Genomic DNA, 56875 nt, shown 5'->3' on the forward strand with positions numbered 1-56875 from the left:
GGGGGGGGACGCAGCGATTCTCCTCTTCTTTTTTGTTTTTGTTGTGGTTTTTTTTTCCTGCGAGAAGGTCAGCCCTGTTCTCCGGGGTTCATCCCCCCCCCCCCCCCCCCCCCCCCCCCCTTGCCGCTGACCGCAGACAGGGAACACGAGTGAATCCTTCGCGCACTCGCACCACGTCCGTGCTTTCCGTTCTCGGAGCAGGTGGAGGGATCGGCACGCTCGGTGCGCTCGCGGGCACGTTCGACGGCCCGGTTCCGCACGTCGTGAACCTCGTGTTCTCCGCGGGATGGTCGTGGGCGTGCTTCGCCTTCCTGATCGGATACACCCGACCGTCGAAGACGGAGGCGGCCTGGCTGGCCTCTACGGCCCTGGCCGTCGGCGTGGTCGTCTACTACCTGCTCAAGTCCCTGAGCCCCGCCGCCCCGATCGGAATGACATCCGACGGAATGAGCAGCGAAGGCATATCCTCGGGAATTCTGATCTGGGGATTGTGCGCTTTTGTTTTCGGAGCCCCGATGGGACTCTTCGGGAATCTGGCACGGATTCCCGGCATCGGCGGACTTCCGTTCCGTCTTCTCGTTCCGCTCATCGTCTTCGTCGAGACCTCCGCCCGCCTGAAGGCGGAGGCGGACGCCGCGGGGCACTTCGTCGAAGTCACCTGGAGCACGATGCGTGTGATCGCCGTCGTGACCGCCGTGGCTCTCGTAGCGCACACGGTGTGGCGGTGGGCGCGCTCGGCGCGAAAGTCCGAGAGCCGGGCCTGACTCAGGTGCGCAGGGCCTGGATGAGCCAGGGGTACACCGGGAGCAGGTTCGGTACGACCTGCCAGCCGTTGACGATCCACACCAGCCGCCAGTACCGGTCCACTCGGGGATCGTGCGCTTCTTCGAACTGCTCGGCCATCCACTCCCGGAAGTCCCTGTCCGGGGTGCGTGCGAACACCTCGGCGAAACGGTGCACCAGGTCGTCGATGACGGGCACGCCCCGGTCGCTCCGCGGGTCGATGCCCGACTCCATCGCCTCGGAGACCTTCCGGCGGGTGAACTCCATCAGTTCGTCGCCGGCCGCGCTCTCGATGTCGAGCGGGCGCCCGGCGGCCTGCCGGCCCGCCGTCCGGCGCATCCGGGCCCGGAAGTCCTCGTCGCCCACCAGCTCGGCGAGTTCCACCCACGCGGCGACCTGCTCGCCGGACGGATCGTCGGGGAGGTCGGGAAGGGCCGCGCGGACCATGGCCGCCGCGGCGGGGTCGGCGTCCGCCGTGCCGAAGGTCCCCGGTGTCGTGGGGGTCCCGAAGGTGCCCTCGACGAAGTCGTCGGTCAACCGTCGGCGTTCCTCGCCGGACAACCGCGTGAGCCTGTGCATGAGCGTGATCTCCTCAGGGCTGGACCCGCCTGCGGCCACGGCTCGCAGAACGCTCCGGCGCCGTTGCAGCACCCGGATCTGGACGTCCGTGGCGTCGGCGTGCGCCGCGGCCACGTCCGCCACCGAGAGCTCCCGGTCCAGCACCCGCTGGACCGTGGCCAGGTCGATGCCCAGCTCGCGCAGGGTGCGCAGGAGTTCCAGACGAAGCAGTGCGTCGAGGTCGTAGAGCCGGTAGCCGGCGGGGGTTCGAGTGGTCGGCGCCACCACCCCGGCATCGGAGTAGAACCGGATGGTCCTCACGGGCAGTCCCGTCCGCCGGGAGAGCTCGCCGATCGAGAAGAGGGTCGTGGCGTCCATGTCCCCCACTCTGCTGTCTCCAGTCACTGGAGACTCAAGACGTTTCCCGTCCCGGCGGCAGTCAGGACTGCTTCGGCCTCATCTCGCGTACCGCCCGGTACAAGTTTCAATCTTCTATACGCTCGCGGAGCCCCTCACGTACCGTACCGCCCGAAGGACTCCACGTGACCTACGCTCCGTCGTACCCGCACCCGCCAGCGCCCGTACGGCGCTGGTGGCAGCACCCGGCACTGATCATCACCCTGCTGGTCCTCATACCGCCCGCCGGCATAGCCCTCGCCTGGCTCAGTCCGTGGAGCCAGGTGAAGAAGGTCGTCGCGACGGTCCTGGCGGGTCTCTGGTTCCTGACCCCGTTCCTGGGCGGTTCGCCGCAGAAGTCCGCCGCCGATGCCAAGCCGCAGCCGGCCGCCACCCAGCCGGTCGCCGCCGCGGCCACGCCGCCGAGCGCCCCGCCTGCGGCCACCGCCTCGACGGCGCCCGCCTCGACGGCGCCCGCGCCGACGAAGAGCGCGGACCCGGTGATGCCCGCCGTCGTGGGCAAGCCCTTCGGGGAGGCGGAGAAGGCCGTCGAGGACCTGATCGACAAGGAACTCGCCGCGTTCAGCGCGTACAACGACGTGGAGCTTCCCGCCGCCCACGCGGACTGGATCGCCTGCTTCCAGAGCCCCGAGGAGGGCACGCAGCTCCTTCCGCGGTACGCGGACACGAGCGTGCACCTCGTCGCGCCCGGCACGCGGTGTCCGGCCGAGCAGAACACCGACCTCCACCCGAAGCCCACGCCCACGCCCCCCACGGACGACGATGACGACACCTCGTCCGGCGGTACGGGCGGCGGGAGCGCCGGTACCGTCACCCCGGGCGCCTACTGCTCGACGTCCGGAGCGACCGGGATCGGCAAGACGAACGGCAAGCTCTACACCTGCAAGGGTCCGGGCCAGAAGCGCTGGCGTCTCTGACCCCGGGCCCGGCTACAGGGCGCCCCGCACGGTTCCTGCCGGGCGGGGCCGGAGGAGCGTGAGGCCGGCGGGCTGGTCGCGCGACGCGTTGGGGTCGGGCCGGGCTTCGCCATCACCTCGCCGTTCGCGCGTGCGTCGCGCACCGCGTGCTGCTCGCCTCGTGGACCGCCCGAGGCCCGGCAGGGCACGTCGGTATTCGGCCTGATGGGGCGGAACTCCTGGTCATACGTGTCGGGGGACCGGCAGAATCGGGCCTCCGGTACCGGATGAGGGAGCGGGCATGGCAGCTGGTGCGAACGCGGGGGCCGGTGCGGGGGCGGGGGTTCCCGAACTCGTCGGGGTTCCGCTGCTCGGGTCGCTCTTCGACCTGAAGTCGGACTCCCTCGGCACCTATCTGCGGGCGCAGCACCGGCACGGAGACCTCGTACGGGTCACCGCCGGTCCGCCCGGGATGCGGGCCGAGCTGTACTGCGTCTTCTCACCCGAGGGCGCCCAGCAGGTGCTCGCCTCCGACTCGGCCAACTTCCGCAAGGACAACGCCTTCTACCAGGAGGTCCGGGACTCCTTCGGGCAACGGGCTGCTGACCAGCCAGGACGAGGACTACCTGCGTCAGCGCCGGCTGGTGCAGCCCCTCTTCACCCGGCGCCGGGTCGACGGCTACGCCGGGGCCGTCGCCGCGGAGACCACCTCGGTCATCGCCGCGTGGGAGGAGGCCCCGGACGGCGTCGTCGACGTCTCCGACGAGATGACGCACCTTGCTCTGCGCGCCGTGGCCCGGATCCTCTTCGGTACCGACGTCGAGGCCACCGCCGACGTCGTGGCCCGGTGCTTCCCGGTCATCACGGACTACGTGCTGCGCCGCGGCTACTCCCCCGCCAACCTCCCGCGGCACTGGCCCACCCCGGGCAACAGGCGGGCGGCCGCCGCGATGGACGAGCTCTACGGGGTGTGCGACAAGATCATCGCCGAGCGGCGGGGCGGCCCCGGCCAGGACGCCGCCGGCCACGACGGTGGCGGCGACGACCTGCTGACGCTGCTCGCCACGGCCAGGAGCTCGGACGACGGGGAGTTCGACGCCGCCGAGCTGCGCGACCAGGTGCTGATCTTCCTGCTCGCCGGGCACGAGACGACCGCCACCTCCCTCTGTTTCGCCCTGCACCTGCTGGCGCGCCATCCCGGGGAACAGGACCGGGCCCGCGAGGAGATCTCCCGCGTGCTGGGTGACCGTACGCCCGAGGCCGCCGACCTGGACCGGCTCCCGTACCTCACCCGGGTGCTCAAGGAGGCCATGCGCCTGTACCCGGCCGCGCCGGTCATCGGCCGCAAGGCCGTCGTCGACACGAGGATCGGGGAGCACACCGTCCCCGCGGGCGCGGACGTGATCGTGGCGCCCTGGGTGACGCACCGCCATCCGGAGCACTGGCCGGACCCGGACCGCTTCGACCCCGAGCGGTTCACGCCGGAGGCGGAGGCGGCGCGGCCGCGCTACGCGTGGTTCCCCTTCGGCGGCGGTCCGCGCGCCTGCATCGGTCAGCACTTCTCCATGCTGGAGTCGGTGGTCGCGCTGGCGATGATCCTGCGGGCGTACGCGTTCGAGGCCGTGGACACCGAGATCCCGGTCGGGGCCGGAATCACCCTGCGCGCGGACGGCCCGGCACGCTGCCGGGTCCGTCGCGTGGCCGGGTAGCGGCGCCCGCGCAGAAGCGCCGGGCACCGGATCCGGCGCCGTACGGCACGGGATATCGAGGTGCGGGCGGTCAGAACGGGCCATAAGGTCGATGCCCGTGGAACCACTCAGTGAGAAACAGATCCGTGCGTCCTTCGTGAACTGCACCAAGGGCGAGGCCGCGCGGCTGCGCCTGCCGCTCGACTTCGCCGAACTGCCCTGGGAAGACCTGGACTTCCTCGGATGGGTGGATCCGGGTGCGCCGCTGCGGGCCCACCTCGTGCTGCCGCGGGAGGCGGGACCGCTGGGGATCTCCCTGCGCGTACCGTCCGTGGGCCGTACCAGCGCGGTGAAGTCCAGCCTGTGCCAGATCTGCCTGACGGGTCACGCGTCCTCGGGGGTCACCCTGCTCGCCGCGCCCCTGGCGGGCGCCCGCGGCCGCGAGGGCAACACGGTCGGCACCTACATCTGCGCCGACCTCGCCTGCTCCCTGTACGTACGCGGCAAGCGGCAGCCGAAGCTGCGGACCGGGGGCCACGAGGAGTCCCTGACCCTGGACGAGCGCCTCGCCCGCATGTCGGGCAACCTGGACGCCTTCGCGGCCCGCGTCACCGGCGCCGGGGTCACCGCGAGCTGACCCCGGCGGTCCCGCCGCGGTCCGGCCGCGGTCCCGAAGGAGACGGCCTCCCTAGGTGCGGTCCGCGGCCGGGACGTGGTTGCCCTGGAGGCGTTCGAGGTCCGAGGGGCGGACCTGGATGGCGAACAGCGCGATCGCCGCGCCGACCAGCGTGAACACCGCCGCCACGACGAAGGCCGCGCTGATGCCGGACGTGAGGATCTGGTCGCTCCACGGCTTCGGGACCTGGCCGGTCCGCTGGAAGGCCGCCCGCTGGGCCGGGGTGGCCGTGCCGAGGAAGCCGGCCACCTGGTCCTTCGCCTCGTTGCGGCTCGCCGTGCCGAAGACCGTCACCAGGATCGACAGGCCGAGGGAGCCGCCCACCTGCTGCATCGTGTTGAGCAGTCCGGACGCGGCTCCCGACTCCCGGTCGGCGACGTTGGACAGGGCCATCAGGGTCAGCGACACGAACTGCAGGCCCATGCCGAGGGCGAAGAGCAGCATCGGCCCCAGGATGCTGCCCAGGTACGTCGAGTGGACGTCCGTCTGCGTCAGCCAGCCGAGCCCGGCCGCCGAGGACAGGGCGCCGCCGACCATGAAGGGTTTGGGCCCGAACCTCGGGAGGAGTTGCGAAGTGAGCCCGGCGCCCAACGCGACCATCACGCTGACCGGGAGGAAGGCGAGGCCGGCCTGGATCGGGCTGAAGCCGAGCACGATCTGCACGAAGAGGGTCAGGAAGAAGAACATGCCGAAGATCGCGCAGGCGAGCATGAGCATGATCCCGTAGGTCCCGGCTCGGTTGCGGTCGGCGAACATGTGCAGCGGGGTGATGGGCTGGGGCGAGCGCCGCTCGTTCAGGATGAACAGGGTCAGCAGGACCACGGCGGCGCCGAAGGAGCCGAGGGTCACCGGGTCGCGCCAGCCCTCCTGGGAGGCCCGGATGAAGCCGTAGACCAGGGCGACCATGCCCAGGGTGGACAGCAGTGCGCCGGCGAAGTCGAAGTGTCCGGGATGGCGTTCGGACTCGTGCAGGACCTTCGTGGCCAGGACCGCGATCAGGATGGCGATGGGGACGTTGACGAAGAGCACCCAGCGCCAGTCGAGCCATTCGACGAGGATGCCGCCCGCGAGCAGGCCGATCGCGCCGCCGGCCGCCGAGACGCCGGCGAACACGCCGAAGGCCCGGTTGCGTGCGGGGCCTTCGCGGAAGGTGGTGGTGATCAGCGCGAGGGAGGTGGGGGAGGCGATGGCGCCGCCGACGCCCTGGAGGGCGCGGGCCGCCATCAACTGCCCTTCGTTCTGGGCGAGTCCGCCCAGGAAGGAGGCCAGGCCGAACAGCAGGACACCGAAGATGAAGACCCGTTTGCGGCCGAGGATGTCGCCGGTGCGGCCGCCGAGGAGCAACAGGCCGCCGAAGGCGAGCGTGTAGGCGTTGACGACCCAGGAAAGGCTTTCGGTGGAGAAGCCGAGCGCGGTCTGGATGTGTGGCAGCGCGATGTTCACGATCGTGATGTCGAGCACCACCATGAGCTGACAGGAGGCGATGACGAACAGGGCGAGTCCGTTGCCGCTCCCTCGGACCTTGCCATCGGTCCCGTTGCTGCTGGGCGTTGCGTTCGGGTCCACCCTTTCGACGCTAAGCCCGCGCTCCGGGGGTCACCACTCGAACAGCCTAGTGGTAGTGACATTGCACATGTCACACTACGATCATGGATGACTTCCTCAGGCTCTCCGCGAGCACGGCCCGCTTCTCCTACGGAGCCCCGCGCGCGTTCTCCTTCGGGGACGACGGCCGGCTCCTCTGGTTCCTCCGCTCCACCGGCCCCACCGACGCCTTCGACAGCCTCTGGGTGCTCGACACCGCCACCGGCGCCGAGACCCGGCTTGCCGATCCGCGCGAGCTGTGCCCCGAGCCGGGGGCCCTCCCGGACGCCGAGCGCCGGCTGCGCGAGCGGACCCGGCTCGTCGCCGCGGCGATCGGCTCGTACGCCCTCTCCGGGGACGGCCGGCACGCCGTCTTCGCACTGTACGGGCGGCTCTACGGGGTCACCGCCGCCGGAGACGGCAAGCCCGAGGAGATCCCGGCGGCCGGACCGGTCGTCGACCCGCGGCCCAACACCGACGGCTCGCGCACCGCGTACGTGGCCGACGACGCCCTGTACGTCACCCCGGGCGGCCGGGTCAGCCCGGACGACGGGGCCCGCTGGGGCCTCGCCGAGTTCGCCGCCGCCGAGGAGCTGGGCCGCTCCCGGGGCCACTGGTGGTCCCCGGACGGGGTCACCCTGCTGGCCGCCCGGGTCGACGAATCCGCCCTCCAGCGGCGGTACTTCGCCGACCCGGCGCGCCCCGAGCTGCCGGCCGAGGACTTCGCCTACCCCGAGGCGGGCGGGCCCAACGCCGACGTCCAGCTGTGGGTGCTGCGCGAGGGCTCGGGCGAGGGCGAGGGCTCGGGCGAGGCCCCGGCCCGGATCCGGCTCGACTGGGACGCCGAGACCTACCCCTACGTCTCCGACGCGGACTGGGAGTCCGCCGGGGAGATCCTGCTGACCGTCCAGGACCGGCTCCAGCAGAACGTGCTGCTGCTCTCCGCCGACCCGGCCACCGGCCGCACCACCGAACTGTCCCGCACCACGCACCCGCGGTGGGTGGACCCGGATCTCCCCGGCACCCCGGCCCGGCTGGCCGACGGGCGGATGCTGACCGCCGCCGACACCGAGGGCGGCGCCGCCCGGGCCCTCTCGGTGGACGGCCGGCTGCTCACCGGGGACGGGATCCAGGTCCGCCGCGTGGCCGGGGTCCACCAGGACCGGCTGCTGATCGAGGCCGGCCTGCGCGACCCCGCCGAGCAGCAGGTGCTGCTGCTGGACCCGGCCACCGGCGAACTGACCCCGGTGGCCGACGGGCCCGGCGTGCACAGTGTCCAGGCCTCGGCCGGGACCCTGCTGCTGACCTCGGCCGATGCCGACGGGGTCCGGCGCACCCTGCGCACCCCCGACGGGCGGGAGTTCACCCCGGCCGACCTGTCCCAGCCGCTGCCCTACCGGACCGCGCCCCTCCTGGAGCGGGTCACCGAGCACGGCGTCCCCACCGCCCTCGTGCTGCCCCGCGACCACGCGCCCGGCCGGAAGCTGCCCGTCCTGATGGACAGCTACGGCGGCCCCGGCATGCAGGACATCACCGCCGACCCGCGCCGCTGGCAGCTCCGCCAGTGGTGGGCCGACCAGGGCTTCGCGGTGGTGACCGTCGACAACCGCGGGACCCCGCACGTCTCCCCCGCCTACGCCCAGGCGATGTACCGCGGCTTCTCCGAGGTCACCCTGGACGACCAGGTCGCGGCCCTCCACGCGCTCGCGGCGCGCCACGGCGACCTCGACCTCGGCCGGGTGGGAGTGCGCGGCTGGTCCTACGGCGGCTACCTCGCGGCCATGGCGGTGCTGCGCCGCCCTGACGTCTTCCACGCGGCGGCGGCCGGCGCCGCGCCGACGGACTTCCGGCACTACGACACCGCGTACACGGAGCGGTACCTCGGCCTCCCGCAGGAGCACCCGGACGTCTACGAGCGTGACTCGCTCATCCCCGACGCCCCCGGCCTCTCCCGCCCGCTGCTGCTGATCACGGGCCTGGCCGACGACAACGTCCACCCCTCGCACACCCTGCGCCTCTCGCAGGCCCTGACCGACGCGGGCCGCCCCCACCAGCTGCTGGCCCTGCCGGGCGTCACCCACATGACCCCGGACGGCACCCGCGAGAAGCTGATGGCCCTGGAACTGGAGTTCTTCCGCCGCGAACTGGGCTGACGCGAACGGGCCGAGTACGGCCGCGGACAGCGGGAGGGGCCCCGGAGACGCCATTGTCTCCGGGGCCCCTCCCCTTCCCCGGGTCCCCGTCAGTCGCCGGGGAAGTGGCAGGCCACCTCGCGGGCGGCGGTGGGGCGGAGCAGGGGGCGTTCGGTGCGGCAGATCGGCTGTGCCTTGGGGCAGCGGGGGTGGAAGGTGCAGCCGGGGGGTGGAGCGGCCGGGCTCGGCGGGTCGCCGAGCAGCACGATCCGCTCCCGCCGCCGTTCCGCCGCCGGGTCGGGCAGCGGGACGGCGGACAGCAGCGCCCGGGTGTACGGGTGCTGCGGGTTCTCGTAGAGGGACTTCTTGTCCCCGATCTCGACGATCCGGCCGAGGTACATGACGGCGACTCTGTCGCTGACGCGTTTGACCACCGACAGGTCGTGGGCGATGAACACGTAGGCCAGGCCCAGTTCGGCGCGCAGCCGCTCCATCAGGTTGACGATCTGGGCCTGCACGGAGACGTCCAGCGCGGAGACCGGCTCGTCGGCGACGATCAGCCGGGGGCTGGTGGACAGTGAGCGGGCGATGCCGATGCGCTGGGCCTGGCCGCCGGAGAACTCGTGCGGGTAGCGGTCGATGTGCTCGGGGATCAGCCCGACGAGCTCCATCAGCTCGGCGGCGCGGCGGCGGGCGTCCGCCACGCTCCAGCCCTGTACCAGCAACGGGTCGGAGATGATCCGGGCAACGGTCTGGCGCGGGTTCAGCGAGGAGTGCGGGTCCTGGAAGACCATCTGGATGTGCTTGCGCAGCGGCCGCATGCCGGACGGGGAGAGGCGGCTGATGTCCTCGCCCTCGAAGGCGATCCGGCCCGAGGTGGGTTCCAGCAGCCGCACCAGCATCCGCCCGGTGGTGGACTTCCCGCAGCCCGACTCCCCGACCAGACCGAGGGTCTCGCCGACCGCCAGGTCGAAGGAGATCCCGTCGACCGCGCGCACGGGCGCCCCCCGGCGCCCGGTCACGGATCGTCGGCCGGGGAAGGTCATGGTGAGGTCCCGCACGGACAGCAGCGGGGTGGCGGTGCCTCGTCCCGGGTTCCCGGGTGCGGCCGTGGCGGGCGGGCTCGGCGTCGTCGTCTCGGTCATCGGGCCGCCTCCTCGACGGTACGGGCCGGGGCCCCGGCGAAGTGGCAGGCGACCGTCCGCTCCGGTCCGTCCCCGTACGCCGCCGGCTCGGGCCGTACGTCGGTGCAGCGCGCGGCCGCCCGGGGACAGCGCGGGGCGAAGGCGCAGCCGGGGGCCGGTGCGAGCAGGGACGGCGGGGAGCCGGGGATGAAGGGCAGCGGCTCGTCGTCCGCGGTGTCGAGGCGGGGCAGCGAGTCGAGCAGGCCCCGGGTGTAGGGGTGGGCGGGGTCGGCGAACAGTGCGTCGGCCGGCGCCTGTTCGGCGGCCCGGCCGCCGTACATGACCAGTACGTCGTGGGCGACGCGGGCGACGACGCCCAGGTCGTGGGTGATCAGCACGACGCCGAGTCCGCGCTCCTGCTGGATCCGGGCGATGAGTTCGAGGATCTGCGCCTGCACGGTGACGTCCAGGGCGGTGGTCGGTTCGTCGGCGATCAGCAGGTCGGGCTCGCAGGCCAGGGCCATGGCGATCATCGCCCGCTGCCGCATGCCGCCGGAGAACTGGTGCGGGTACTCCCGTGCGCGCCGGGCCGGTTCCGGGATGCCGACCTCGCCGAGCATGTCGACGGCGCGTTTGCGGGCGGCGGCCCGGCCGGCCTTGAAGTGCACCCGGAAGTGCTCGGCGATCTGCTCGCCGACCGTGTAGTAGGGGTGCAGGCTGGACAGCGGGTCCTGGAAGATCATGGCGATCCGGCGGCCGCGGACGCGGGAGAGCTCCCGCTCGGACAGGGTGGTCAGTTCCCGTCCGGACAGCCGCACGGAGCCGCCCACCTCGACCGTGCCCCGGTGCAGGCCCATGACGGCGAGCGAGGTGACGGACTTGCCCGAGCCCGACTCGCCGACGATGCCGAGGGTGCGTCCCGCCTCGACGGTGAACCCGATCGAGTCGACGGCCCGTACGGTCCCGCGCTCGGTGGTGAACGTGACGCGCAGGTCGCGCACTGCGAGGAGCGGAGCGGCGGTGTCGGCTGCCATCAGTACCTCACTCTCGGGTCGATGACGGCGTACAGGACGTCGACCAGGAGGTTGGCGACGACGATGAAGAAGGCGGCGAGCAGGGTGACCCCGAGGACCACGGGCTGGTCGGAGCTGACGAGGGCGCCGTAGAACAGCCGCCCGATGCCGGGGAGTCCGAAGATGGACTCGGTGATGACGGCTCCGGCGAGCAGGCCGCCGAGGTCCATGCCGAAGATGGTGAGGATCGGGGTCATCCCGGAGCGCAGACCGTGTTTGACGACGACGGTCCGTTCGGGCATGCCCTTGGCGCGGGCGGTGCGGATGTAGGGCTCGGCCATCGCCTCGATCATCGAGCCGCGGCTCTGGCGCGCGTACATGGCGGCGTACAGCAGGGCGAGCGCGGTCCAGGGCAGGAGCAGGTTCGAGGCCCAGGCGAGCGGGTCGTCGGTGAAGGCCTGGTAGGTGGGGTAGGGCAGGAGGCCGGCGATGCGGATGACCCCGTAGATGAGCATCACCGAGGTGAAGTACACGGGCAGCGAGGCGGCGGCGACCGCCCCGACCATCAGGGCCCGGTCGGTGGCGGTGTCCTTGCGCAGGGCGGCGGTCACCCCGGCGCCCAGCCCCAGGACCAGCCACAGGACGGCGGCGCCGACGGCGAGGGAGGCGGAGACCGGGAGGCGGTCCATGAGCAGGTCCCAGACGGGCAGGGAGTTCTCGTACGAGTAGCCGAGGCACGGGAAGTCGCAGGCGACGGCGTACTGTCCGGTGCCGAGGGTGCGGCCGGTGAAGATGCCGGTCAGGAAGTCGGCGAACTGCCGCCACAGGGGCTGGTCGAGGCCCAGGTACGTCCGTACGTCGGCCAGGCGCTCGGCGCTGCAGGTCTTGCCGCAGGCGGCCGCGGCCGGGTCGGCGGGCAGGACGTAGAAGATGAGGAAGGTGACGGCGGCGATGGCGAGGAGCACCCCGGCGAGGGCGAGCAGCCGGCGGGCGAGGTAGGCGATCACGTGCGGCCGCCCCTCGGGTCGAGGATGTCGCGCAGGGCGTCGCCGAGCAGGGTGAAGGCGAGGACGGCGAGGAAGAGGAAGACGCTGGGGATGACGAAGTACATGGGGTCGGTCTCGTAGTAGGCGACGGACTCGGCGATCATCTGGCCCCAGGAGGGGGTGGGCGGGCGGACTCCGACGCCGAGGTAGCTCAGGGCGGCCTCGGTGCTGATCATCCCGGGGATGAGCAGGGTGGTGTAGGCGATGACGGGGCCCGAGACGCCCGGGAGGATGTCGCGGGTCAGGATCCGCCAGGGGCCGGCGCCGCCCACACGGGCGGCGTCGACGTACTCGCGGTGCTTGAGGGAGAGGGTCTGGCCGCGGACGACGCGGGCGACGCCGGGCCAGCCGAAGACTCCGATGACGGAGGTCATGAGGACGATCCGGTTGACGTCCTTGGCCACGGACAGCATCGCGATCATGAAGATCAGCGAGGGGAAGGACATGGTGAGGTCCATGAGCCGGGACAGGACCGCGTCGGTGCGGCCGCCGAAGTAGCCGGCGGCGATTCCGGCGGCCGTGCCGGCGAGGACGACGATGGCGGTCGCGGCGAAGGCGATGAGCAGGGAGACCTGCGCGCCGTGGACCACGCGGGCGAACAGGTCGCGGCCGGTGACGGGTTCGACGCCGAGCCAGTGCTCGGGGCTGATCCCGCCGAGGGAGCCGAGGGGCTGTCCGCCGAGGTAGGGGTCGATGGCTGACTTGTCGAACTCTTCCGGGGACCAGCCGCCGAGGGCTCCCAGCCAGGGGGCGGTCGCGGCCATCAGGACGAAGAGGAGGACGACGCAGAGGCTGACGCGGACGGCGGGGCGGCGGCGGAGCTCGCGCCGGGCGAGCTGCCAGGGGCTGCTGCCGGTGGCCGCCGCGGGCCGGGCCGGGGCGGCATCGGGGGCCCGGGCCGTGCCGGGGGCCGGGGTGCCGCCCGGGGCGGGTGCGCTGGCGGGGGCCGGGGTGCTGCCCGGGGCGGGTGCGCTGGCGGGGGCCGGTGCGCTGTCGACGGCGTGGGCGGCGCCCGGGGCCGGGGGGCCGTCTGGGCCCCGGGGTGCCCTGTCGTCCGGGACCGGTGCGGTGGGGGTCATGGCTGCGGGGATCCCTCGGGCCCTCAGCCCTGGCTCTTCGAGGGGTCCTTGAGGCCGACCGTCGCGTAGTCGATCTCGCCGGTCCACACCGGGTGGCCGAACGCGCCGGCGATGTTGGGGCCGACGAGCAGCGGCTTGCGCTCCAGCAGGACCGGGATGGACGGGGACTTCTTCATGAGCTCCGCGTCCAGGTCGATCCAGGCCTGGTTGGCCTGCTTCGCGTCGGCCATGTTGTTGATCTCGTCGATCCGCTTGATGGTCGCCTCGTCGCGGAACTGGCTGTAGTTGCCCTGGTTGCCCTTGTCCTTGATGGTGCGTCCGTCGAAGACGAAGGGGATCCAGGTGGAGCCGGACGGGTAGTCGGGGCACCAGCCGGTGAAGGTCATGTCGGGGGTGGTGGAGAGGTCGCCGATGACGTCGTAGTACGCGCCCGGGTCGACGGTGTCGATGACGACCTCGATGCCCGCGCGGGACAGGCCCTGCTGGATGGCCTCGGCGGCGCCCTTGTCGCCGGTGGAGACGGACAGGGAGACCTTCAGCTTCTCCTTGCCGGCGGCCTTCAGCAGCTCCTTGGCCTTGGCCGGGTCGCCGGCCGGGGCGATCTTCAGCGTGTCGGCCTGCTTGCCGCCGGTCAGGGCCGGGGGCAGGTAGGCGGTGGCGATCTCGTTGAGGGCCGGGCCGCCGCCGGCGGTGACCACGGCCTCCTTGTCGACGGCGTACTGCATGGCCTCGCGGACCTTGGGGTCGTCGAACGGGGCGCGGGAGTTGTTGAGGAAGAGCATCTCGGTACAGCCCTTGGACTCCGCGATCAGGCGCGCCTTGACCTCCGGCTTGGGCAGCACCTTGGGGGCGCTCTCGGGGCGCATGTCGGCGTACTGGACGGTGGAGGCGTCGGCGCCCTCGCCGGCGATGATGCGGTCGTCGACCTGGCCGCCCTTGAGGCCCATGACGACGACGAACTTGTCGGGGTAGGCCTTGCGCACGGTGTCGGTCTTCGCGTCCCAGTGCTCGTTGCGGACCAGGACCAGCTTCTTGTCCCGGTCGTACGACTCGATCTTGTACGGGCCGGAGGAGAACGGGCGGGCGTCGTACTGGGTTCCCTTCTCCTGGGACTGGGGCACGGGCGAGAAGGTCGGCAGGGTGGCCGTCGCGGAGAACTCGGCGACGGGGCGCTTGAGTTCGAAGACGATCGTGCGGTCGTCGGGGGTCTTGACGGAGTCGAGGTGCTGCCCCTGGAGCGGGCCCTTGTAGCCCTCGGTCCCGGCCAGGTACTGGGCCGCGTAGTCGGGGCCGCCCGTGAGGTCGGGGGCGAAGGAGCGCTCGACGTTGTACTTCACGTCCTGGGCCTTGACCGGGGTGCCGTCCTCGTACTTCACGCCCTCCTTGAGGGTGAAGGTCCAGGTGCGGCCGCCGTTGGAGGGGGTGCCGAGGTCGGTGGCGAGGTCGGGGACCAGCTCGCTGCCGGCCTTGCCCGGCTCGGCCTTGAAGGTGACGAGGGTGCGGTAGAGGAGGCGCGTGCCGAAGTCCATGGTCGGCATGACCCAGTTGCGGGCGGGGTCGAGGTGGGCGAAGTCCTGGTTGGACAGGACGGTGAGGGTGCCGCCCTTGACCGGGGTGCCGCCGAGGATCTTGCCGTCGTTGGCGGCGGCGGGGTTGGACGCGCCGCCGCCGGCGGAGCCCTTCTTGGGGTCGGAGCAGCCCGAGGCGCCGAGTGCGAGTGCTGCCACCAGGGCGGTGGCGAGGGCGAGTTGGGTGCGCTTGGTCATGGGTCACTCCAGTGAAGGGCCGCGCTCTAGGATGTGACGGGTAACATAGTAATGTGAAATTGTACTGACAAGAGGTTGAGCGGCCCGTTATCCAGCCGTGTCCAAATCCCGCCGGCCTACGCGGTGTTGGGGCGCGGGCCCGCCCCGGAGGGACGGGCCCGCTGTCAGATCGCGGCGGACCGGTGGCTGCCGCCCGCCCTGGAGACCGGAGCCGCCGTCCGTCTACAGGCCGGAGCCGAGGCCGCCCGGGGTGCGCCCGACCGGTTCGTCGCGGCCCTGGGCCCAGAGCGAGCGGACGTGGCCGAGGTGGCGGACCATGCAGGCCTCGGCCGCCGCGGCGTCGCCGCTGATCATCAGGTCGAGCAGCTCGATGTGCTCCTCGGCCGAGGAGACGAGCTTGCCGGCCTCGTCCAGGCCGGTCAGCCCGTACAGCCGGGACCTCTTGCGCAGGTCGCCGACGGTCTCGACGAGCCGGTCGTTGCCCGCCAGGGCCAGCAGGGACAGATGGAAGCGGCGGTCCGCCTCCAGGTAGCCGATGAGGTTGTGCTCGCGCGCGCTGGTGACGATCTCCTCCGCGATCGGCCGCAGCGCTTCCAGCTGCTCCGTCGTGGCGATCTTCGTGATCCGGCCGATGGTCGGCACCTCGATCATCGTGCGCAGTTCGGTGAACTGGTCCAGGTCGCGCTCGCTGACCTCGGTGATCCGAAAGCCCTTGTTGCGGACCGGCTCGACCAGTCCCTCCCGGGCCAGATCGAGCATGGCCTCGCGCACCGGGGTGGCCGAGACGCCCAGTTCGGCCGCGAGGCCGGGCGCCGAGTAGACGCTGCCGGGGCGCAGCTCACCCGCTATCAGGGCGGCTCGGAGTGCGTGGCCGACCTGGTCGCGGAGCCGTTCCTGGGCCTTGATGAGACTGTGCTGCTTCAGGTCACCCATTGCATTTCCTCCGAGACCCCACCACCGACGCGCAGAGGAACAGCGTACAATGTCACGTTGCGCTGCTCACACTCCGGCGGCCTCCCACAGCGCGACCGCCACGGCGAGATCTTCCCAGGCCATGCCCACGCTCTTGAAGAGCTGTGGACAACTCTGCGCTCCGCCCGCCGGCATCCGCCCCGCGACCAGGTCGGCGAGGGTGCCGGTGATGTGGCCGGGCCCGATCGCCCCCTCCGCCTCCGGGACCAGCAGATCGCCGGCCTCCCGCAGGGCCGCCGCCCGGGATTCCACGTACACGGCCGCGCGTCGCACGAGGGCCGTGTCCGTCTCCCGGGCGGTCGGCTCGTGCGAGCCCACGGCGACGACGGTGGCGTCCGGGCCGACGAGGCGCCCGTCGAAGAGGGGTTCCCGGGCGGTGGTGCAGCAGATCACCAGATCCGCGTCGGCCACCGCCTTCGGGGTGCCGGTCCGGGCGGGCAGACCCAGGCCGTGGGCGTGCGCGGCGAGCCGCTCCCCGCCCGCCGGGTCGCGGGCGACCACCACCACCTCGGCCAACTCCCGCACCGTCAGGGCCGCTTCGAGGTGCCCGTACGCCTGGGGGCCGGAGCCGAAGAGCACCAGCCGCAGCGGCCGGCCGACCGGAGCCAGGTGGCGCAGCGCCAGGGCGGAGACGGCCGGTGTGCGCAGGGTCGTCAGGGCGGCTCCGTCGAGCAGGGCCAGCGGGCGCAGGGTGGGCCCGTCCAGCAGCAGGTAGGAGCCGGTGATCCGGGGCAGCCCGCGGGCCGGGTTGCCGGGCGCCACCCCGGCGATCTTCACCCCGGCGTACGCGCCGGACGTGGCCGGCATCAGCAGCAGTTCGCCGCCGCCCGGTACGGCGAGCGCGACGCGCTGCGGGCAGCTCTCCGGGTCGAGGCCGCCGCGCAGGGCGGCGGCCAGGGCCTCGGTCGCCCCGGCCGGGGTGAGCAGGGCGGCCATCTCCTGGGCGCCGAGCCGGCGCACGCCGCCGGCAGCGGGCCCCTTCACAGGGAGAACCCGTTGCCGAGGGCGTCGTGCGGGTCGAGCACGAAGGCGTGTTCGCCGGTGCGGTAGGCGGTGCCGGTGACCTCGGTGACCCCGCCGTCCAGCATCCGTCCGGTGAACATCGTGCCGGTGAGCGATTCGTGCAGCAGGTCCTCGCCGGGGCCGATCCGCCCGTCCTCCGCGAGCAGCGCGAGCCGCGTCGAGGTGCCGGAGCCGCAGGGCGAGCGGTCGATCTGGCCGTCGGCGAACACGGTGACGTTGCGCTGGTGCGGCCCGAACGGCGTGTCCGGGAGCTCCTCGTGGAGGATCACCCCGTACACCCCGGACAGCAGCGGACCGTCGGGGTGCCAGGTGGCGGGGTGCGCGGCGAGCGCGGCCCTGATCTCCTGGCCCGCCCGGACCAGGGCGGGCAGGGAGGACCGGGAGACGTCCAGGCCGAGGTCGCGGGCGCGGACGGAGGCGTAACAGGCCCCGGCGTACGCGATGTCCGCCTCGGCGAGGCCGAGGGTGGTGGCGACGGGGACCTTGCGGGCGCCCACCCGGGCCGGCACGTTGCGGAAGGTGACCCCGGTGGTGCGGCCGCCGTCCCGGTGCACGGTCGCGGTGACCCGCCCGGACGGTACGTCGACGCGCACCTGGACGTCGCCGTGGTCCGGGGCGGCGACCCGGCCGGTGTCCACGGCCCAGGCCCCGAGGGCCATGGTGCCGTGGCCGCACGCGGTGGAGTAGCCGTCCTTGTGCCAGAACAGCACGCCGAAGTGGGCCCCGTCGTCGTCGGCCGGGACCACGAACCCCCCGTACATCCCGGCGTGTCCGCGCGGCTCCTGCACGAGCAGGCGCCGTACGTCGTCGAGCGCGCCCCGGCGCGGGGCGGTCCCCGAGCCTCCCGGGCCGATGGCGGTGGCGCAGCGCTCGGCGACGGTGTCCCCGGGCACGGCCGGGCCCTGCGCGCCGCAGTCGACGATCCGGAAGGGCTCGCCGGCGGTGTGGTAGTCCACCGTTCGGACGGTGATCACAGGAGGAAGCCTCCGGGGAAGGGGTCGGCCGGATCGAGGAAGTACTGGGCGGTGCCGGTGATCCAGGCGCGGCCGGTGACCGTGGGCACCACGGCCGGGAGCCCGCCGACGGAGGTCTGCGCGACCAGCCGCCCGGTGAACTCGGTGCCGATGAAGGACTCGTTGACGAAGTCCGTGCCGAGTTCCAGGAGGCCGCGGGCGTGCAGCTGGGCCATCCGTGCGCTGGTGCCCGTACCGCAGGGTGAGCGGTCGAACCAGCCGGGGTGGATGGCCATGGCGTGCCGGGAGCGGCGGGCGTCGGAGCCGGGGGCGGCGAGGTAGACGTGCTTGACCCCGGCGATGGAGGGGTTCTCGGGATGGACGGGCCGGTCGTCGCCCGCGTTGATCGCGTCCATGACCGCGAGTCCGGCGGCGAGCAGGTCGTCCCCCCGGGCGCGGTCGAAGGGGAGGCCGAGGGCGTCGAGTTCGACGAAGGCGTAGAAGTTGCCGCCGTAGGCCAGGTCGTAGGTGACCGTGCCGAAGCCGGGGACCTCGGCCTTGAGGTCGAGGCCGACGCTGAAGGAGGGGACGTTGGTGAGGGTGACGGCGGTGGCCGCACCGTCCTCGACGCGGACGTCGACGCTCACCAGTCCGGCGGGGGTGTCGAGCCGGACGGTGGTGACCGGCTCGACGACGGGCACCATGCCGGTCTCGACGAGGACGGTGGCGACGCCGATGGTGCCGTGCCCGCACATGGGGAGCAGGCCGGACACCTCGATGTAGAGGACGCCGAAGTCGGCGTCGGGGCGGGTGGGGGGCTGCAGGATGGCGCCGCTCATCGCGGAGTGCCCGCGCGGCTCGTACATGAGCAGGGTGCGGACGTGGTCCGTGTGCTCGATGAAGTGGAGCCGCTTCTCGGCCATGGTGGCGCCGGGGATCACCCCGACTCCCCCGGTGATCACCCGGGTCGGCATGCCCTCGGTGTGCGAGTCCACCGCGTGGTAGACGTGGCGCGTACGCATCTGGCGTCCCTCCGGTCGGTTAGTTGAGGCCCTCGGCGAGGGCCTTCTCGGTGGCGGCGCGGACGGCCGCCTCGGTGTCGCCGGTGAGCGGGAAGCGGGGCGGGCGGGTGGCGCCGCCGGGGCGTCCGGCCAGGTCCATGGAGAGCTTGATGGCCTGGACGAACTCGGTCTTGGAGTCCCAGCGCAGCAGCGAGTGCAGGGACTTGTAGAGCGGAAGCGCGGTGGTGAGGTCCCCGGCGACGGCGGCCCGGTAGAGGGTGGCGCAGGACTGCGGCAGCGCGTTGGGGTAGCCGGCGATCCAGCCGACGGCGCCCGCGAGGGCGAGCTCGAGCAGGACGTCGTCGGCGCCGATGAGCAGGTCGAGGCCGGGGGCGAGTTCGGCGATCTCGTAGGCGCGGCGCACGTCGCCGCTGAACTCCTTCACGGCGACGACGGAGCCGTCGGTGTGCAGTCGGGCGAGGAGGGCCGGGGTCAGGTCCACCTTGGTGTCGTACGGGTTGTTGTACGCGACGACGGGAAGTCCGGCGCGGGCGACCTCGGCGTAGTGGGAGCGTACGGTCTCCTCGTCGGCCCGGAAGGCGTTGGGCGGCAGGAGGAGTACGGAGCCGGCGCCTGCCTCGGCGGCCTGCTCGGCCCAGCGGCGGGCCTCGGCGCTGCCGTAGGCGGCGACGCCGGGCATCACGCGGGCGCCGTCGCCGGCGGCCTCGACGGCGGTGCGCACGACCCGTGCGCGCTCCTCGTCGGTAAGCGTCTGGTACTCCCCGAGGGAGCCGTTGGGGACCACGCCGTCGCAGCCGTTGGCGATCAGCCAGGCCACGTGTTCGGCGTAGGCGTCGTAGTCGACGGTGAGGTCCTCGCGCAGGGGGAGTGCGGTGGCGACCATGATGCCGTGCCAGGGGCGGGTGCGGGTGTCCGTACCGGCGGTGGGCGCGGGGGTGTGCGCGTCGGTCATGAGAGAGCTCCCTAGAGTGGTGTGTGACATTTTACTAGTGGGTGTGGAGCGGCCACAAGGGGCCGGACCGCCCGATCAGCCGTCCGACGGGGGCAGTTGCGCGAGGTGGCGCAGCGGGACCGGGCAGGACAGGGGCCGTCGGTCGGGTCCGGGTTCGCCGCCGGCGAGGGCGGCGACGGCCGGTCCGCACATGCGGCCCTGGCACCAGCCCATTCCGGAGCGGGTGAGGAGTTTGACCGTACGGGCGTCCCGCGCGCCCAGATCGGCGACGGCCTCGCGGATCCGGCCGGCCGGAACCTCCTCGCAGCGGCACACGACGGCGTCGTCGCGGAGCCAGCCGGTCCAGCCGTCGCCGGGGCGGTGGGCGGCGCCCATGGCCTCGGCGAAGCCGCGCAGGCGGGTGCGGCGGCCGGCGAGGGCGGCGGGCGCGGGCCGGCCGGCGATGGCGTGGGCGGCGATCTCCCCCTCGACGAGGGCCAGTTGGGCGCCGCCGATGCCGCCGGTCTCGCCCGCGGACCAGATCCCGGGGACGGAGGTGCGCTGCTCGGCGTCCAGCGCCAGCGCGACGGTGCCGTCGGCGGACCGGCGGGTGGCGCAGCCCAGCCCGGTCGCCAGCTCCAGCTGCGGGACGAGCCCGTGCCCGACGGCGAGGGCGTCGCAGGGGATCCGGCGGGCGGTACCCGGCAGCGGCCGCCAGTCCCGGTCGAGCCGGGCCACGGTGACGGCCTCGACCCGGTCGGTGCCGTGGGCCTCGGTCACGGCGTGCCGGGTGAGGAGGCGGATGCGGCGGCGCACGAGGGCGCTGCCGTACGTGGCGGCCTCGCCGAGCTTGCCGGGGTTGCGGAGCAGGGCGGGGAGGTGGCCGGCGTACGCGGTGTACGCGGCGGCTTCGACCACGGCCGGCACCCGGGCCCCGGCGGCGGAGAGGGAGCCGGCGACGGCGAGCAGCAGCGGGCCGCTCCCGGCGACGACGACCCGTCTGCCCGGCAGCACGAGCCCGCCCTTGAGCATGGCCTGGGCCCCGCCGGCCCCGACCACCCCGGGCAGGGTCCACCCGGGGAAGGGCAGTTGCCGTTCGTACGAGCCGGTGGCGAGGAGCACGGCCCGGGCGCCCAGGGAGGCGGCGGCCTCCTCGGGACCGGCGACGGCGTGCAGGGTCCAACCGGGGCCGCCGTCCGGGACCACGGTCCAGACGTGGTGGGCCGGGAGGTACGTGATCCGGCCGGCCGACTCGTGGGCGCGCAGGGCGGCTTCGCGGCGGGCGAAGTCGGCCCAGCCGTGGTGCAGGGCCTCGGGGCGGGCGGCGCCCAGGCCCGGGGCGGGGTGACGGTAGTACTGCCCCCCGGGGCGGTCCCCGGCGTCGAGCACGGCGACGCGCAGGCCGAGCCCGGCGGCCGTGACGGCCGCGGCGAGCCCGGCCGGCCCGGCCCCGACGACGGCGAGGTCGAAGGGGGGGCCGGCCGGGGCGGAGCCGGTGAAGGCGGCGGGGTCAGACGGTGAGGTCGGCACGGCCGGTTCCCTCCTGGGTGGTGACGGTGTCCCCCGGGCGGGCCGGGACCAGGCAGGCGCGCTGGTTCGGGCGGCCGTTGACGGTGACGAGGCAGTCGTAGCAGCTGCCGATCCCGCAGAACGCGCCGCGCGGGGCGCCGCCCTCGCGGGTGGTCCGCCAGGCCAGGATCCCGGCGCTCCAGAGCACGGCGGCGACGCTCTGGCCCGCCTGGGCCGTGAGCTCGCGGCCGTCGAAGCGCAGGACGTACGTGGCCGAGGGGGCTCCGCCGACGAGGCTGCGCGGGGTGTGGCTCATCGGCGGTTCTCCTCGGGCGCGGTGCGGGTGGTGGGCGCGGGCCGGTACCGGGTCGCGCTGCGCGTGCCTTCCGCTCGGACCGTCATCGGGCCGGGTCCTGGTCGAAGCGGGCCGGGTGGAACGGGCCCGTGGGGAGCGGCGGTTCGGCGCCCGTCAGGGCGGCGGTGATCAGGACGCCGGTGGCCGGGGCCAGGCCGATGCCGGCTCCCTCGTGGCCGCAGGCGTGCAGGAGGCCCGGGCACCGGGGGTCGGGGCCGATCGCCGGGAGGTGGTCCGGGAGGTAGGGGCGGAAGCCGTGGTAGGTGCGCAGGACCCGGACGTCGGCCAGCACCGGGAAGAGCGCCGCCGCCTGCGCGGCCAGCCGGCGCAGGGCCTCCGTCGAGAGGGAGCGGTCGAAGCCGACCCGCTCGCGGGTGGCGCCGATCAGGACCGGGCCCGAGGGGGTGCCCTCGACCACCGCCGAGGACTGCAGGGCGGCGGAGCCGCTGGCGACGTCCGCGATGTAGTCGGCGGCGTAGACCTTGTGCCGGACCAGTCGCGGCAGCGGCTCGGTCACCAGGACGAAGCCGCGGCGCGGGAGGACCGGCAGGGTGACCCCGGCCAGCTCGGCGATGCGGCCGCCCCAGGTGCCGGCCGCGTTCACCACGGCCGGGGCCAGGAGTTCGCGGCGCGGGGTGCGCACGCCCCGTACGGCGCCCCGGTCCAGCAGGACGCCCGTCACCTCCTCGCCGAGGTACGTCTCGGCGCCGGACGCGGCGAGCAGCCGCGCCGCCGCCTGGGCCGGCTGGACCTGGGCGTCCTGCGGGTAGTGGAACCCGCCCGCCAGGCCCGGGGCCAGGTGCGGCTCCAGCTCGTGCAGGGCGTCGCCGGGTACCTCGACCGCGTCGACCCCGGCCTTGCGCTGGCCCTCGGCGAAGCTCCGCAGGGCCCGCACCGTGGTGTCGTCCGGGGCGACGACGAGGCCGCCCTTGGGCTCGTACTCGATCGCGGGCGGGAGGACCGCGGCGAGTTCGGTCCAGAGCCGGGTGGACAGGAGGGCCAGGTCGAGTTCCGGTCCCGCCTCCTTGTCGGAGACGAGCAGGTTGCCTTCGCCGGCGCCCGTGGTGCCGCCCGCGACGGCCCCGCGGTCGACCACGGCCACGGTGAGCCCGGCGCGGGCCGCGTAGTAGGCGCAGGCCGCACCGACGACGCCGGCGCCGATGATGACGGCGTCCAGGGAGTGTCTCTTGAGCACGGCAGTAATATGTCACATTCTTTATTGGCTGCCCAGACCTGCCCGGACCGGTCCCGCACCCTCCTCGGCGCGGGACCGGTCCGGTGCCCGGTCAGCTGCGGAGCGGTCCCTCACAGCTGTAACCCGAGGTGCCCGCCTTGTGGTTGGTCCAGATCTCCAGCGGACCGAAGGAGCAGTTCATGTCGGCGAGGTTGTTGGAGGCCGCGCCCGCCCGGTCGAGGATGAAGTAGTCGACCGTCTCCGACATGTCCTTGAAGTTCTGGTCGTCGCTGCGCCAGTTCTTCAGGTTCGCCGTGATCCGGCCGGTACAGGTGAACCGACGCTTGCCGGCGTCGCCGTTCTCCACGCAGTCCGGGGTGTTGTACGTGGCCGTGGCGAAGGCCGACTTCACCGACGCGAGCGCGGAGTCGCGCAGCCGGTCGTTCGGGGTGAAGGAGGTGTCCGGCACGTAGAGCTGGTCGACCTTGGCGATCTGCGCGTCCAGGAAGCGGTCGTAGTCGCGCTGGAGGTAGGTGTCTGCGCCCATCCGGTGGCGCCAGGAGTCGTACGCCGCCACGTCGTTGGCCCGCAGGTGGGTGTACATCTCACGCAGCAGGGTGGGCTTCTCCGTCCACAGGAACTCGAAGAAGGTGCCGGCGTAGCTGTAGAAGCGGAAGCCGTCACCGTCGTAGGTGGCGTTCAGCAGCTGCTCGACGCTCATGCGCGGGCCGCCGCCCGAGGTGTCGTTGATGACGCTCTTCACGAGGGACTTGCGGACGGCGACGCCGTTGTCGCGGGTGGCGCCGTCGAAGAACTCGGCGGTGCCCTCGTCCATGGCGGTGGTGCGGTCGCCCTCGTACCAGGGGCCCTCGCCGAAGAAGCCGGGGACGGCGTAGCGGCCGTTGAGGTAGTGCGTGTACTCGTGGCGGAAGAGCTCTTCCAGGGTCAGGGAGGAGTCCTGCGGGACGCGGCGCTGGTAGGTGTAGAAGGTGGCGCCGTTCTCGATGTAGATGCCGCCGTTGTTGGTGCCGTAGCCGGTCAGGATCGGGTGGTAGTTCACGTAGTCGGCGCGGGAGGCGTAGAGCACGATGTTGAGCGTGGTGTTGGGGTCGCCCGCGAGCGGCTGCTCGGTGCCGAGCACGCGGTGGTACTGGGCCTTGACCTGCTTGCTCGCGTAGTACAGCTGGTCGACGGTGGCCCGGTCCAGGGCGGTGCGGACCTTGATGGCGCCGTTGTCGTAGGAGTAGGTGTAGGGGAAGAGCTGCTTCTCGATGTCCTCCTTGCACACCCCGTACGGCTTGCACGCCTCGTAGAAGTTCAGCCAGGAGACCAGCTTGGCCCACTGCTCGCTGCCGTCGCCGAAGCCGGCCTTGACGGGCCCCAGCAGCGTCCCGAGGTCGGCGGCGATCTGGCCCCGCAGGCCGTCGACCTGGCCGAAGCGGCCGTACTCGCCGAGCGCGTCGCGGGCCACCCATGCGTTGCCGGTCCCCTTGAGGTGGGTGTAGCCGGCGAAGGCCTTGAAGGCGGCGCGGTAGGCGGGGTCGGCGGAGACTGCGGCGTGGAAGGCGGTGTCCTCGTTGCCCGGGTAGACGCCGAGGTAGTTGGTGGAGAGCGCGGCGAGGACGGCGCCGGCCCAGGTGGCGTCGAGGTGGGTGGCGGGGTGGGCCGGATCCATGGTGGCCAGGACCTTCTTGATGAGCCCGAGCTGGTGCTGGCGCAGGCCGGGGCCCGCGGCGTAGAGGGCCTCGCGCAGCGTGCGGGCGTTGGAGGGGGTGACGTCGAAGGTCCGCGCGGCGTTGCCGAAGTCGTCGATGGCCTTGCGGGTCGCGGCGACGGTCGGGGCGTCGGTGACGTCGATCTCGTCGCGTGAGAAGTTGTGGTAGGCGACCGCGTGCAGGTACGTGAACATCTCCTCCAAGTGGGAGGAGTTGCGGCCGTCGTGGGCGGCGGCCAGGGCGGATATCCGGCGGGCGACGGCCTGGACGTGCGCGTCCGACATCACCGGGGCCAGGCGGGCGTCCCAGGTCCAGATGAGACCGCGCAGGCAGCCGTCGGCGAGGACGGCCTGGTCGCCGAGGAAGTCGGCGAACTGCTCCGGGGTGAGGTTCGTGATCCCGTCGAGGGTGCAGGGGACGCCTGCGGCGACGCTCTTCGCGGTGGGGGCCGCCTTGGCCGCCTTGCCGCGCTTCTCCAGGTCGTCGACGGGCGCGGCGGCGGTCGCGGCGCCCGGCACCTGGCCGGTGAGGGCCTGTCCGCCGGGGGCCGGGGCGGGCGCCGGGGCGTTGTCCTTCGCGTGGGCGAGACGGTCGACCTCGTCGAACGGGTTCCCCGTGGGCCCGGGGGCGGGAGCGGTCCGGGCGGCGGCGAAGGGCGCCGGCGCCGCGGACTCGGCGGCCTGCGTCGTGGCCTGCCCCGCGGTGGCGAGGAGGGTCACGGCCACGGCGGAGGCGAGGAGGGAAGAGCGCACAGCTCTGTGCTTGAGCACCGAGGACTCCTGTGGGGGAGAGAGGTGAGGTGGGGGGTGGTGCGTGAACTGCCCTGCGTCACACGGCGTTTGACGGGGGTTAACGTGCCGCGGTGTGAGCTGTAACATAGTAATGTGAAATTGCACTGACAAGACCTGTGCGCCCATCAGTTCGCATCTTTCTTGAAGGAGCCTCGTGACCGAGACCCCCGCCCTCCTCAACACGGGCAGTCACGACCGTCCGGTGTCCCCGGAGTTGTCCCGCTTCATGGCGGGCGACTGGGCCGCTTCCCCGCTCCCGGACACCGCACGGGTACCGGCGTACGCCGTCACTCCGGCCCGCCGGGCACGGCTCTCGGCCCGCTTCCCCGGCGAGCGGCTGATCGTCCCGGCCGGCGAGCTGAAGGTCCGCTCCAACGACTGCGACCACCGGTTCCGCCCGCACAGCGCGTACGCCTGGCTGACCGGCCTCACGGGTGAGGACCAGGCGGGTCACGTCCTGGTCCTGGAGCCGTCGGGCCCGCACGCCCACGAGGCGGTGCTGTACCTGCGGCCGCGTTCACCGCGGGCGGGCGGGAACGAGGAGTTCTTCCGGGACCGCAGGTACGGGGAGTTCTGGGTGGGCCGCCGACCGGACCTGGCGGAGGCCCAGCGCCTCACCGGCATCCGCTGCGCACACCTGGACGAACTGGGTTCACCGGCGGGCCGCGACGCGGCCTCCGACGCGGAACTGGCCTCTGCGCTCTCGGAGTTGCGCCTGGTGAAGGACGCGTGGGAGGTCGAGCAGCTCCAGCTGGCCGTCGACCACACGGCGGCCGGCTTCGAGGACGTCGTACGGGCCCTGCCGCGCGCGCTGGCGCATCCGCGCGGGGAGCGCTGGATCGAGGGGGTCTTCGGCCTGCGCGCGCGGGCCGAGGGCAACGGCACCGGGTACGAGACCATCGCGGCCTCGGGCGCCCACGCCTGCACCCTGCACTGGATCCGCAACGACGGCCGGCTGAACGGGGACGAACTGCTGCTGCTCGACGCGGGCGTGGAGACGGACACCCTCTACACGGCGGACATCACCCGCACCCTCCCCCTGTCGGGCCGCTTCTCCCCCGTCCAGCGGCAGGTCTACGAACTGGTCCTGGCCGCCCAGGACGCGGGCATGGCGGCGCTGCGGCCCGGCGCGAGCTTCGGGGACTTCCACCGGGCCGGCATGCGGGTGATCGCGGAAGGCCTGGCGGAGTGGGGCGTCCTGAAGAACGCTGAGGGCGACCTGCACCGCCGGTACACGCTGTGCAGCAGCGGGCACATGCTGGGGCTGGACGTGCACGACTGCGCGAAGGCCCGGGCGCAGACCTACCTCGACGGCGTCCTGGAGGAGGGGCAGGTCCTCACGGTGGAGCCGGGTCTGTACCTCCAGCCGGACGACGAGACGCTCCCGGCGGAGCTGCGGGGCATCGGGGTCCGCATCGAGGACGACCTGGTGATCACGGCGGACGGCGCCCGCCTGATGTCGGGCGCCCTGCCGCGCACGGTCACCGGGATCGAGGACTGGATGGCCCGCCTCCTGGACGCAGCGGCGACCTGACCCATCCGCCGAGGCGGCGGCCCGGAACAGGCGGGCCCCATCCGCCGAGGCGGCGGCCCGGAACAGACGGCGGGACTTCTCCCCTGGGGCGGTGCCCCGCCGGAATGTCTCCTCGGCTCGCGCCTGCGGGCCCGGCTTCGCCCGCCGGGCGGTGGGTGCGCGCTCGTCCTGCGGGGACACTCCGCCGTGTCCCCGCCCCGGCGAGGTTTCCCAGAGGCGTCCACCACGGCGAGCCCTGCCGACTGGAGCGGGAGCGGGGGCGTGCAGGGGCGTCCCCGCAGGACGAGCGCGCAACCGCCCCGGACGTTCGTGACGTGCCCGCAGGCGCGAGCCGAGGAGACGTCCCGGAGGGCCCCCGCGGACGGCCCGCCTGTTCCGGACCCCCACCGCAGGGCCGAGCCCGAACCCGCCGAGCACCCCGCAGGGGCACCGCACTACACCGCCCCTCCCGTCAGGCAGGTCGCCAGTTCCTCGACGAAGGCTTCCAGGTGGGGCGGGCGCGGCCCGGTCCGGGTGGCGCAGAACCAGGTGCGGGTCATCGGCTCCGCGCCGATCCGCACGAGGGCGAGGCCGTGCGAGGCGACGTACGGGGCGGCCACCCAGTTGGGCAGGACCGTCACGCCCTGGCCGCCCGCGACCATCTCGACCACCAGTTCGGTGACCACCGGCATGGTGGTGATCCGGCCGGGCCGGGCCCCGGGCGGGATCGGCAGCGGCGTCGAGGGGATGCGGCTCTGGTCGTAGCCGTCGTAGAGGACCAGGTCGACGCCGTCGAAGTCACGGGCGGCCAGGTGGGCCCGCCCGGCCCACGGGTGTGCGGCCGGCACCACGGCCATCATCTCGTCGTCGAACAGCCTGGTCAGGGACACCCGGTCCATCTGTGCGTCCGGCTTGGTGACCAGCGCGACGTCGACCAGGTCGGCGAGCAGCGCCGGGATCGGAGCGTCGTCGGCGACGGTCTCCAGGCGTACGTCGACGTCCGGCGCGCGTTCGCGGAAGGCGCGCAGTACGGGCGGCAGCCAGGGGAAGGTCGTGCTGCACTGCGCGGTGAAGCGGACCCGCCGGTCGCGCCCGTCGCGGATCTCCCTCAGGTCCCGGGACGCCGAGGCCAGTTCGCCGAGGACCTGGCGGGCCGCCACGAGCATCCGGCGGCCCGCGGCGGTGGGGACCAGGCGGCGGCCCTTGCGGTCGAAGAGGGGCATGCCCAGGCGGGCCTCCAGGCGGGTGAGCCGCTGACTGAGTGCCGGCTGGCTCACGTAGAGCTTCTCGGCGGCCGCGGTCAGCGAGCCGGCCTCGGCGGTGGCGTCCAGGAGTTCCAGGTCGCGCAGATCCACATCCATAACGGGGGATTATGACATGCTTCAATTTTCGTCGTGGTGTTATGGGTTGATGGTTCGTAGGTTTTCCGGTGTCAGCAGAACGGAAACACCCTCACCCGGAAGGCACACACCATGAACGCCAACTCCCACGCCGTCACCGCCATCGTCACCGGCTCCTCCAGCGGCATCGGGCTGGACATCGCCCGCGCCTTCCTGGCGAGCGGCGCCAACGTCGTGCTCAACGGCCGGGATTCCGACCGCCTCGCCAAGGCCGCCGCCGGTCTCGGCCACCCGGAGCGGACCGCCTGGGTCGCGGGTGCCATCGCCGAGCCGGAGACCGGCGAGGCCCTCGTCCGCACCGCGCTCGACCGGTTCGGCGGAATCGACGTCCTGGTGAACAACGCGGGCACCTTCGCCTCCAAGCCCTTCGCCGAGGTCACCGAGGCCGAGCTCGACGGATTCCTGACGGGCAACCTCAAGGGGACCTACCTCACCACCCAGGCCGTGGTGCGGGCGCTGCGCGCCCAGGGCCGCGGCGGCAGCATCGTCAACATCGGCACCGTGCTCGTGGACCACGCGCTGGCCGGCTTCCCGGCCTCCGCACCCGTGGTCAGCAAGGCCGGAGTGCACGCGCTGACGACCAGCCTGGCCGCCGAGCTCGCCGCGGACGGGATCCGCGTCAACCTCGTGTCGCCCGGCATCATCCGCACCCCGCTGCACGCGGGCTCCGACGTGGACTCCTTCGGCGGACTGGCCCTGCTGAACCGGGTCGGCGAGGCCCCCGAGGTCGCCGACGCCGTGCTCTACCTGGCGGGCGCCACGTTCGTCACCGGCCACGCCCTGCGCGTGGACGGCGGCCATGTGACCGGCCGCGCCGTCTGAGCCCCCTGCGGGACGGGACGGTCACGGGAGGACCGCGATGCCGTCGAGTTCGACCAGGGCCTGGTCGTCCCAGAGGCGGACCACTCCGATGACGGCCATCGCCGGGTAGTCGCGGCCCGCCAGCCGGCGCCAGACGCGGCCCAGTTCGGCCGCGCACGCGCGGTACGCCGGCACGTCCACGGCGTACACCGTCACCCGGGCCAGGTCCGCGGGGGAGCCGCCCGCCGCCGCGAGGGCGGCCAGGAGGTTGGTGAGGGCCACCTCGAACTGTTCCGGCAGGCCCTCCCCCACCACCTTGCCCGAGCCGTCCAGCGCGGTCTGGCCCGCCAGGAACACCAGCCGGGATCCGGTGGCGGCGACCGCGTGCGAGAAGCCCGTCGCCGGCGACAGTTCCGCCGGGTTGATCCGCTCGAGGCTCATCGCCCGGCCGCCGCTGCGGCCGCCGGCCCGGCGAGTGGCCCGGCCGGCGGCCCCGGCAGGGTCCCGTACAGCTCCTTCGCGATGATCGTGCGCTGCACCTCGCTCGCCCCCTCGTAGATCCTCGGCGCCCGCACCTCCCGGTAGAGGTGCTCCAGCAGGTGGCCCCGGCGCAGGGCGACCGCCCCGTGCAGCTGGACGGCGTGGTCGACCACGTACTGCGCCGTCTCCGTGGCCAGCAGTTTCGCCATGGCGGCCCGGCGCGGAACGTCCGCGGCGCCCCGGTCGTAGGCCCCGGCCGCCGCGTACACCAGCAGCCGGGCCGCCTCCGTGCGGGTGGCCATCTCGGCCACCCGGTGCGCCACGGCCTGGAGGTCGCTCAGCGTCCCGCCGAACGCGGCCCGCCCCGCCGTGTACGCGAGCGTCGCGTCGAGGGCGGCCCGGGCCATGCCCACCGCGAAGGCGCCGACGCTCGGCCGGAACAGGTTCAGGGTGTCCATCGCGACGCGGAAGCCCCGCCCCGGTTCGCCCAGCAGGTCCCGCGGCCCGACCGGGACCCCGTCGAAGGTCAGGGAGCCGATCGGGTGCGGGGAGAGCATGTCCAGCGGTTCGCCGGAGAGTCCGGGGCGGTCGGCCGGGACGAGGAAGGCGGAGACCCCCTTGGCCCCCGGCCCCTCACCCGTCCGGGCGAACACGGTGTAGAAATCCGCTTCCGGGGCGTTGGAGATCCAGCACTTCTGTCCGCTGAGCCGCCAGCCGCCCCGGGCGTCCGGGTCGGCCTCCGCCGCCAGCGCCAGTGCCGCCGCGTCCGAGCCGGCTCCCGGCTCGCTCAGGGCGAAGGCCGCCACCGCCCGCCCGGCGCGCACCTGCGGCAGCCAGCGCTCCCGTTGCGCCTCGCTCCCGGCCCGCAGCACCGGGTACGCGCCGAGCCCCTGGAGGGCGAGAGCGGTCTCGGCCTCCGTACAGCCGTAGGCGAGGGACTCGCGCAGCAGGCACAGTTCCAGCGCGCCCGAGGCGAACACCCGCTCCAGCAGGCCCAGCTCGCCGAGCGCGGCCAGCAGCGGCCGGTTGACCCTGCCCGGCTCCCCCTTCTCGGCCAGCGGCCTCAGCCTGTCGGCCGCCAGTGCGCGCAACTGCCCGCACCACTCCTCCTGGTCCACCCCGAGCGCGAATCCGGTCATCCGAATGTCCCCGCCTCTATCGCGTCCTGTTGACTGCCGTCACCATCACGATACGCTCGTGTGGTGGTACCTCCCAGCGGTAGCTGGGGGAAACAGCACGGCCGGCCCCACCCCACTCCGGACCGCTGCAGGGGGCGACCCGCCTTGGACCTGATGCCTTCCGCTCACACGGACACCTTCGCCCGTGACCATCTGCCACCCGCCGACACCTGGCCGGAACTCGTCTTCGATCTGCCCGAACTGGCCTATCCCGACCGCCTGAACTGCGGGGCGGAGCTGCTCGACGCCACCATCGACCGGTTCGGCCCCGCGGGCGCCGACCGCCCGGCCTTCCGCAGCGGCGCGGGCGAGGTGTGGACGTACGGCGGGCTGCGCGAGCGCGTGGACCGCATCGCCCACGTGCTCACCGTCGACCTCGGCGTCGTCCCCGGCAACCGGGTGCTGCTGCGCGGGCCCACCGGCCCCTGGCTCGCCGCCTGCTGGCTGGCGGTCATGAAGGCGGGCGCGGTGGCGGTGACCGTACTGCCCCAGCAGCGCGCGAAGGAGCTCGCCACGGTCTGCGCGATGGCCCGGGTCCAGTACGCCCTGTGCCATGCCGACGTACTGGACGACCTGGTCAAGGCCGAGGTGCCGGGCCTGCGCATCACCGCCTACGGGGGCCGCGCCCAGGACGACCTGCTGCGGCTGGCCGAGAGACACGAGGGGCCCTTCCGCGCCGCCCCGACCTCCGCCGACGACGTCGCCCTGATCGCCTTCACCTCGGGGACCACCGGACGGCCCAAGGGCTGCATGCACTTTCACCGCGACCTGCTCGCCGTCGCCGACACCTTCTCCCGCAGCGTGCTGCGCCCCCGCCCGGACGACGTGTTCGCGGGCAGCCCGCCGCTCGGGTTCACCTTCGGCCTCGGCGGGCTGGTGGTCTTCCCGCTGCGGGCGGGCGCGTCCGCGCTGCTGCTGGAGGACGCGGTGCCGCGCCGGCTGCTGCCCGCCCTCGCGGAGCACCGGGTGACGGTGCTGTTCACCGCGCCCACCGCGTACCGGACGATGTTGGACGCCCTGGGCCCGTACGACGTGGGCACGTACGACCTGTCCGCGCTGCGCCGCTGCGTCTCGGCCGGGGAGAACCTGCCCGCCGCGACCTGGCAGGCCTGGTACGAGCGGACCGGCCTGCGGATCATCAACGGCATCGGGGCGACCGAACTGCTGCACATCTTCATCTCCGCCGCCGACGAGGAGATCCGGCCCGGCACCACCGGCCGGGTGGTCCCGGGCTGGCAGGCGCGGGTGGTGGACCGCGCCGGACGTCCCGTCGCGGACGACGAGCCGGGACTGCTGGCGGTGCGCGGCCCGGTGGGCTGCCGCTACCTGGCCGATCCGCGGCAGGGCGAGTACGTACAGGGCGGCTGGAACCTGACCGGTGACACCTACGTGCGCGACCCGGAGGGCTACTTCCGCTACGTCGCCCGGGCCGACGACATGATCGTCTCGGCGGGGTACAACATCGCGGGCCCGGAGGTGGAGGAAGCCCTGCTGCGCCACCCGGACGTGGTGGAGGCGGCGGTGGTGGGCCGTCCGGACGAGCGACGCGGCCAGGTCGTGGTGGCGTACACCGTCACACGGGACGGCGTGGTCCTCACGGAGGAGGCGCTGCGCACCTTCATGCGGGCGGAGCTGGCCCCGCACAAGTGCCCGCGCTCCTTCGTCTTCCTCCCCGCGCTCCCCCGCACGGCGACGGGCAAGCTGCAGCGCTTCCGGCTGCGGGATCATGGAATCCTGCCCGAGCGGCCCGACGGCCTAGAGTGAGACCGTGGTCGAGCAGCACACCCCGCGATCCCTGATCGTCACGTTCTACGGAGCCTACGGGCGGGCCTTCGAGGGCCCGGTCCCGGTCTCCGCGCTGATCCGCCTGCTGGGCGCGGTCGGCGTGGACGCCCCGTCGGTCCGCTCGTCGGTGTCCCGGCTGAAGCGGCGCGGCTTCCTGCTGCCCGCGCGCGCCGCGGACGGTTCGGCGGCGTACGGGCTCTCGGAGGAGGCCCGGCAGCTACTGGACGACGGCGACCGCCGGATCTACGGCAGTCCGCCGCTGTCGGACGAGTGGCTGGTGGCGGTCTTCTCCGTTCCGGAGCAGGAGCGGAGCAAACGGCACCTGCTGCGCTCCCGGCTGGCCCGGCTCGGTTTCGGGGCGGTGGCGCCGGGCGTGTGGATCGCCCCGGCCCGGCTGGCCGAGGAGAGCGCGCACACGCTGGAGCGGCTGCACCTGACGCCGTACGTGGAGCTGTTCCGCGGGACCCACCTCGGCTTCGCGCCGAGCGCCGAGGCGGTGGCCCGCTGGTGGGACCTGGCGGCCCTGGCCAAGCAGCACGAGGAATTCCTCGACGTGCACGAACCGGCCCTGCGCGCCCTCCAGTCGGGCCCGGAGCCCACGCCGGAGGAGGCCTACCGCGGCTACCTGTCCGCGCTGGACTCCTGGCGGCGCCTGCCGTACGCCGACCCGGGCCTGCCGCGCGAGCTGCTCCCGGCGGGCTGGCCGGGCGACCGCTCGGCGGCCGTCTTCGCCGAACTGCACGCACGGCTGCGCGACTTCGGGGCGGCCTTCGTGGCACCGTGATCGGTGCCCGTCCGTCGAGCGGGGTATGACGCCACCCGCCACGACCGCGGCCCCCTCCCTGGGGGCACGTGTCCTCACCCTGGTCCCCGCCACCCTCGCCGGGCCGGCGGCGGGCTGCCTGGCCATCGCGCCGGCCTCGCGCGCCCGGGAGTACCGCGACGCGGGCGCGGACGCGGACGGCCGCTTCGAGCCGGGCCTCACCCTGCTGCCGCCGACCGCGGCCTTCGGCTGCTCGTGGCGCACCTGCTGGAGCGGCGGCCCGTGGCGGTGCGACTGGGCGCGGTGCTGGTCGTGCCGGCCGGCCTGACGATCCTGTACTTCGCCGCGCGCGGCACCCTCGACGGCTATCCCGGGGACCGGGCCAAGTCCGGCCCGGACAACGTGCCGCCGTGGTGGCCGGGGTGACTGCCCGCCTGAAAATGCCGGGCGCCGGCGGGCGGCGGCGCGCCAGAATGCGCCATGACCTGGACCTTCACTTCTGACCTCGCGGCCTATCTGGCCGCCGCCCACCCGGCCGTGGCCGCGCGGCCTGTCTCCGACACGCTCATGCTGACCGTGACCGACGCGCTGAAGCGGCGCGGGAGCGGCGCCTACGGGGCCGGGTCTCCCGTCTTCGGCTGGTGGACCGGGGTCGACGGGACGGTCGCCGGCGGGCTGCTGTGCACTCCGCCGTTCCCGATGGTGCTCGGCGTGGTTCCCGCCGAGGCGGTCCGGCCGCTGGCGGCCGCGCTCCGCGCCGAGCCGCTGCTCGCCGGGGTCCGCGCGTTCAACGCCCGCCGCCCGGACGCGGAGGCGCTGGCCGCGGCCTGGGGGCGGCCCACTCGGATCGCGGAGGAGCTGCGCCTGTACCGGCTGGCCGGCCTGATCGCCCCGGACCCCGCCCCGGCCGGGCGCTCGCGCCCCGCCACCGTGGCGGACCTTCCGCTGCTGCTGGCGTGGGTCGAGGCCTTCCACGAGGAGGTGGGCGGCCACGCCGCCACCGAGGCCGCGCTGCGCGACCGCGTCTCGTACGGCGGGGCCGTCCTGTGGGAGCACGCGGGCGAGCCGGTCTCCCTGGCGGGCTTCTCCCGCCCGGTCGGCTCGGCCTCGCGCATCGGCCCGGTCTACACCCCGCCCGCCCTCCGCGGCCGCGGCTACGCCGCCGGCGTCACGCACGCGGCGACCCGGGCCGCGCACGCGGCCGGCGCCTCGGAGGTCCTCCTCTTCACCGACCTGGCCAACCCCACGAGCAACGGCCTCTACCAGCGCCTGGGCTACACCCCGATCGAGGACCGCGCCGAGGTCGTCCCGGTGTGAGCGGGCGGGGGCGGAGGTGGAGGAACCGGTCGAACCCGTCCGCCGATGTCCCCGCCGGGCGCTGCCTGTTCGCCCTGGAACCCGAGCCGAAGTCGACGACGCTCCCCACACGCCTTGACGAAGGCGACGACGATGCCGACGCCCGCAGGGCAGACCGCACCGCAGAAGAAGAGCGCGACGACGAACCACTCGCCCCCCATGACCACCCCACCACCCTGAACGTGTTCAATCTGAACACGTTCAAGGTAGAGGCAGTGCTGCCGTTCGTAAAGCCGGCAGGCTCAGCCCCGGCCCGTCGGGGGTTTGCGGCTGCCCGCGCGGTATGGGGTCGGCCAGGGGGCGGCCGGGCCTTCGTAGGACTGGTCGGCGGCCGCGTGCAGGGTCCAGTGGGGGTCGTAGAGGTGGGGGCGGCCGAGGGCGCAGAGGTCGGCGCGGCCGGCCAGCAGCAGGGAGTTCACGTCGTCCCAGGAGGAGATGGCGCCGACCGCGATGACGGGGACGCCGAGCGCGTTGCGGATCCGGTCGGCGTACGGGGTCTGGTACGAGCGCCCGTACTCCGGGGCCTCGTCGGCGACGACTTGGCCGGTCGAGACGTCGATGGCGTCCGCGCCGTGGGCGGCGAAGGCGGCCGCGATCTCCACCGCCTCCTCGGGCGACGTGCCGCCGGGCGCCCAGTCGGTGGCCGAGAGGCGGACCGTCATCGGACGGTCCTCGGGCCAGACGGCGCGGACCGCGTCGAAGACCTCCAGCGGGAAGCGCAGCCGGTTCTCCAGGGAGCCGCCGTAGTCGTCCGTGCGGTGGTTGGTCAGGGGGGACAGGAAGCCGGAGAGCAGGTAGCCGTGGGCGCAGTGCAGTTCCAGGAGGTCGAACCCGCAGTCGGCGGCCCGCACGGCGGCGGCCGCGAAGTCGGAGCGCAGCGCCACCAGGTCCGCCTGGTCGAGGGCGCGCGGGAGCGCCGAGACGCCCGGCCGGTAGGGCAGCGCGGAGGCGGCCACCAGCGGCCAGTTGCCCTCCGGGAGGGGGTCGTCCATGCCCTCCCACATGACCCGCGTCGAGCCCTTGCGGCCCGCGTGCCCGAGCTGGATGCCGAGCGCGGTGCCGGGTGCGCTGGTGTGGACGAAGTCGGTGATCCGCCGCCAGGCCGCCGCCTGCTCCTGGGTGTAGAGGCCGGCGCAGCCGGGTGTGATCCGCCCCTCGGCGGACACGCAGACCATCTCGGTCATGACCAGGGCGGCCCCGCCGAGGGCCCGGGCGCCCAGGTGCACGAGGTGGAAGTCCCCGGGGACTCCGTCGGCGGCCGAGTACATGTCCATCGGCGAGACGACGACCCGGTTGCGCAGGGTCAGGCCGCGCAGGGTCAGGGGGGTGAACATCGGCGGGGTGTGCTCGTCCGGGCAGCCGAAGTCCCGTTCCACCGCCCGGGTGAAGCGCTCGTCGCGCAGCCGCAGGTTGTCGTGGGTGACCCGGCGGCTGCGGGTGAGCAGGTTGAACGCGAACTGCCGGGCGGGCTGGTCGACGTATCCGGCGATCTCCTCGAACCAGGCTCGGCTCGCGGCCGCCGCGCGCTGGGTGCTGGCGACCGCGGGGCGGCGCGCCGCCTCGTACGCGGCGAGGGCGGCCGGTACGTCGCCCTCCGCGCCGGCCACCGCGTCGGCGAGCGCGAGCGCGTCCTCGACGGCCAGCTTGGTGCCGGACCCGATGGAGAAGTGGGCGGTGTGCGCGGCGTCGCCGAGGAGGGCCACGTTGCCGTGTGACCAGCGCGTGGTGACGAGGGTGTCGAAGCGGGTCCAGGCCGAGCGGTTGCCGCGCAGCGGCCGTCCGCGCAGGGCCTCGCTGAAGATCTTGGCGCAGCGGGCCGCGGACTCGTCCTCGTCGCAGAGGTCGAGGCCGGCCGCCCGCCAGACCTCCTCCCGCATCTCCACGATCACCGTGGAGGCGTCCGCCGAGTAGGGGTAGGCGTGCAGTTGCATGATGCCGTGCTCGGTCTCCGCGATCTCGAAGCGGAAGGACTCGAAGGCGAAGTCGGCGGCGAGCCAGATGTAGCGGCAGCGCCCGGGGGTCAGCGTCGGCCCGTAGTGCGCGGCCCCGGCCTCCCGGATCGCGCTGTGCACCCCGTCCGCCGCGACCACCAGGTCGTACGCGGCGGCGAGGTCCCGTACGTCGGGGGCCGCGGTGCGCAGGCGGAGCCGGACGCCGAGCCCGGCGCAGCGCTCGTGCAGGATCTGCAGCAGCCGGCGCCGCCCGATGGCGGCGAAGCCGTGGCCGCCGGAGGTCAGCATCCGGCCCCGGTGCACGACGTCCACGTCGTCCCAGCGCACGAACTCGGCGCTCAGGGCGGCGTAGACGACGGTGTCGGCGCGCTCGATGCCGCCGAGGGTCTCGTCGGAGAGGACCACGCCGAAACCGAAGGTGTCGTCCGGGGCGCCCCGCTCCCAGACCTCCACGGTGTGCCCCTGGCGGGCCAGCAGCGCGGCGGCGTACAGCCCGCCCGGTCCCCCGCCGACGACGGCGACCCGCATGGCGCCCGGAGACACGCTGCACGCCGGCATCCGGCTACCTGCCCTTCCAGGCGGGCGGCCGCTTCCCGGTGAAGGCGGCGTGGAACTCCGCGTAGTCCCGGCCGTTCATCAGCAGGGCCTGGGTGGCGGCGTCCAACTCCACCGAGGCGGCCAGCGGCATGTCGAGTTCGGCGGTGAGCAGCGCCTTGGTCTGCGCGTAGGCGAGGGCGGGGCCGGCGGCCAGGTGCGCGGCGAGTTCCGCGGCCCGTACGTGGGCCTTGCCCTCCTCGGTGAGCTCGCTGAGCAGGCCGATCCGCTCGGCCTCGGGGGCGCGTACGGGCTCTCCGAGCATCAGCAGCCGGGTGGCGTGGCCGAGGCCGACGACCCGGGGCAGCAGGTAGGCGGCGCCCATGTCGCCGCCGGAGAGGCCGACGCGGGTGAAGAGGAAGGCGAAGCGGGCGGTGGGGTCGGCGATGCGGAAGTCGGCGGCGAGCGCGAGGACGGCGCCGGCGCCGGCGGCCACGCCGTGCATGGCGGCGATCACCGGGAAGGGGCATTCGCGGAGGGCGCGCACCACCTGGCCGGTCATCCGGTTGAAGTCGAGGAGCTGGGCGGTGTCCATGGCGAGGGTGGCGCCGATGATCTCGTCCACGTCCCCGCCGGAGCAGAAGCCCCGACCCTCGCCGCCCAGGACGAGGGCGCGCACGGAACGCTCGCGGGACAGTTCGGCGAGCAGATCGCGCAGGTCGGCGTAGGCGCCGAAGGTGAGCGCGTTCAGCTTCTCGGGGCGGTCGAAGGTGACGGTGGCCACGCCGTCCTGCCGGGTCACCCGGAGGTGGTGCCACCGTTCGGTCGCTGCTGTGGAACCGGTGAAGGGGCTCACACGACCGACGGTATCAGCAGATCCTGACTTCCGTCACAGAAACGCGACACGCCTGGCGGGGCGAACCCGCCCGGTCGGCGTATGACTATGCGTCACTCCGGCCGGGCCGGCCGAGCGTGGCGACGAGTACGGCCTTGATGGTGTGCAACCGGTTCTCGGCCTCGTCGAAGACGACGGAGTGCGCCGACTCGAACACCTCGTCGGTCACCTCCAGCGATTCGAGCCCGTGCCGCTCGTGGATCTCCCGGGCCACCTTGGTGCCGAGGTCGTGGAAGGCCGGCAGGCAGTGCATGAACTTCACGTCCGGGTTCCCGGTGGCCCGCAGCACGTCCATGGTCACGGCGTACGGGGACAGGGCCGCGATGCGCTCGTCCCAGACCTCCTTGGGCTCGCCCATGGACACCCAGATGTCGGTCACCACGAAGTCGGCCTGCGCGACCCCCTGGGCGACCTCCTCGGTCAGGGTGATCCGGGCGCCGCTGCCCTGCGCGAGCTCCCGCGCCGCGGCCACCACCGGCTCGGCCGGCCAGTATGCCCGGGGCGCGACGATCCGTACGTCCATGCCCAGCAGCGCGCCGGTCACCAGGTACGAGTTGCCCATGTTGAAGCGGGCGTCGCCGAGGTAGGCGAAGGCGATCCGGTCGAGCGGCTTGGTGGTGTGCTCGGTCATGGTGAGCAGGTCGGCCAGCATCTGGGTGGGGTGCCAGTCGTCGGTGAGCCCGTTGAAGACGGGGACGCCGGAGTGGGCGGCGAGCTCCTCAACGGCCTGCTGGCTGTCACCGCGGTACTCGATCCCGTCGAACATCCGGCCCAGCACCCGCGCGGTGTCCTTGACCGACTCCTTGTGGCCCATCTGGGAGCCGGCGGGGTCGAGGTAGGTGGTGTGGGCGCCCTGGTCCGCCGCCGCGACCTCGAAGGCGCAGCGGGTACGCGTGGAGGTCTTCTCGAAGATCAGCGCGATGTTCCTGCCCTGGAGCAGGCGCTGCTCGACCCCGGCCTTCTTGGCCGCCTTCAGTTCGGCGGCGAGCTCGATCAGGCCGCGGAACTCGGCGGCCGTGAAGTCGAGCTCCTTGAGAAAACTACGGCCGGCGAGGTCGGTGGCCATGGGGTCGCTCCAGCGTCACGGTGACAGGGAATGTTGGAAGTCTATACGACGCTCTGTATTGATATACAGAGACCCCCGCCTCCCTCCCTCTCCCCCTCTCCCCCGCCCCCGCTCCCGGGCCGGCGGCCGACCGGGGCCTCAGACCGCGTCGCGCTCCACCGGGCAGCTCATGCAGCGCGGACCGCCCCGGCCCCGCCCCAGTTCGCTGCCGGGGATCTCGATCACCTCGATGCCCTGCTTGCGCAGGTGTGTGTTGGTCGTCACGTTCCGCTCGTACGCGACCACCACCCCCGGCTCCACGGCCAGCACGTTGCACCCGTCGTCCCACTGCTCGCGTTCCGCCGAGTGGACGTCCTGGGTCGCGGTCAGCACCCGGATCGAGTCCAGGCCGAGCGCTGCGGCGATGGCGCGGTGCATGTGCTCCGCCGGGTGGTCGGTCACCTTCAGCTCCTGCGGCCCGGCGCCCGGCTCGATCGTGTAGGAGCGGAGCATGCCCAGCCCCGCGTACTGAGTGAACGTATCTCCGTCCACCATCGTCATCACCGTGTCCAGGTGCATGAAGGCCCGGCTCTTCGGCATGTCCAGCGCCACGATGGTGGTGGCCGAGCCGGCGGCGAACAGACCCCGCGCCAGCATCTCCACCGCCTGCGGTGTGGTGCGCTCGCTCATCCCGATCAGCACGGCACCGTTGCCGATGACCAGCACGTCCCCGCCCTCGATGGTCGAGGGGTAGTCCGCCTGCCCCTGCGACCAGTAGTGGAAGGCGCCGGAGGAGGTGAAGAGCGGGTGGTGCCGGTAGATCGCCTCGAAGTGGACGGTCTCGCGCTGCCGGGCCGGCCAGCGCATCGCGTTGATGGACACCCCGTCGTAGATCCAGGCGGAGGTGTCACGGGTGAAGAGGTGGTTGGGCAGCGGCCCGAGCAGGAAGCCGTCGGTGTCCAGGGCGTGGAAGCGCACGGACACCGGCTCGGCGTGCCGCTCCAGGAACTCCCGCTTGGTCATCCCGCCCACCAGCGCCTCCGCCAGCTCGGCCGAGGGCAGCCCGTCGAAGACCGACCGCAGGTGGTCGGTGGCGAGCGGCCCGTACTCCTTCTCGTCGAAGACCCGGTCCAGTACGAGATGTCTCGCCTCCGGGATGTCGAGTGCCTCGCACAGCAGGTCCCCGAAGAGGTGGACCTCCACGCCCCGGTCCCGCAGCACGTCCGCGAAGCCGTCGTGCTCCTGGCGGGCCCGGCGCACCCACAGCACGTCGTCGAAGAGGAGCGCGTCCTTGTTGCTCGGTGTGAGCCGCTTCAGCTCCAGGTCGGGCCGGTGGAGGATGACGCGGCGAAGCCGCCCGGTCTCGGAGTCGACATGGAATCCCATGCCGTACACGTTCGCAGACCGGGCGGCCTTTTGACGTGGCGTCCGCTCAGCGGGGAGTGCCGAGGCCGAGAAGAGCCGAAGGAGTGCCGGTGATTTCCGGGGCGGTCAGGCCCAGTTCGGGCGCGGCCAGGTTCGGGATCCCGGAGTTGGAGGCGTCCGGCATCGTCAGCAGACCGCCGGCGACCAGCCCGGGGGTCCGGGCGAGCAGGTTCGTCGCCGGGGCCTCCACGGAACCCTCGCCGTCCGTCTCCGGCTTGCCCAGCAGGTTCGGCACCGGGGAGGTGACGAGGGTCCTGCCGAGCTCGGTGCCGATCGGGACCACCGGGAGCAGTGGGGTCGGGAGCATGTCCCCCTTGTGGAAGCGGGGCGCCTCGGGCGCTCCCGCGACCGGCACCGGCACGCCCGTGCCCACGCGCGGGGTGTCCACGCCCAGCGTGGTCTTCACGGCGTCCAGCGGCACACCGACCGGCACCGAGTCCGCCGCGGCCGGGGTGGCCGCGCCGGCCGCGGCCATACAGGTCATGAGCGCCGCAATGCTTCCGCGCGCGGTCATCTTCATAAGTGACGTTCCGTCCTTCCAGGGTCGCGGACATTCCGCTGCCCTGGTTGAACGATCCCGCCGGTGGGTTTCCCGGAGTTCTCCGCGAAAGTTCCCCCATACGACCTAATTAGCGGCCGTACGGGGGCCACCCCTTTACGGGTCGTGCTGACACGGTCCGCGACTGCACCAGGCGGCCCTTCCCGTCCCGGGCGTACGCCTGGAGGGGCTTGACGACCATGCCCTCGCCGCCGGCGGCCGTCAGCTCCGGCCACCAGTCGGTGCCGGCCCGTACGGAGTCCTCGTCGGCGGCGACGGGGCGGTCCGGCCAGAACAGCTGCTCGTCGGCTCGTCCTCACCGGCTTCCACTACGCCTCGCGTTTGCTGCCCTCGGCCTCAGGACCGTCCTCGCGGGCTCAGACGACCGCCCCCGTCCCCCTCTCCTTCTTCCTCCGCGCCTCCCACGGGCCGTACCCGTCAGGGACTTCCTTCGCGGCGCGGCGGCCCCGTGCCGGTGGCGGTGTCGGGTGGCGGTGTTCCAGGGCGATCGCGATCGGGACCGCGGTGAAGACGGTCGAGGCGATGCCGACCAGGACGCCCGCGATCAGCGCCACGGAGAAGTCCGCCAGCGAGTCGCCGCCCAGTACCGCCAGTGCGGTCAGGATGAACAGGGCTCCCATACCCGTGTTCACCGTGCGCGGGAGTGTCTGGACCACCGCGTGGTTGGCCGTTTTCTCCAGGTCGCCAAGGGGGTCTCGGCGGCGCGCTTCGCGGACGCGGTCGAAGACGACCACCGTGTCGTTCACGGAGTAGCCGATCACCGTGAGCAGCGCCGCCAGGAAGACACTGTCCACCGGCCTGCCCAGCCAGGCGAACAGGCCCACCACGAGCAGGACGTCGTGGACCATCGCAGAGACTGCCGCTGCCGCCAGGGTCCAGCGGAACCGCACACTGAGATAGATCAGCTGGGCGGCCACCGCGATGCCCAGGGCCAGGAGCGCCTTGTGGCGCAGTTCGCCGCCGAGGCTCGGACCGATCTGTTCGTCACGCTCCACCGTGACCGTTCCGCCGGGCTCCTCCAAGGCCTCCTTGACGCGCTGCTGTTCGTCGTCGGTGAGCTTCTCCGTGCGTACGGTGATGTCGCCGTCGCCGGACTCCTGCACCACCGCGCGCGGGAACCCCGCGTCGGACACGGCGTTCCGGGCCGTGTCCGCGTCGACGGACCTGCTGGTGCTGTATTCGACGAGGCGGCCGCCGGTGAACTCCACGCCGAAGTCCAGGCCGCGGATGAGGATTCCCGCGGCGGCCACCGCCACCAGGAGTGCGCTCGCGCCGAGCCGGCGGCGACGGTGGCGGACCAGGTTCGGGTTGCGGCGGGACAGCCATGTGCGGACTCGGCCCGTCGAGGCGATGCCCGTCAGACCGGGGCGCTCGCGTACGAAGCTACGTGCGACGGCGAAGTCCGCGAGCACGCGGGTGATCACGAGCGCCGTGAGCATCGATGCCAGGACGCCGATGCACAGGGTGACCCCGAAGCCCTTGACCGGGCCCGTGGCGAAGAAGAACAGCAATCCCGCGGCGAGCAGCGTCGTCACGTTCGAGTCGACCACCGCGCTCCACGCCTTCGCGAAGCCGGTCTTCACCGGCTTCGCCAAGTCCTTGGAACGGACGCCCAGGTACTCCTCCCTGGCCCGTTCGAAGACCAGGACGTTCGCGTCCACCGCCATGCCGATCGCCAGGGCGAACCCGGCGAGCCCCGGCAGCGTGAGCGTCGCGCCGAGCGCCACCAGAGCGGCGTACGAGATGAGGCCGTACAGCGCGAGGGCGAAGGCGGCGAGCGCGCCCAGGAGCCGGTAGACGACGGTGATGAACAGCGCGGTCAGGGCGATGCCGATGAGCGCGGCCTTGGTGCTCGCCTCGATTGCGTCGGCACCGAGCGTCGGGCCGACCGTCCGGTGCTCCACGACGTCGAGGGGCACCGGCAGCGCGCCGCCCTTCACGAGCGCCGCCAGCTCGCGCGCCTCGGCTCGGCCGAAGCCGCCGCTGATCCGCGTGGAGCCGCCGGTGATACCGGTCCCGCACACCACGTCCGCCGTGACGCCGGGCGCCGAGATGATCTTGTTGTCGAGGGTGATGGCGACGCGGCGTTCCGGAGCCCCCGCAGGCGCGCAGGCCGCGTCCGAGGTGATCTTCGCCCAGGTGTCGCCCGCTCCCTTGCGGAAGTCGAGGGAGATCGTCCAGCCGCTGAGCGACTGCTGGTCCAGGACCGCCTCGGCGTCCTCGACCCCCTCGCCGGTGAGGGCGGTGGGGCCCAGCTTCAGGTGGTTACCCGGCTGGTCCGGGTCGGGCAGGGTGCGCGATCCGTCGGCCTCGGGCTGCGCGGAGCCCATGTCGGCCGTCGCCCCCGTCACCGGGTGGACCGTGAGCTGTGCGGTGCGGCCGATGACCTCGGCGGCCTTGCGCGGGTCCTGCACTCCGGGCAGTTCGACGATGATCCGTTTCTCGCCGGAGCGGGCGATGCCGGGTTCGGAGACGCCGAGGGCGTCGACGCGCTGCCTGAGGACCTCCAGAGCGCGGTCGGTGGACGCGGCGTCGGCCTTGACGGTGGGTGAGTCCCGGGTCTCCAGGACTATCTGGGTGCCGCCGCGCAGATCGAGGCCGAGGCGGGCGGAGTGGGTGAGGGCGATGTAGAGGGACAGCGCGACGGCTGCCAGCGCGATGATCGCCCTCCACAAGGGTGGGCGGGACAAGGGTGCGCGAGACATGCGTACTCCACGATGAGGGCAGGACGGAGGGACGCGTGACCGGCCCCGCGCGGTGTGCGCCGGGTCAGAAGGGGTCAGGCGTCGATGACGGTCTGCGTGCTCATCGGTGGGGCGGGCCGCGCGGGGCGGCGGTCTCGGCCGGCCTGCGCGGCGGCGCGAGTGCGGTGGCGGGGCCCGTGTCGGGCCCGCCCAGGGCGCGGTGCGGGGCCGTGTCAACGGCCGTACGCGCTGGGCCCGCAGGCGGCGGGCCCGGGATGTGGGCGTCAGGTCGGTGCGTGAGCGCGACCTGCCGCGCCGGGAGGTCGTCCGGTCCTGCCCCTTGTTCGGCGTGCCCCGCCACCGTGTGGTGGGCGAGCGGCCTGTCGGCGGGCAGGGGCACCCCGTGCGACCCGGCCACCGGGACGAACAGCGCGAGGACGGTGACGACGAGGGTCAGCGCGGACGCGGCCAGGCGCGCGGAGCGGCTCTGTTGCGGCACGCGTCCCCCCATCCCTTCGGTGCGCGGCGGTGCGCACGGCGCGCCCGACCAGGTCAACGTACGGGGCGCCCCGGTCCGTTCCGTGTTCCTCGGCAGTTCTTCGGAAGCCGAAGAACTTCAACGACTGCGCGAACCCAGCCGGTTCGCCGCCCAAAGAGCGAAAACCCGGACATGCCCACGTCGCCCTGACGACCTTGGGCAAGGCGGTACCCGCTTGGCGCGTACCTCGGCTGGCCCCCCGTACGACCGCGGGTGAGTGGTGCGTGCTCAGCGACCGGCGGCCGGGGCGTGGCGGACCGGCCATGCCGACTTCGTACCTCCATAGCGCTCCGGTGGGGCGTCGATGACGATCATCTACGATCGGACCAACCGTCGTCCGCCGCTACGTTGCCCCTGGTGAGGCGGTCCCTGCATGTGGTAGCGGTCGGCTTGGCCGGCTGCCACGACTTCGGCATCGAGGCGCTGGCCGCCTACGTCCGCGGGGCAAGGGCCGGGTCGAGAGGCCGGTCCTGATCGTCCGCGACCACGTTCTGTCGAGCCGGTTGTTTTGCTCCGCCGAAGAGACAAGCGTTTGCACTGGAGGTACCGCCACTGCGGGGCGACGGGCAGGAATATAGGCTCAACCTCTGAGTCTAAGGGTTGTCCCGTAAATGATCTCCGAGTCGGCTCGGGCGTGGTGGCCGTGGCGCGGGCCGCTCGTCTATCCGGCGAGGGCGAGGTTGTGCATGCGGGCGATGCCGAGCATCGCGTGGTGCACTCCGTCGCCTCTGAGACGGCAGTCGCGGAGAATCTTCCAGGTCTTCATGCGGGCGAAGACGTGCTCGACGCGGGCGCGGACCTGCTTGTGGGACTTGTTGTCCGCCTCTTTCCAGTCGGGCAGGTCTTCGCCCTTGCGGCGTCGATGGGGCATGACGAGCCTGGTGCCGGGATAACCGCCGTCGGCGATCGTCATAGTCCTGCCGACAGCGGCTTTGGCACCGGACTCTCCCACGCCCTGCAGTCGCTGCGGTTCCCGGGCAGGGGCTGGCCTACCACGACGACCAGGCGGGTGTCGGCGTCAACGACGACCTGGTGATTGGTGGAGTACCTGTAGTTCTTCGACTGCGCGGCGACGGTGTGATCGCGGGTGGGCACGAGCGTGCCGTCCACGATGAACACGGTGTCCTGGGCGAATCGCTTGCGGGGCTGGAGCGCAAGCATCGGCCCGAGGTGGTCGATGATGCGGTCCGCGGCCGACTTCGAGACCCCGAAGAGCGGGGCGAGCTGTCGCATCGTCAAGTTGGTGCGCCAGTACGCCGCGACCAGCAGCGCCCGGTCCTCCAACGGAAGGCTCCAAGGTCGGCCCTTACGGATCGAGGCCGCACCCTCGCGCCGCAGCACGTTCACCAGCTTCCCGAAGGCTCGCGGGCTCAGCCCGGTGAACGGGGCTATCCAGGAGGTCTCCGACGCCGTGATCACACCAGCCACACCAAGATCATCTCACCTGCGACCGGCAGCCCCTGGACAGCCTCTGTGCCGCCCGTAGAGTGCGCTCATGGATGAGATCCCCTGGTTCGAGTATGACGAGAACGAGCTGGACGGCGCGCAGCGCACGTTCGTGGACGTTCTGGCCGAACGCGCGGGATCCTGGCTGATGGACCCCCTCGACACTGTCGTTCTGCCCTCGGCACATACCTCCGACAGCCAGCTGATCGTCTATCTGGACATCGGTGACCCGCAACGCAATCGGGGAGTTCTGACCGTGGGCGCCCACTTCGACGGCTCCGTCATCCGTGGCGGCGAACTCCACAACCAGGACTTCACTCTCCAGCAGACCGCGAGCGAGTTCACCCTCGAAGCCGCAGGCAGCCCCACGGAGCTGGCGAACAGAGCGGCAGAGTGGTTCGAAGCAGTCCTCGCGCGACCGCTGGTTCGCTGCGAATGGCATCACGAGGGAAGGATGTACGCGGTCCGCTACGAGTACGCAGACACGGGGCGAGGCCTCAGCGAGGGCTTCGAGACACCCCTGGCACCCGACGCACTGAGGAAGAGACTGGCCGCTGACGGCGTGATCCGAGGCCGAGGCCGGATCAACCGTGCCGGCCTGGGCGAACCAGATGTGATCGCACACGTGCGAGGCGCCCGGCCCGATCAGTAGTTACGGGACAGCCCTTAGGTGATCAGATAGGGGAGCGAATGGCTAACGAAAGCGTAGCGCAGGCGTGGCAGCGTGTGGTCAACTGGCTGAATGTGAATGCCCCGGTGGCCGCATCAGCTCTATTCGATCCGGCCGAGCCAGCAGCGATCGATGCAGCGCAGCGGCGGATGGGTGTAACTTTTCCCGACGAGTTGCGAGCCTGGCTTCTGGTGTCAGGGAAGGATGTCGGCCGCGGAGACGTGATGGAGGGAGTTTTGTCAGGCTTGGGCGACTTGCTGAGTCTTTCGAGAATGGAACGAATTTATCTATTGAAGATGGAGATCGAGCGTGACGATCCGTCCGATCCGGATGACGCTCCATTCTGGCAGGAAAATTGGGTTCCGATCGCATCGGACAGTGACGCCCTGTACGGGTACTTCGTCGATGTACGCACGGGGCGAATCGGGTCATTTGAAGATGCAGATGCGCCGCGATTCGATCTCTACGATTCGCTGAGTTCGCTTTTCGGTGCCACTGCCGATGAAATGGCGCGGATTTCCTCCAACGCGGAGGGCGCTACAGGTTCTGTGCAGAACGGCCGGCTTGCCTGGAATTGAAGAACGTGGAGCCCATGAGATATCCACCTCATAAGCTCCACGGCAGCTCCAAATTGTTGTGGCTTAGCTACTTCGAGCCAGTACTCGTCACCGTCGAGAACGCAATACTTGTACATGAAGTCGGCTGCGTACCTCTTCATGGACCCTTGATTATGCCTGGCTGACATAGAGGATCTGGAACACGCCTCCGTCCATGTCGGAACTCTTTCACCTGCCGCCGGATGAAGTCTCCACTTACCGGAGATCCCCGACCTCGTCACACGCGATCAGTGCTGCGTCTCCTCGCGGCGTCCCATAGCGGCCGCATCGGGTACGAGGAGCAGCTTGCCGGTGGTACGTCGAGCCTCCAGATCGCTGTGGGCCTGGGCGGCCTCGGACAAGGCGTAGCGGCCCGTTACGGTGACCTCAAGCGCCTTGGAGCGCACCCACTCGAACACATCGGCGGCCCGTCGCAGCAGTTCGGACCGATCGGCGATGAAGTCCCCGAGGCTGGGCCGGATCAGGGTCAGCGAACCGCCGTGGGCGAGCCGAATCGGGTCAAACGGCGGCACGGCACCACTTGCCGCGCCGAAGAGCACGAGATGGCCGCGGGTTCGCAGGCTGGCGAGGCTCGCATCGAAGGTGTGCGCGCCGACGCCGTCGAAGACAACCGGCAGTCCCTGACCGCCGTTGAGCCGCCTCACCTCGGCTGCGAGATCGTCGACCGCGGAGGAGAGGATCACCTCGGCGGCCCCGGCACGCTTCGCCAGCTCGGCCTTCGCCGTGGTCGACGTCGTGCCGATCACCCTGCCGCCGAGATGGGTGATGAGCTGGGTCAAAAGCAGCCCCATGCCACCAGCAGCCGCGTGTACGAGCACCGTGTCGCCCCCCTGAACCGGGTAGGCGTCCTTGACGAGATAGTGCGCGGTCATGCCTTGGAGGAGCACGGCGGCGGCTGTCTCGAAGCCGATGTCCTCGGGCAGCGGCACCAGCCGGGAGGAGTCCACGACGGCCCGCTCGGCATACGTGCCGGGAGTCTCCACCCAACCGACCCGGTCCCCGACTGCGACGTCAACGACGCCGGGTCCCACCTCGACGACCGTGCCGGCGCCCTCGGCGCCCGGGGTGAAGGGCAGCGGGAGGCTGTACCGGCCCTCGCGGTGGTAGACGTCGAGGAAGTTGACCCCGGATGCGGCGACCTCCACGACCGCCTCGCCCGGACCCGGCCGCGGCGGGTCCACCTCGGCCTCCTGCAGCACCTCGGGACCGCCCACTTCGTACACCTGAATCGCTCGCATGACCCCTCCGATATCGGCTCATCCGCCACCAACCCCGTGGATGGCGATCCGATTCCCGGCAAGCAGACCAGCCCGCCGTGGTGCGGTGCTGTTCGCGGTGGCGGCCGTTCACGCGCACGGTGGTGAGGTGGAGCAAGGCGCGGGCGCGGTGGGGGCCTTCGCGTCGGGTGCCGGTGTAGCGGTCGGCTGCCCGGGCGAGCCGGCGGCATGGGGGGTGAGGAGGACGCGGCCGGGCAGGCCGGCGGCGAAGTTCCCGCCGCGCTGGAACTCGAGCGCCTACGCGGTGCCGGGCGGCACGAGGGCGGGATCCTCCCTGGCCTGCTGCAGCTCAACCCGGGCGCGGCAGGAAGCCCATGTCGGTCCGGATTGTTGCTGGTCACCGTCCCTGAGCGCCTCTCGTTTTCCGGGGGTGGACGGCGGTGGCCAGGGCGGCGATCCCGGCGGGGCCGATGCGGCAGCAGCCGCCGACGAGCCGGGCGCCGGCGCGCTGCCAGGCGCCGGTGGGCCAGGGGGCCGGGGTCTCGGGGGTGTGCCAGGTGCGGGTGGCGGCGTCCCAGACGGAGCCGTCGTTGGGGTAGGCCAGGAGCGGCTTGCGGGTGGTGGCGGCGGCCGCTTCGAGGGCGGGCAGGACCTCGGCCGGGTCGCAGCAGTTGACGCCGATCGCGATGATCTCCGGGGCGGCCGCGGCGAGGGCGAAGGCCTCGCGGAGCGGCGCGCCGGAGCGGGTGCGGCCGTCGGCCACGGTGTAGGCGAGCCAGGCGGCGGCGCCTGTCTCCGCGAGGACGGTGAGCACGGCCTCGGCCTCGTCCGGGTCCGGGAGGGTCTCCACGGCGAGGACGTCGGGGCCGGCGTCGAGCAGGGCCTCGATGCGGGGGCGGTGGAAGGCGGTGAGTTCGCGCACGCTCAGGCCGTACCGGCCGCGGTACTCGGAGCCGTCCGCGCGCACCGCCCCGTACGGGCCCACCGAGGCGGCCACCCACACCTCGTGGTCGGCGGTCTCGGCCGCGCGGGCGGCGAGGGCGACGCTGCGGTGCAGCAGGGCGGTGGTCGCGGCGCGGTCGTACCCGTGGGCGGCGAAGGCCTCGTAGCCGACCTGGTAGCCGGCGGTGATCAGCACCTCGGCGCCGGCCCGCGCGTACGCCGTGTGGGCGGCCTCCACCTGGTCCGGCCGCTCGGCGAGCACCCGGCCCGTCCAGAGGCCGCCGGAGAGGTCGCAGCCCTGGTCGGCGAGCTGGTTGCTCAGACCGCCGTCCAGGAGCACGGTCCTGTGACGGAGGGCTTCGGCGAGCGGGCCGGACGCGCGGGGCACGGGGTGGCTCCTACCGGCCGAGCTGGGAGAGCACCTGGGCGGAGATCAGCTCCAGGTGGTCCAGGTCGTCGAGGTCGAGCAGCTGGAGGTAGACGCGGGAGGCGCCGGCGGCCCCGTAGGCGCCGATCTTCTCGACGACCTCGGCCGGGGAGCCGGCCAGGCCGTTGGCCTTGAGCTCGTCCACGTCCCGGCCGATGGCCGCGGCCCGGCGGGCCACCTCCGCGTCGTCCTTGCCGACGCAGACGACGAGGGCGTTGGAGTAGACCAGGTCCTCGGGCTTGCGGCCGGCCTCCTCGGCGGCCTCCCGGACGCGGCCGAACTGCCGCTCGCTGTCGGCGACCGACGCGAACGGCATGTTGAACTCGGACGCGTAGCGCGCGGCGAGCCGGGGGGTGCGCTTGGCGCCGTGGCCGCCGATGAGGACGGGGACCTTGGCCTGGGCGGGCTTGGGGAGCGCGGGCGAGTTCTCCACCTGGTAGTGGCGGCCCGCGAAGTCGAAGGTGGTCCCGGTCTCGGTGGCCCACATGCCGGTGACGATGGCCAGCTGTTCCTCCAGCCGGGACATCCGGTCCGCGGGGAAGGGGATGCCGTAGGCCTTGTGCTCCTCCTCGAACCAGCCCGCGCCCAGGCCCAGTTCCACGCGGCCGCCGGACATCTGGTCCACCTGCGCCACCTGGATGGCGAGGACGCCGGGCAGCCGGAAGGTGCCGGCCGTCATCAGCGTGCCCAGGCGGATCCGCTTGGTTTCGCGGGCCAGGCCGGCGAGGGTGATCCAGGCGTCGGTAGGGCCGGGCAGGCCGTCGGCGGATCCCATCTTCAGGTAGTGGTCGGAGCGGAAGAAGGCGTCGAAGCCCAGATCCTCGGTGGCCTTGGCGACGGTCAGGAGGGTGTCGTAGCTCGCACCCTGCTGCGGCTCGGTGAAAATGCGCAGATCCATGTACCCATCCTGCCCTTCCCGCCCCCGCAGGGTGAATCTGCGTCAACCGGACGGTCCACCCGGGACGCCGCCAGTGACCAGCCCGGATGGGGATCGTTTCCTCGGACGGAGCCGGACCGCCCGGCCCGCGCGCCGGCGGACTTGCGCCGGTGCGTCCACCGCCCCCTTCCGCCTTGGAAGGGCCAGGGCCGAGGAGGCCGCCATGTCCCACGAGGCCGTGCCGGAGACCCCCCGACAGACCGGACCGAACGGACCGGCCGGACAGGCAGCACAGGAGAACGCACACCAGGAGTCCGCGGTACCCGCCCAGGGCGGCGGCGCGCCGAAGGGTCTGCTCCAGCAGATGGAGGAGCTGATGGCGGCGCTGAACGCCGATCTCTCCCGGCTCGACGCCGATCTCCAGTCCTCCACGGACCGCACCGCCGAGGGCGAGCGCCCGTCCTACCGGTCGTCCTGACCGTGCGGGTCCCGCCGCGCAGGGCGGGACCCCACTCGCCTCACCCGCGCCGCCGAAGCGTCCGCTCAGGCCACGCCCGAGGCGGATCCCCGCTCGCGGACCACCATGCGGCGCAGGATCGCCCGCACCCGGTCGCTCGACTCGTCAGCCGCGTCGATCGACTCTATGCACTGCCAGTACAGGGTCTCGTCGTCCGTTCCGCAGGCCACCCCGACCAGGGCTATCCCCACTTCGCCCAGCAGCGCCTGAAGCCCGAGCAGCGCCTGACGGACATCCGAGACCCCGCTCAGCTGCGCCGCCCGCGGCGGATACTCGGGCGCACTGCCCTCGCCGCGCAGGGCGGCTCTGTCGAGCACCCCGCACCCTCTGCCTCCCGCTTCCCCCAGTCCCCGTGCCTCCGATCTCAGCTCCGGCGGCCCGGTGACCGCCAGACAGCTCCCTATCCCCTGCGCGAGCGCCTGGGCCTGCCAGGCCTCGCCCACGATGTCCCACGCAGCCCCACTCTGTGCCAGCGCGTGCCGGCCGGCCGCGATGAGCCGTACCGCATCCATATGCCGTCCCCCGTCCGCACGACATCCCGCCGTCCTCACCACTACCCAGAGTGAGGGCAACAAGCCAGTAAAGCCAGGGGTATTCGGAAAATGTGGACAGAAACGTGATTGTGGATGAGTCCATCACTCCGAAGAGTGACGATTCGATGTCGGTGTACCGGTCACGGGGAAGCGGAGTTCGTTCCTCTCGATCTTCGCGGCGAGCGCATCCAGCACATCCACCCCGAGAACCTCACAGAACTGCAGCAGATACGCGAGCACATCGGCCACCTCATCGGCCACGCGGTGGGCGGTTTCCGGCTTCTCCATGACCTTCGCCGACTGTTCCGGTGTCAGCCACTGGAAGATCTCGACCAGTTCGGCCGCCTCCACGCTCAGCGCCACGGCCAGGTTCTTGGGCGTGTGGTACGGCTCCCAGCCGCGTGCGGCCGCGAACTCCGCCAGCCGGCGCTGCAGTCGGTCCAGCCGTTCGTCGGGCCGTTCGTCGGGCCGTTCGCCGGGCCGCGGCTCCTGGTTCTCGTTCATGCCGTCAGGTCTACCATCGCGACGCCCGGGAGGCGGCGGGCGGCCGCCGCGGTGTCCTCCCCCACCGCCGCCACCAGCCGGATGTGGCCGCGCGCCCCGGACAGCAGGGCCAGGCGCAGCAGCTCGGCGCTCTGGCGCCGGTCCAGGCCGCGGTCGAAGCCGTCGGCCAGCACGGTCAGGGCCTGTTGCGCGGAGAGCAGTTCGGCGGCCGGATCCATGGCCAGCACTCCCGGGCCGGTCAGCAGGACCAGTGCCAGGGCGAGGAAGCGCAGTTCGCCCGCGCCGAGGCGGGCCAGTTCCGTGGCGGGCCGGGTGGGGCCGCGGTCCAGTACGGCCGTGACGGCTCCGCCGACCGCGGGGGCCCGTACGTCGAGGCCGGCGACGGGCCCGGCGCAGCCGGTGCGGGCCGCCCCGGCCAGCAGCGCGTGGCGCGTGCCGCATTCGTGACGGGTCCGGCGCAGTACGTCGGCCAGGTTGGCGCAGTCGCCGAGCAGCCGGCCCTCGCCGGGCGGGACGGCGGCGCGCATCCGGTCCGGGCGGGGGTCACAGGGGAAGACCGAGCGCAGGGCGACCACGACCTGCTCGGCGGCGGCCAGGACCTGTCGCTGGCCGGCCGTGGAACCTGCGACGCGCAGCGGGAGCAGCGCCGTGCCGAGCCGGTCGTCGGGCAGCGGGGCCCGGGTGACGCCGATGGCGCCGCCGGTCAGCCAGGCGGCCTGGACGGAGCGCCGGCCGGGGTCGCGCAGGGCGGTGGCGAGGAGGATCTGCCCGTCCTGGGAGAGCCGTTCGCCGACGATCCGCAGCGAGGGCTCGGCCTGGACGGCGAGGTCGAGCCGGACCGGGCCGGCCGGTCCGTCGACCGTGCAGCCGAGGCGGAATCCGCGCCGCCGCTGGGCGTCGGGTACGGCCAGGTCGGGGATGCGGGAGCGTGGGTCCGGGAAGGCCTCCTCCAGGGTGACGCCGGAACCGAGCCCCGCCAGGGCCTCGTAGGCGGCCAGGGCCTGGGACTTGCCGGTGCCGCTCGGTCCGGCGAAGAGGGTGACGGGGCCGAGCGGGAAGGCCGCCGACCGGTGCGGCCCGAAGGCGGAGAGCCGCAGTTCGGTGACCACGGGCCGCGGATGGCGCTGCGCGGGCCCGGCGGGGGGTCCGGAGCCGGCGGGCCCGGCCTGCGGCGCCACGGCCGGGCCGTCGGCCGGCCAGGCCGGCCCGGCCGACGCGCAGGAGGCGGGGCCCCCGCCCGCGGAGGCGGCCGGTGCCGCGAGAGCGGCGGACCGGTCCCGACCCTCGGCCGCCGGCGGGGCGGCACCGGCCCGCGCACGGGCGGCGCGGGCGGCACGGGCAGCACGGGCGGCGGGAGCCGGCCCGGCCTGTGCCGGAACGGTGGGGGTGCCGGCCGACACTCCGTCGGCCGGGACTGCGTCGGCCGACACTCCGTCGGGCGACGCGCCGTGGGCCGGAGCGCCCTCGGCTAACGCGGCGTCGGGTTCGGCGTCGGGGGCGATTGCGGCGGGGGCGGGGCCCACCGCCGCTTCCAGGATGGCGTCCATGCGCGGGACGGTACGGGCCGCCGGACCCCCCATGGTCCCGGCGAACCGTTCCCTCGCGCGGACCTTCCTACGATCGGGGGACGGCCGCGGCCGCGATCCCCTCGACCTCGGTCCCCACCGGCGCCAGCAGGAAGACGTTCCGGTCCACCCGGTGCATCCCGCTGCCCAGACCGAAGACCACGCCGCTGCTGAAGTCCAGGATGCGCTTGGCCACTTCGCTGTCCGCGCCGGTGAGGTCGAGCAGCACCGGGATCTGCGCGATGAGGTACTCCGCCACCTCCCGCGCGTCCGCGAAGATCTGAACTCTGATCACCACGAAGCGCCGCTGCTCCGCCACCGACGCTCCGGGCGCCTTGGGAATCGTGCGGTGGTCCACCCGGGAGGGCCATTCGTTGCGACTGCGCAGGGGGACCACCTGCGCGAGCCCCTCCCACTGTTCGTCGGTGACGTCGTACCTGCTCACCGGGCCGCCTCGGCCGCGCGCTTCTTGTGCATCCCCCCATCCTCTCGCGTTTCACCCGTTCAGCCCAACAGCGACACGAACCACGCCCGCTACCCTGGGGACGCCCAATGAGTTAGGTTAGGCAAACCTAAGTCGACTTGGACGATGGAGAGATCCGCATGCGCATGTCCGGTGCCCCCGCCACCCCGGCCGCCCGGCCCACCGACGCCGAGCGGATCCGCTCGATCCTGGCCGCCGCCCACTCCATGACGCTGATCACCGACGAACGGCGCACCGAGGTCCGCCATCTCGACGGAGGCGACCCGATGGGGAGGCTGCACCTGCACCCCGCCGAACCGGGCGGCGACGACGAGTACCGGCCCACGATCCGGCTGGAGTTCACCGACGTGGCCCCCACCCCCGTACGCGACCGGGTGCGCGCCCGCGTCACCGTGCTGGGCCGCCTGCTCACCCCGTACTCGGACGAGTCCGCCGAGTCCACCTGCGTGGAGTTCGGCCAGGCCGTCCTGGAAACCGGGCACGGACTCGCGTACGTCGGCCTCGAGGAGCTGGAGGCGGCCCGCCCCGACCCGCTCGCCCCGTACGAGGCGGGCATGCTCACGCACCTCCTCGACGACCACCACGACCTCGTCACCCTGCTGCTGCGCCTGGTCCGGCCGCAGCCCGCCTCCGCCGTCGTGCGCGCACTCCCGGTCGCCATGGACCGGTACGGGATCACCCTGCGGCTGGAGGACAGGCGCGGCCACCGGGACGTGACGCTGCCCTTCCCCTCCCCCCTCGACGGCGTCGAGCAGTCCGGTACGCAGATCCAGGCGCTCTTCGCGGCCGCCCGCCGGAGCTCGCACCGCAACACCCTGCCCGCGTGAGGGAATAGGGTCCGGCGGGGCCCTGTTCGCAACGATCATGAAGGCCATCACGTACAGCGCATACGGAACTGCCGAACGCCTCGAGCTCGTTGACGCACCGGAGCCGAAGGTCGGACCGGGCGAGGTGCTCGTCCGCGTCAAGGCCGCCGGGGTCAATCCGGTGGACTGGAAGCTCGCCGCCGGATACCTCGACCCGATCCTCGAGGTCCGCCACCCCGTCATACCCGGTTGGGACGTCGCCGGAGTCGTCGAGGCGGTCGGCCCGGACACCTTCGACTACGCCGTGGGCGACGAGGTGTACGGCTACGTCCGCAAGGAGTGGGTGGAGCTCGGCACCTACGCCGAACTGGTCAGCGCCCCCGTCCGCACCCTCGCCCGCAAGCCCCGCACGCTGAGCTTCGAGCAGGCCGCGGGCGTCCCGCTGGCCGGCCTCACGGCCTACCAGTCGCTCACCCGGGTGGGCGTCAAGGCCGGCGAGACCGTGGTCATCCACTCCGCGGCGGGCGGCACGGGCTCCTTCGGCGTGCAGATCGCCGTCGCGCTCGGCCTGAGGGTCATCGGCACGGCCGGCGCGCACAACCACGACTACCTGCGCGGGCTCGGCGCCGAACCGGTGCTGTACGGGGAGGGCCTGGCGGACCGGATCCGCGAGCTGGCGCCCGAAGGCGTCGACGCGGCCCTGGACTTCTACGGGGACGACGTCGTGGAGACCCTGCAGTCCCTGGTCAAGGAGCGCGGCCGGGTCGTCTCCATCACCGACCGCCAGGCCGCCGCCAAGGGCGCCCACCAGTTGTGGGTGCGTGCCGACACGGCCGACCTGACGTTCCTCGCGGAGCTGGCCGACGCGGGCGGCCTCACCGTCAACGTGGCGCACGCGCTGCCGCTGGCCGAGGCGGCCAGGGCCTGGGAGCTGAGCGCCTCGGGCCGCACGCGCGGCAAGATCGTCCTGACGGTCTGAGGCGAGGACCGGCACGGGCGGGGGCGGTCCCGCAGGGACCGCCCCGACCGTCGGGGTCGGTCCGCCCGGCCCCCTGCCCTCCCCTTCCCCCGGACCTCAGGACGTGATCGGCCGCAGGTCCCCTCCCAGCGGTGGCCCGATCGCCCTGAGCGACCCGGGCGTGCGGCCCTCGCCCCAGCCGATCTCGCGCCGGTAGCTGCCGAGCAGACCGCGGTCGGCCAGGGCCGCCTCGTCCCGTACGGCCGGGTCGTCCCCCGCCGGGCGGGTCAGCGGCGAGACGAACAGCGCGTCCACCGGGCAGTTGGCCTCGCACAGGAAGCAGGTCTGGCAGTCCTCCTGCCGGGCGAGCAGCGGGATCCCCTCGGGCCCTCGCTCGAAGACGTCCGTCGGGCATACCTCGATGCACTTGTCACAGGTGATGCACCGTTCGCGCGAGACCAGTTCGATCACGCCGCCACCCCCGTGCCCGCCGGGGCCGCGGGCCGGGTCCACACCCGGTCCAGGCCGCCCACCAGGATCCGGTGGTGCAGTGCCGGGTCCTGCCGCGGATGGTCCAGCCGTTTGGCCATCCCCCGGGTCTCGGGCCGGGCGAGCGCGGCCGCGTACATCCACCGCGCGTGCGCCGTCATCGCGGCTGCCTGCCGGGCCCGGACCAGTTCCGCGCCCTCGCCGTGGAGCGTGGCCCGCAGCTGCGACCAGGCCGCGTCGAGGGTGCGCAGCGAGGCGGCCAGGACGTCACCGCGGCGCAGGTAGTTCTTGTCGTACGGGAGCACCTGCGCCTGTACGAGTTCCACGGCCGCGCGGTGCCCGCCCGGCTCGGCCCGGTGTCCCGTCGGGCGCAGCCCCGCTCCGCCGGCGCCGGTGACCGGCCGGTCGGCGGCCCGTCCCGTTCCGAGGGACAGGGCGTGCGCGGCGGCGCCCCGGCCGGCCCAGCTGCCGGAGGAGACGGCCCAGGCGGCGTTGTGGCTGCCGCCTCCGGTGAAGCCGCCGCAGATCTCCTCGCGGGTGGCCGCGTCCCCGGCGGCGTACAGGCCGGGGACGCCGGTGGCGCAGTCGTCGCCGGTGATCCGGATGCCGCCGGTGCCGCGGACCGTGCCCTCGGCGAGCAGGGTCACGGCGAACCGATCGGTGAAGGGATCGATGCCGAGGCGGTCGAAGGTGAGGAAGAAGTTGGGC

Annotated in this window: 50 protein-coding genes and 3 pseudogenes (1 of these 53 cut by a window edge); 16 read left to right on the top strand and 37 right to left on the bottom strand. The window is 72.9% G+C overall.

What is annotated here, in order from left to right:
* The first annotated feature begins 149 nt into the window (after positions 1-149).
* Complete coding sequence (locus tag ACZ6JT_RS28435) at positions 150-764, top strand: hypothetical protein (RefSeq protein WP_469214027.1); 615 nt, start codon at positions 150-152, stop codon at positions 762-764.
* Between the two features lies 1 nt (position 765).
* Here the strand turns inward: ACZ6JT_RS28435 and ACZ6JT_RS28440 are convergent, their stop codons facing one another.
* Positions 766-1719: a MerR family transcriptional regulator gene (locus ACZ6JT_RS28440; RefSeq protein WP_469214028.1), complete on the bottom strand. Its 954-nt coding sequence runs from the start codon at positions 1717-1719 to the stop codon at positions 766-768.
* 164 nt (positions 1720-1883) lie between these two features.
* On the opposite strand from ACZ6JT_RS28440, the gene ACZ6JT_RS28445 reads away from it, so the two are divergent.
* The 3 genes and pseudogenes from ACZ6JT_RS28445 (at position 1884) to ACZ6JT_RS28455 (ending at position 4979) form a co-directional block, all read left to right on the top strand.
* A complete protein-coding gene (locus ACZ6JT_RS28445) occupies positions 1884-2675 on the top strand; it encodes a hypothetical protein (protein WP_469214029.1) in 792 nt (263 codons plus the stop codon).
* A gap of 280 nt (positions 2676-2955) precedes the next feature.
* Positions 2956-4363 (top strand): annotated as a pseudogene (locus ACZ6JT_RS28450) (cytochrome P450).
* 97 nt (positions 4364-4460) lie between these two features.
* A complete protein-coding gene (locus ACZ6JT_RS28455; protein WP_469214031.1) occupies positions 4461-4979 on the top strand; it encodes an FBP domain-containing protein in 519 nt (172 codons plus the stop codon).
* A 51-nt stretch (positions 4980-5030) separates the two neighbouring features.
* Here the strand turns inward: ACZ6JT_RS28455 and ACZ6JT_RS28460 are convergent, their stop codons facing one another.
* Positions 5031-6584, bottom strand: coding sequence for an MFS transporter (locus tag ACZ6JT_RS28460; RefSeq protein ID WP_469214033.1), 1554 nt, complete (start codon positions 6582-6584; stop codon positions 5031-5033).
* An 83-nt stretch (positions 6585-6667) separates the two neighbouring features.
* Between ACZ6JT_RS28460 and ACZ6JT_RS28465 the strand changes: the two genes are divergently transcribed.
* Positions 6668-8755, top strand: a complete 2088-nt coding sequence (locus ACZ6JT_RS28465; RefSeq protein ID WP_469214034.1) for a S9 family peptidase — start codon at positions 6668-6670, stop codon at positions 8753-8755.
* An 89-nt stretch (positions 8756-8844) separates the two neighbouring features.
* Here ACZ6JT_RS28465 and ACZ6JT_RS28470 read toward each other — a convergent pair whose 3' ends face one another.
* The 14 genes from ACZ6JT_RS28470 to ACZ6JT_RS28535 all read right to left on the bottom strand — a co-directional run bounded on the left by ACZ6JT_RS28470 (position 8845) and on the right by ACZ6JT_RS28535 (position 25186).
* Positions 8845-9879 (bottom strand): ABC transporter ATP-binding protein, encoded by a 1035-nt coding sequence (locus tag ACZ6JT_RS28470; RefSeq protein WP_469214036.1) that lies wholly within the window; start codon positions 9877-9879, stop codon positions 8845-8847.
* Positions 9876-10892: an ABC transporter ATP-binding protein gene (locus ACZ6JT_RS28475; protein WP_469214038.1), complete on the bottom strand. Its 1017-nt coding sequence runs from the start codon at positions 10890-10892 to the stop codon at positions 9876-9878. Before ACZ6JT_RS28475 ends, ACZ6JT_RS28470 begins: the two co-directional genes overlap by 4 nt.
* Positions 10892-11878: an ABC transporter permease gene (locus tag ACZ6JT_RS28480; RefSeq protein WP_469214040.1), complete on the bottom strand. Its 987-nt coding sequence runs from the start codon at positions 11876-11878 to the stop codon at positions 10892-10894. Before ACZ6JT_RS28480 ends, ACZ6JT_RS28475 begins: the two co-directional genes overlap by 1 nt.
* Positions 11875-12996 (bottom strand): ABC transporter permease, encoded by a 1122-nt coding sequence (locus ACZ6JT_RS28485; RefSeq protein WP_469214042.1) that lies wholly within the window; start codon positions 12994-12996, stop codon positions 11875-11877. The genes ACZ6JT_RS28480 and ACZ6JT_RS28485 overlap by 4 nt, the downstream gene beginning before the upstream one ends.
* A gap of 23 nt (positions 12997-13019) precedes the next feature.
* Positions 13020-14762: an ABC transporter substrate-binding protein gene (locus tag ACZ6JT_RS28490; protein WP_469214044.1), complete on the bottom strand. Its 1743-nt coding sequence runs from the start codon at positions 14760-14762 to the stop codon at positions 13020-13022.
* Positions 14763-14984: 222 nt separating this feature from the next.
* Positions 14985-15695 carry a GntR family transcriptional regulator gene (locus ACZ6JT_RS28495; RefSeq protein ID WP_362799643.1) on the bottom strand — a complete coding sequence of 237 codons (711 nt, stop codon included), beginning with the start codon at positions 15693-15695 and terminating at the stop codon, positions 14985-14987.
* A gap of 66 nt (positions 15696-15761) precedes the next feature.
* The gene (locus ACZ6JT_RS28500) at positions 15762-16670 is read right to left on the bottom strand and encodes an ornithine cyclodeaminase family protein (protein ID WP_469214435.1); all 909 of its coding nucleotides are present in this window, start codon (positions 16668-16670) and stop codon (positions 15762-15764) included.
* Between the two features lie 44 nt (positions 16671-16714).
* On the bottom strand, positions 16715-17731 hold the full coding sequence (locus ACZ6JT_RS28505; protein WP_469214046.1) for a proline racemase family protein: 1017 nt from the start codon (positions 17729-17731) through the stop codon (positions 16715-16717).
* Entirely contained in the window at positions 17728-18732 is a 1005-nt protein-coding gene (locus ACZ6JT_RS28510; RefSeq protein ID WP_469214048.1) for a proline racemase family protein, read from the bottom strand. The genes ACZ6JT_RS28505 and ACZ6JT_RS28510 overlap by 4 nt, the downstream gene beginning before the upstream one ends.
* A gap of 19 nt (positions 18733-18751) precedes the next feature.
* On the bottom strand, positions 18752-19684 hold the full coding sequence (locus ACZ6JT_RS28515) for a dihydrodipicolinate synthase family protein (RefSeq protein ID WP_469214050.1): 933 nt from the start codon (positions 19682-19684) through the stop codon (positions 18752-18754).
* A 75-nt stretch (positions 19685-19759) separates the two neighbouring features.
* On the bottom strand, positions 19760-21193 hold the full coding sequence (locus tag ACZ6JT_RS28520) for an FAD/NAD(P)-dependent oxidoreductase (protein ID WP_469214051.1): 1434 nt from the start codon (positions 21191-21193) through the stop codon (positions 19760-19762).
* Positions 21174-21488 carry a (2Fe-2S)-binding protein gene (locus tag ACZ6JT_RS28525; RefSeq protein ID WP_385808864.1) on the bottom strand — a complete coding sequence of 105 codons (315 nt, stop codon included), beginning with the start codon at positions 21486-21488 and terminating at the stop codon, positions 21174-21176. Before ACZ6JT_RS28525 ends, ACZ6JT_RS28520 begins: the two co-directional genes overlap by 20 nt.
* 82 nt (positions 21489-21570) lie before the next feature.
* Positions 21571-22722, bottom strand: a complete 1152-nt coding sequence (locus ACZ6JT_RS28530) for an NAD(P)/FAD-dependent oxidoreductase (RefSeq protein WP_469214052.1) — start codon at positions 22720-22722, stop codon at positions 21571-21573.
* A 91-nt stretch (positions 22723-22813) separates the two neighbouring features.
* On the bottom strand, positions 22814-25186 hold the full coding sequence (locus ACZ6JT_RS28535) for a collagenase (protein ID WP_469214053.1): 2373 nt from the start codon (positions 25184-25186) through the stop codon (positions 22814-22816).
* Positions 25187-25361: 175 nt separating this feature from the next.
* Here ACZ6JT_RS28535 and ACZ6JT_RS28540 point away from each other — a divergent pair, with 175 nt between their 5' ends.
* Positions 25362-26741, top strand: a complete 1380-nt coding sequence (locus ACZ6JT_RS28540) for an aminopeptidase P family protein (protein ID WP_469214054.1) — start codon at positions 25362-25364, stop codon at positions 26739-26741.
* 434 nt (positions 26742-27175) lie between these two features.
* Here ACZ6JT_RS28540 and ACZ6JT_RS28545 read toward each other — a convergent pair whose 3' ends face one another.
* On the bottom strand, positions 27176-28081 hold the full coding sequence (locus tag ACZ6JT_RS28545) for a LysR family transcriptional regulator (RefSeq protein ID WP_469214055.1): 906 nt from the start codon (positions 28079-28081) through the stop codon (positions 27176-27178).
* A gap of 111 nt (positions 28082-28192) precedes the next feature.
* Between ACZ6JT_RS28545 and ACZ6JT_RS28550 the strand changes: the two genes are divergently transcribed.
* Positions 28193-28942 carry an SDR family NAD(P)-dependent oxidoreductase gene (locus ACZ6JT_RS28550; protein WP_469214056.1) on the top strand — a complete coding sequence of 250 codons (750 nt, stop codon included), beginning with the start codon at positions 28193-28195 and terminating at the stop codon, positions 28940-28942.
* Between the two features lie 21 nt (positions 28943-28963).
* On the opposite strand, the gene ACZ6JT_RS28555 is transcribed toward ACZ6JT_RS28550, so the two are convergent.
* Complete coding sequence (locus ACZ6JT_RS28555; RefSeq protein WP_469214058.1) at positions 28964-29362, bottom strand: RidA family protein; 399 nt, start codon at positions 29360-29362, stop codon at positions 28964-28966.
* Entirely contained in the window at positions 29359-30540 is a 1182-nt protein-coding gene (locus tag ACZ6JT_RS28560; RefSeq protein ID WP_469214059.1) for an acyl-CoA dehydrogenase family protein, read from the bottom strand. The genes ACZ6JT_RS28555 and ACZ6JT_RS28560 overlap by 4 nt, the downstream gene beginning before the upstream one ends.
* Before the next feature lie 153 nt (positions 30541-30693).
* Here ACZ6JT_RS28560 and ACZ6JT_RS28565 point away from each other — a divergent pair, with 153 nt between their 5' ends.
* The 4 genes from ACZ6JT_RS28565 to ACZ6JT_RS28580 all read left to right on the top strand — a co-directional run bounded on the left by ACZ6JT_RS28565 (position 30694) and on the right by ACZ6JT_RS28580 (position 34444).
* Positions 30694-32343, top strand: coding sequence for an AMP-binding protein (locus ACZ6JT_RS28565; RefSeq protein ID WP_469214061.1), 1650 nt, complete (start codon positions 30694-30696; stop codon positions 32341-32343).
* 4 nt (positions 32344-32347) lie between these two features.
* Positions 32348-33148, top strand: a complete 801-nt coding sequence (locus tag ACZ6JT_RS28570) for a PaaX family transcriptional regulator (RefSeq protein ID WP_469214062.1) — start codon at positions 32348-32350, stop codon at positions 33146-33148.
* A gap of 25 nt (positions 33149-33173) precedes the next feature.
* Positions 33174-33455: a hypothetical protein gene (locus ACZ6JT_RS28575; protein ID WP_469214064.1), complete on the top strand. Its 282-nt coding sequence runs from the start codon at positions 33174-33176 to the stop codon at positions 33453-33455.
* Positions 33456-33607: 152 nt separating this feature from the next.
* Entirely contained in the window at positions 33608-34444 is an 837-nt protein-coding gene (locus ACZ6JT_RS28580; RefSeq protein WP_469214066.1) for a GNAT family N-acetyltransferase, read from the top strand.
* A 281-nt stretch (positions 34445-34725) separates the two neighbouring features.
* On the opposite strand, the gene ACZ6JT_RS28585 is transcribed toward ACZ6JT_RS28580, so the two are convergent.
* From ACZ6JT_RS28585 to ACZ6JT_RS28625, 9 genes and pseudogenes are all read right to left on the bottom strand, one after another.
* Positions 34726-36993 carry a bifunctional salicylyl-CoA 5-hydroxylase/oxidoreductase gene (locus ACZ6JT_RS28585; RefSeq protein WP_469214067.1) on the bottom strand — a complete coding sequence of 756 codons (2268 nt, stop codon included), beginning with the start codon at positions 36991-36993 and terminating at the stop codon, positions 34726-34728.
* A gap of 4 nt (positions 36994-36997) precedes the next feature.
* Positions 36998-37825: an enoyl-CoA hydratase family protein gene (locus ACZ6JT_RS28590; RefSeq protein WP_469214069.1), complete on the bottom strand. Its 828-nt coding sequence runs from the start codon at positions 37823-37825 to the stop codon at positions 36998-37000.
* Between the two features lie 85 nt (positions 37826-37910).
* Positions 37911-38930: an ornithine carbamoyltransferase gene (gene argF, locus ACZ6JT_RS28595; RefSeq protein ID WP_469214071.1), complete on the bottom strand. Its 1020-nt coding sequence runs from the start codon at positions 38928-38930 to the stop codon at positions 37911-37913.
* 138 nt (positions 38931-39068) lie between these two features.
* Entirely contained in the window at positions 39069-40295 is a 1227-nt protein-coding gene (locus ACZ6JT_RS28600; protein WP_365477242.1) for an arginine deiminase, read from the bottom strand.
* Between the two features lie 46 nt (positions 40296-40341).
* Positions 40342-40818 (bottom strand): hypothetical protein, encoded by a 477-nt coding sequence (locus tag ACZ6JT_RS28605; protein ID WP_469214073.1) that lies wholly within the window; start codon positions 40816-40818, stop codon positions 40342-40344.
* A gap of 199 nt (positions 40819-41017) precedes the next feature.
* Positions 41018-41179: pseudogene (locus tag ACZ6JT_RS28610) on the bottom strand (hypothetical protein); the annotation flags it as partial.
* A 70-nt stretch (positions 41180-41249) separates the two neighbouring features.
* Entirely contained in the window at positions 41250-43598 is a 2349-nt protein-coding gene (gene secD, locus ACZ6JT_RS28615) for a protein translocase subunit SecD (RefSeq protein WP_469214075.1), read from the bottom strand.
* Positions 43599-43698: 100 nt separating this feature from the next.
* On the bottom strand, positions 43699-44076 hold the full coding sequence (locus tag ACZ6JT_RS28620) for a hypothetical protein (RefSeq protein WP_469214077.1): 378 nt from the start codon (positions 44074-44076) through the stop codon (positions 43699-43701).
* A 700-nt stretch (positions 44077-44776) separates the two neighbouring features.
* A pseudogene (locus ACZ6JT_RS28625) lies at positions 44777-45543 on the bottom strand (transposase).
* A gap of 67 nt (positions 45544-45610) precedes the next feature.
* Here ACZ6JT_RS28625 and ACZ6JT_RS28630 point away from each other — a divergent pair.
* Positions 45611-46213, top strand: a complete 603-nt coding sequence (locus ACZ6JT_RS28630; RefSeq protein WP_469214079.1) for a hypothetical protein — start codon at positions 45611-45613, stop codon at positions 46211-46213.
* A 38-nt stretch (positions 46214-46251) separates the two neighbouring features.
* Positions 46252-46809: an SMI1/KNR4 family protein gene (locus ACZ6JT_RS28635; RefSeq protein ID WP_469214081.1), complete on the top strand. Its 558-nt coding sequence runs from the start codon at positions 46252-46254 to the stop codon at positions 46807-46809.
* Between the two features lie 266 nt (positions 46810-47075).
* On the opposite strand, the gene ACZ6JT_RS28640 is transcribed toward ACZ6JT_RS28635, so the two are convergent.
* The 3 genes from ACZ6JT_RS28640 to ACZ6JT_RS28650 all read right to left on the bottom strand — a co-directional run bounded on the left by ACZ6JT_RS28640 (position 47076) and on the right by ACZ6JT_RS28650 (position 50332).
* A complete protein-coding gene (locus ACZ6JT_RS28640; RefSeq protein ID WP_469214083.1) occupies positions 47076-48086 on the bottom strand; it encodes a quinone oxidoreductase family protein in 1011 nt (336 codons plus the stop codon).
* 376 nt (positions 48087-48462) lie between these two features.
* Positions 48463-49395, bottom strand: a complete 933-nt coding sequence (gene mmuM / locus ACZ6JT_RS28645; RefSeq protein WP_469214084.1) for a homocysteine S-methyltransferase — start codon at positions 49393-49395, stop codon at positions 48463-48465.
* 10 nt (positions 49396-49405) lie between these two features.
* Complete coding sequence (locus tag ACZ6JT_RS28650; RefSeq protein WP_469214086.1) at positions 49406-50332, bottom strand: LLM class F420-dependent oxidoreductase; 927 nt, start codon at positions 50330-50332, stop codon at positions 49406-49408.
* Between the two features lie 217 nt (positions 50333-50549).
* On the opposite strand from ACZ6JT_RS28650, the gene ACZ6JT_RS28655 reads away from it, so the two are divergent.
* Entirely contained in the window at positions 50550-50789 is a 240-nt protein-coding gene (locus ACZ6JT_RS28655) for a hypothetical protein (RefSeq protein ID WP_469214437.1), read from the top strand.
* Between the two features lie 65 nt (positions 50790-50854).
* On the opposite strand, the gene ACZ6JT_RS28660 is transcribed toward ACZ6JT_RS28655, so the two are convergent.
* The 4 genes from ACZ6JT_RS28660 to ACZ6JT_RS28675 all read right to left on the bottom strand — a co-directional run bounded on the left by ACZ6JT_RS28660 (position 50855) and on the right by ACZ6JT_RS28675 (position 53875).
* On the bottom strand, positions 50855-51340 hold the full coding sequence (locus ACZ6JT_RS28660; protein WP_469214088.1) for a DUF6099 family protein: 486 nt from the start codon (positions 51338-51340) through the stop codon (positions 50855-50857).
* A 123-nt stretch (positions 51341-51463) separates the two neighbouring features.
* Positions 51464-51865, bottom strand: coding sequence for a nucleotide pyrophosphohydrolase (locus ACZ6JT_RS28665; RefSeq protein ID WP_469214090.1), 402 nt, complete (start codon positions 51863-51865; stop codon positions 51464-51466).
* A complete protein-coding gene (locus tag ACZ6JT_RS28670) occupies positions 51862-53043 on the bottom strand; it encodes an AAA family ATPase (RefSeq protein ID WP_469214439.1) in 1182 nt (393 codons plus the stop codon). Before ACZ6JT_RS28670 ends, ACZ6JT_RS28665 begins: the two co-directional genes overlap by 4 nt.
* A 436-nt stretch (positions 53044-53479) precedes the next feature.
* On the bottom strand, positions 53480-53875 hold the full coding sequence (locus ACZ6JT_RS28675; protein WP_030721444.1) for a cell division protein SepF: 396 nt from the start codon (positions 53873-53875) through the stop codon (positions 53480-53482).
* A 158-nt stretch (positions 53876-54033) separates the two neighbouring features.
* Between ACZ6JT_RS28675 and ACZ6JT_RS28680 the strand changes: the two genes are divergently transcribed.
* Positions 54034-54741, top strand: coding sequence for a DUF2470 domain-containing protein (locus ACZ6JT_RS28680; RefSeq protein ID WP_469214092.1), 708 nt, complete (start codon positions 54034-54036; stop codon positions 54739-54741).
* A gap of 37 nt (positions 54742-54778) precedes the next feature.
* Positions 54779-55699 (top strand): NADP-dependent oxidoreductase, encoded by a 921-nt coding sequence (locus tag ACZ6JT_RS28685; RefSeq protein ID WP_469214094.1) that lies wholly within the window; start codon positions 54779-54781, stop codon positions 55697-55699.
* Between the two features lie 96 nt (positions 55700-55795).
* On the opposite strand, the gene ACZ6JT_RS28690 is transcribed toward ACZ6JT_RS28685, so the two are convergent.
* Both ACZ6JT_RS28690 and ACZ6JT_RS28695 read right to left on the bottom strand, forming a co-directional pair.
* Positions 55796-56149 carry a 4Fe-4S binding protein gene (locus tag ACZ6JT_RS28690; protein ID WP_469214096.1) on the bottom strand — a complete coding sequence of 118 codons (354 nt, stop codon included), beginning with the start codon at positions 56147-56149 and terminating at the stop codon, positions 55796-55798.
* Positions 56146-56875 carry the final stretch of an FAD-dependent oxidoreductase gene (locus tag ACZ6JT_RS28695; RefSeq protein WP_469214097.1) on the bottom strand. 860 nt of this gene lie beyond the right edge of the window, so 730 of the gene's 1590 nt are visible here — the last part of the coding sequence; the start codon falls outside the window, past its right edge — the gene reads right to left on this strand; it ends in the stop codon at positions 56146-56148. The genes ACZ6JT_RS28690 and ACZ6JT_RS28695 overlap by 4 nt, the downstream gene beginning before the upstream one ends.

It is taken from the genome of Streptomyces sp. NPDC046308 (assembly GCF_055588065.1).

Bases quoted from the DNA above. Each gene is read 5' to 3' on its own strand.
- ACZ6JT_RS28465 (WP_469214034.1), top strand. From the start codon at position 6,668: ATGGATGACTTCCTCAGGCTCTCCGCGAGCACGGCCCGCTTCTCCTAC.
- ACZ6JT_RS28545 (WP_469214055.1), bottom strand. From the start codon at position 28,081: ATGGATGTGGATCTGCGCGACCTGGAACTCCTGGACGCCACCGCCGAG.
- ACZ6JT_RS28685 (WP_469214094.1), top strand. From the start codon at position 54,779: ATGAAGGCCATCACGTACAGCGCATACGGAACTGCCGAACGCCTCGAG.
- ACZ6JT_RS28550 (WP_469214056.1), top strand. From the start codon at position 28,193: ATGAACGCCAACTCCCACGCCGTCACCGCCATCGTCACCGGCTCCTCC.
- ACZ6JT_RS28650 (WP_469214086.1), bottom strand. From the start codon at position 50,332: ATGGATCTGCGCATTTTCACCGAGCCGCAGCAGGGTGCGAGCTACGAC.
- ACZ6JT_RS28665 (WP_469214090.1), bottom strand. From the start codon at position 51,865: ATGAACGAGAACCAGGAGCCGCGGCCCGGCGAACGGCCCGACGAACGG.
- ACZ6JT_RS28490 (WP_469214044.1), bottom strand. From the start codon at position 14,762: ATGACCAAGCGCACCCAACTCGCCCTCGCCACCGCCCTGGTGGCAGCA.
- ACZ6JT_RS28575 (WP_469214064.1), top strand. From the start codon at position 33,174: ATGACGCCACCCGCCACGACCGCGGCCCCCTCCCTGGGGGCACGTGTC.
- ACZ6JT_RS28585 (WP_469214067.1), bottom strand. From the start codon at position 36,993: ATGCCGGCGTGCAGCGTGTCTCCGGGCGCCATGCGGGTCGCCGTCGTC.
- ACZ6JT_RS28680 (WP_469214092.1), top strand. From the start codon at position 54,034: ATGCGCATGTCCGGTGCCCCCGCCACCCCGGCCGCCCGGCCCACCGAC.
- ACZ6JT_RS28470 (WP_469214036.1), bottom strand. From the start codon at position 9,879: ATGACCGAGACGACGACGCCGAGCCCGCCCGCCACGGCCGCACCCGGG.
- ACZ6JT_RS28660 (WP_469214088.1), bottom strand. From the start codon at position 51,340: ATGGATGCGGTACGGCTCATCGCGGCCGGCCGGCACGCGCTGGCACAG.
- ACZ6JT_RS28580 (WP_469214066.1), top strand. From the start codon at position 33,608: ATGACCTGGACCTTCACTTCTGACCTCGCGGCCTATCTGGCCGCCGCC.
- ACZ6JT_RS28565 (WP_469214061.1), top strand. From the start codon at position 30,694: ATGCCTTCCGCTCACACGGACACCTTCGCCCGTGACCATCTGCCACCC.
- ACZ6JT_RS28635 (WP_469214081.1), top strand. From the start codon at position 46,252: ATGGCTAACGAAAGCGTAGCGCAGGCGTGGCAGCGTGTGGTCAACTGG.
- ACZ6JT_RS28555 (WP_469214058.1), bottom strand. From the start codon at position 29,362: ATGAGCCTCGAGCGGATCAACCCGGCGGAACTGTCGCCGGCGACGGGC.
- argF (WP_469214071.1), bottom strand. From the start codon at position 38,930: ATGGCCACCGACCTCGCCGGCCGTAGTTTTCTCAAGGAGCTCGACTTC.
- ACZ6JT_RS28630 (WP_469214079.1), top strand. From the start codon at position 45,611: ATGGATGAGATCCCCTGGTTCGAGTATGACGAGAACGAGCTGGACGGC.
- ACZ6JT_RS28560 (WP_469214059.1), bottom strand. From the start codon at position 30,540: ATGACCGGATTCGCGCTCGGGGTGGACCAGGAGGAGTGGTGCGGGCAG.
- ACZ6JT_RS28495 (WP_362799643.1), bottom strand. From the start codon at position 15,695: ATGGGTGACCTGAAGCAGCACAGTCTCATCAAGGCCCAGGAACGGCTC.
- ACZ6JT_RS28640 (WP_469214083.1), bottom strand. From the start codon at position 48,086: ATGCGAGCGATTCAGGTGTACGAAGTGGGCGGTCCCGAGGTGCTGCAG.
- secD (WP_469214075.1), bottom strand. From the start codon at position 43,598: ATGTCTCGCGCACCCTTGTCCCGCCCACCCTTGTGGAGGGCGATCATC.
- ACZ6JT_RS28605 (WP_469214073.1), bottom strand. From the start codon at position 40,818: ATGACCTGTATGGCCGCGGCCGGCGCGGCCACCCCGGCCGCGGCGGAC.
- ACZ6JT_RS28525 (WP_385808864.1), bottom strand. From the start codon at position 21,488: ATGAGCCACACCCCGCGCAGCCTCGTCGGCGGAGCCCCCTCGGCCACG.
- ACZ6JT_RS28600 (WP_365477242.1), bottom strand. From the start codon at position 40,295: ATGGGATTCCATGTCGACTCCGAGACCGGGCGGCTTCGCCGCGTCATC.
- ACZ6JT_RS28500 (WP_469214435.1), bottom strand. From the start codon at position 16,670: ATGGCCGCCCTGCTCACCCCGGCCGGGGCGACCGAGGCCCTGGCCGCC.
- ACZ6JT_RS28475 (WP_469214038.1), bottom strand. From the start codon at position 10,892: ATGGCAGCCGACACCGCCGCTCCGCTCCTCGCAGTGCGCGACCTGCGC.
- ACZ6JT_RS28485 (WP_469214042.1), bottom strand. From the start codon at position 12,996: ATGACCCCCACCGCACCGGTCCCGGACGACAGGGCACCCCGGGGCCCA.
- ACZ6JT_RS28515 (WP_469214050.1), bottom strand. From the start codon at position 19,684: ATGACCGACGCGCACACCCCCGCGCCCACCGCCGGTACGGACACCCGC.
- ACZ6JT_RS28440 (WP_469214028.1), bottom strand. From the start codon at position 1,719: ATGGACGCCACGACCCTCTTCTCGATCGGCGAGCTCTCCCGGCGGACG.
- ACZ6JT_RS28510 (WP_469214048.1), bottom strand. From the start codon at position 18,732: ATGCGTACGCGCCACGTCTACCACGCGGTGGACTCGCACACCGAGGGC.